The 57,671-nt window shown below is 64.0% G+C and carries 42 protein-coding genes (2 of these 42 running past the window's edge); 16 read left to right on the top strand and 26 right to left on the bottom strand.

The window, feature by feature from the left end; genetic code table 11:
- The 4 genes from A7W11_RS05735 to A7W11_RS05720 form a co-directional block, all read left to right on the top strand.
- Positions 1-1,296, top strand: the 3' portion of a protein-coding gene (locus tag A7W11_RS05735) for an N-acyl-D-amino-acid deacylase family protein (protein WP_066409913.1). The gene continues 153 nt to the left of window position 1, outside the view; the window shows 1,296 of its 1,449 coding nt (coding positions 154-1,449); its start codon lies beyond the left edge, outside the window; the stop codon is at positions 1,294-1,296.
- Between the two features lie 31 nt (positions 1,297-1,327).
- Entirely contained in the window at positions 1,328-2,068 is a 741-nt protein-coding gene (cuyB, locus tag A7W11_RS05730) for a cysteate racemase (RefSeq protein WP_066409910.1), read from the top strand.
- Between the two features lie 107 nt (positions 2,069-2,175).
- On the top strand, positions 2,176-2,712 hold the full coding sequence (gene abiEi, locus A7W11_RS05725) for a type IV toxin-antitoxin system AbiEi family antitoxin (RefSeq protein ID WP_066409907.1): 537 nt from the start codon (positions 2,176-2,178) through the stop codon (positions 2,710-2,712).
- Between the two features lie 26 nt (positions 2,713-2,738).
- Positions 2,739-3,635: a nucleotidyl transferase AbiEii/AbiGii toxin family protein gene (locus A7W11_RS05720; protein ID WP_066409903.1), complete on the top strand. Its 897-nt coding sequence runs from the start codon at positions 2,739-2,741 to the stop codon at positions 3,633-3,635.
- A gap of 104 nt (positions 3,636-3,739) precedes the next feature.
- Here the strand turns inward: A7W11_RS05720 and A7W11_RS05715 are convergent, their stop codons facing one another.
- The 11 genes from A7W11_RS05715 to proC all read right to left on the bottom strand — a co-directional run bounded on the left by A7W11_RS05715 (position 3,740) and on the right by proC (position 14,915).
- The gene (locus A7W11_RS05715; RefSeq protein ID WP_066409895.1) at positions 3,740-6,016 is read right to left on the bottom strand and encodes an FdhF/YdeP family oxidoreductase; all 2,277 of its coding nucleotides are present in this window, start codon (positions 6,014-6,016) and stop codon (positions 3,740-3,742) included.
- 134 nt (positions 6,017-6,150) lie between these two features.
- Positions 6,151-7,062, bottom strand: coding sequence for a LysR family transcriptional regulator (locus A7W11_RS05710; protein WP_066409883.1), 912 nt, complete (start codon positions 7,060-7,062; stop codon positions 6,151-6,153).
- A 196-nt stretch (positions 7,063-7,258) separates the two neighbouring features.
- Positions 7,259-7,960 carry an ABC transporter ATP-binding protein gene (locus A7W11_RS05705; protein ID WP_066410139.1) on the bottom strand — a complete coding sequence of 234 codons (702 nt, stop codon included), beginning with the start codon at positions 7,958-7,960 and terminating at the stop codon, positions 7,259-7,261.
- The gene (livG, locus tag A7W11_RS05700) at positions 7,960-8,727 is read right to left on the bottom strand and encodes a high-affinity branched-chain amino acid ABC transporter ATP-binding protein LivG (protein WP_066409875.1); all 768 of its coding nucleotides are present in this window, start codon (positions 8,725-8,727) and stop codon (positions 7,960-7,962) included. The genes A7W11_RS05705 and livG overlap by 1 nt, the downstream gene beginning before the upstream one ends.
- Positions 8,724-9,980, bottom strand: coding sequence for a high-affinity branched-chain amino acid ABC transporter permease LivM (locus A7W11_RS05695; protein WP_066409873.1), 1,257 nt, complete (start codon positions 9,978-9,980; stop codon positions 8,724-8,726). The genes livG and A7W11_RS05695 overlap by 4 nt, the downstream gene beginning before the upstream one ends.
- On the bottom strand, positions 9,980-10,906 hold the full coding sequence (gene livH, locus A7W11_RS05690) for a high-affinity branched-chain amino acid ABC transporter permease LivH (RefSeq protein ID WP_066409870.1): 927 nt from the start codon (positions 10,904-10,906) through the stop codon (positions 9,980-9,982). Before livH ends, A7W11_RS05695 begins: the two co-directional genes overlap by 1 nt.
- Before the next feature lie 210 nt (positions 10,907-11,116).
- The gene (locus tag A7W11_RS05685; RefSeq protein ID WP_066409867.1) at positions 11,117-12,232 is read right to left on the bottom strand and encodes a branched-chain amino acid ABC transporter substrate-binding protein; all 1,116 of its coding nucleotides are present in this window, start codon (positions 12,230-12,232) and stop codon (positions 11,117-11,119) included.
- A 229-nt stretch (positions 12,233-12,461) separates the two neighbouring features.
- Positions 12,462-12,992: a helix-turn-helix transcriptional regulator gene (locus tag A7W11_RS05680; protein ID WP_066409865.1), complete on the bottom strand. Its 531-nt coding sequence runs from the start codon at positions 12,990-12,992 to the stop codon at positions 12,462-12,464.
- A 3-nt stretch (positions 12,993-12,995) separates the two neighbouring features.
- Positions 12,996-13,274, bottom strand: a complete 279-nt coding sequence (locus tag A7W11_RS28685; protein ID WP_082887110.1) for a hypothetical protein — start codon at positions 13,272-13,274, stop codon at positions 12,996-12,998.
- 208 nt (positions 13,275-13,482) lie between these two features.
- Positions 13,483-14,052, bottom strand: a complete 570-nt coding sequence (locus A7W11_RS05675) for a VUT family protein (RefSeq protein ID WP_066409862.1) — start codon at positions 14,050-14,052, stop codon at positions 13,483-13,485.
- Positions 14,053-14,081: 29 nt separating this feature from the next.
- Complete coding sequence (proC, locus tag A7W11_RS05670) at positions 14,082-14,915, bottom strand: pyrroline-5-carboxylate reductase (RefSeq protein ID WP_066409860.1); 834 nt, start codon at positions 14,913-14,915, stop codon at positions 14,082-14,084.
- 186 nt (positions 14,916-15,101) lie between these two features.
- Here proC and ugpB point away from each other — a divergent pair, with 186 nt between their 5' ends.
- The 4 genes from ugpB to A7W11_RS05650 all read left to right on the top strand — a co-directional run bounded on the left by ugpB (position 15,102) and on the right by A7W11_RS05650 (position 19,409).
- The gene (gene ugpB / locus A7W11_RS05665) at positions 15,102-16,418 is read left to right on the top strand and encodes a sn-glycerol-3-phosphate ABC transporter substrate-binding protein UgpB (RefSeq protein ID WP_066409858.1); all 1,317 of its coding nucleotides are present in this window, start codon (positions 15,102-15,104) and stop codon (positions 16,416-16,418) included.
- Between the two features lie 135 nt (positions 16,419-16,553).
- Positions 16,554-17,435, top strand: a complete 882-nt coding sequence (gene ugpA, locus A7W11_RS05660) for a sn-glycerol-3-phosphate ABC transporter permease UgpA (protein WP_066409857.1) — start codon at positions 16,554-16,556, stop codon at positions 17,433-17,435.
- Positions 17,436-17,457: 22 nt separating this feature from the next.
- A complete protein-coding gene (ugpE, locus tag A7W11_RS05655; protein ID WP_066409854.1) occupies positions 17,458-18,309 on the top strand; it encodes a sn-glycerol-3-phosphate ABC transporter permease UgpE in 852 nt (283 codons plus the stop codon).
- An 8-nt stretch (positions 18,310-18,317) separates the two neighbouring features.
- A complete protein-coding gene (locus A7W11_RS05650) occupies positions 18,318-19,409 on the top strand; it encodes a sn-glycerol-3-phosphate import ATP-binding protein UgpC (protein WP_066409852.1) in 1,092 nt (363 codons plus the stop codon).
- A gap of 51 nt (positions 19,410-19,460) precedes the next feature.
- Here A7W11_RS05650 and A7W11_RS05645 read toward each other — a convergent pair whose 3' ends face one another.
- The 5 genes from A7W11_RS05645 to A7W11_RS05625 all read right to left on the bottom strand — a co-directional run bounded on the left by A7W11_RS05645 (position 19,461) and on the right by A7W11_RS05625 (position 25,678).
- Positions 19,461-20,387: a Bug family tripartite tricarboxylate transporter substrate binding protein gene (locus tag A7W11_RS05645; protein WP_235816816.1), complete on the bottom strand. Its 927-nt coding sequence runs from the start codon at positions 20,385-20,387 to the stop codon at positions 19,461-19,463.
- A 146-nt stretch (positions 20,388-20,533) separates the two neighbouring features.
- Entirely contained in the window at positions 20,534-21,556 is a 1,023-nt protein-coding gene (locus A7W11_RS05640) for a cyclase family protein (RefSeq protein WP_066409843.1), read from the bottom strand.
- A gap of 75 nt (positions 21,557-21,631) precedes the next feature.
- Positions 21,632-22,888, bottom strand: coding sequence for an MFS transporter (locus A7W11_RS05635; protein ID WP_066409840.1), 1,257 nt, complete (start codon positions 22,886-22,888; stop codon positions 21,632-21,634).
- A gap of 79 nt (positions 22,889-22,967) precedes the next feature.
- Positions 22,968-24,476, bottom strand: coding sequence for a class I adenylate-forming enzyme family protein (locus A7W11_RS05630; RefSeq protein WP_066409836.1), 1,509 nt, complete (start codon positions 24,474-24,476; stop codon positions 22,968-22,970).
- The gene (locus tag A7W11_RS05625; protein WP_066409832.1) at positions 24,473-25,678 is read right to left on the bottom strand and encodes an acyl-CoA dehydrogenase family protein; all 1,206 of its coding nucleotides are present in this window, start codon (positions 25,676-25,678) and stop codon (positions 24,473-24,475) included. The genes A7W11_RS05630 and A7W11_RS05625 overlap by 4 nt, the downstream gene beginning before the upstream one ends.
- Before the next feature lie 160 nt (positions 25,679-25,838).
- On the opposite strand from A7W11_RS05625, the gene A7W11_RS05620 reads away from it, so the two are divergent.
- Together A7W11_RS05620 and hpaI are read left to right on the top strand one after the other, a co-directional pair.
- Positions 25,839-26,645, top strand: coding sequence for an IclR family transcriptional regulator (locus A7W11_RS05620; RefSeq protein WP_066409829.1), 807 nt, complete (start codon positions 25,839-25,841; stop codon positions 26,643-26,645).
- Between the two features lie 101 nt (positions 26,646-26,746).
- Positions 26,747-27,550: a 4-hydroxy-2-oxoheptanedioate aldolase gene (hpaI, locus tag A7W11_RS05615; RefSeq protein WP_066409823.1), complete on the top strand. Its 804-nt coding sequence runs from the start codon at positions 26,747-26,749 to the stop codon at positions 27,548-27,550.
- A gap of 118 nt (positions 27,551-27,668) precedes the next feature.
- Here hpaI and A7W11_RS05610 read toward each other — a convergent pair whose 3' ends face one another.
- A complete protein-coding gene (locus A7W11_RS05610; RefSeq protein WP_066409820.1) occupies positions 27,669-28,808 on the bottom strand; it encodes a branched-chain amino acid ABC transporter substrate-binding protein in 1,140 nt (379 codons plus the stop codon).
- Between the two features lie 193 nt (positions 28,809-29,001).
- On the opposite strand from A7W11_RS05610, the gene A7W11_RS05605 reads away from it, so the two are divergent.
- The 4 genes from A7W11_RS05605 (at position 29,002) to A7W11_RS05590 (ending at position 40,000) form a co-directional block, all read left to right on the top strand.
- On the top strand, positions 29,002-29,586 hold the full coding sequence (locus tag A7W11_RS05605; protein ID WP_066410138.1) for an RBBP9/YdeN family alpha/beta hydrolase: 585 nt from the start codon (positions 29,002-29,004) through the stop codon (positions 29,584-29,586).
- A gap of 524 nt (positions 29,587-30,110) precedes the next feature.
- A complete protein-coding gene (locus A7W11_RS05600) occupies positions 30,111-37,724 on the top strand; it encodes a type I polyketide synthase (RefSeq protein ID WP_066409811.1) in 7,614 nt (2,537 codons plus the stop codon).
- Positions 37,725-37,800: 76 nt separating this feature from the next.
- Positions 37,801-39,087, top strand: coding sequence for an aminotransferase class I/II-fold pyridoxal phosphate-dependent enzyme (locus A7W11_RS05595; RefSeq protein WP_082887120.1), 1,287 nt, complete (start codon positions 37,801-37,803; stop codon positions 39,085-39,087).
- Between the two features lie 130 nt (positions 39,088-39,217).
- Positions 39,218-40,000 carry an acyltransferase gene (locus tag A7W11_RS05590; protein ID WP_066409803.1) on the top strand — a complete coding sequence of 261 codons (783 nt, stop codon included), beginning with the start codon at positions 39,218-39,220 and terminating at the stop codon, positions 39,998-40,000.
- A 209-nt stretch (positions 40,001-40,209) separates the two neighbouring features.
- Here A7W11_RS05590 and A7W11_RS05585 read toward each other — a convergent pair whose 3' ends face one another.
- The 3 genes from A7W11_RS05585 to rfbB all read right to left on the bottom strand — a co-directional run bounded on the left by A7W11_RS05585 (position 40,210) and on the right by rfbB (position 43,632).
- Complete coding sequence (locus A7W11_RS05585; RefSeq protein ID WP_235816806.1) at positions 40,210-41,544, bottom strand: capsule biosynthesis protein; 1,335 nt, start codon at positions 41,542-41,544, stop codon at positions 40,210-40,212.
- A gap of 112 nt (positions 41,545-41,656) precedes the next feature.
- The gene (rfbD, locus tag A7W11_RS05580) at positions 41,657-42,559 is read right to left on the bottom strand and encodes a dTDP-4-dehydrorhamnose reductase (RefSeq protein ID WP_066409796.1); all 903 of its coding nucleotides are present in this window, start codon (positions 42,557-42,559) and stop codon (positions 41,657-41,659) included.
- On the bottom strand, positions 42,556-43,632 hold the full coding sequence (gene rfbB, locus A7W11_RS05575; RefSeq protein WP_066409793.1) for a dTDP-glucose 4,6-dehydratase: 1,077 nt from the start codon (positions 43,630-43,632) through the stop codon (positions 42,556-42,558). Before rfbB ends, rfbD begins: the two co-directional genes overlap by 4 nt.
- A gap of 687 nt (positions 43,633-44,319) precedes the next feature.
- Between rfbB and A7W11_RS05570 the strand changes: the two genes are divergently transcribed.
- Complete coding sequence (locus A7W11_RS05570; protein ID WP_066409790.1) at positions 44,320-47,553, top strand: rhamnosyltransferase WsaF family glycosyltransferase; 3,234 nt, start codon at positions 44,320-44,322, stop codon at positions 47,551-47,553.
- An 84-nt stretch (positions 47,554-47,637) separates the two neighbouring features.
- Positions 47,638-48,831: a polysaccharide pyruvyl transferase family protein gene (locus A7W11_RS05565; protein ID WP_066409787.1), complete on the top strand. Its 1,194-nt coding sequence runs from the start codon at positions 47,638-47,640 to the stop codon at positions 48,829-48,831.
- Positions 48,832-48,868: 37 nt separating this feature from the next.
- Here A7W11_RS05565 and A7W11_RS05560 read toward each other — a convergent pair whose 3' ends face one another.
- The 6 genes from A7W11_RS05560 to A7W11_RS05535 all read right to left on the bottom strand — a co-directional run.
- Complete coding sequence (locus tag A7W11_RS05560; RefSeq protein ID WP_066409784.1) at positions 48,869-50,224, bottom strand: right-handed parallel beta-helix repeat-containing protein; 1,356 nt, start codon at positions 50,222-50,224, stop codon at positions 48,869-48,871.
- 122 nt (positions 50,225-50,346) lie between these two features.
- On the bottom strand, positions 50,347-53,304 hold the full coding sequence (locus tag A7W11_RS05555; protein WP_162270244.1) for a glycosyltransferase family 2 protein: 2,958 nt from the start codon (positions 53,302-53,304) through the stop codon (positions 50,347-50,349).
- Positions 53,305-53,333: 29 nt separating this feature from the next.
- Positions 53,334-55,682, bottom strand: a complete 2,349-nt coding sequence (locus A7W11_RS05550; protein ID WP_066409781.1) for a glycosyltransferase family 2 protein — start codon at positions 55,680-55,682, stop codon at positions 53,334-53,336.
- A gap of 88 nt (positions 55,683-55,770) precedes the next feature.
- Positions 55,771-56,427, bottom strand: a complete 657-nt coding sequence (locus A7W11_RS05545; RefSeq protein ID WP_066409778.1) for an ABC transporter ATP-binding protein — start codon at positions 56,425-56,427, stop codon at positions 55,771-55,773.
- Positions 56,427-57,242 (bottom strand): ABC transporter permease, encoded by an 816-nt coding sequence (locus tag A7W11_RS05540; RefSeq protein WP_066409774.1) that lies wholly within the window; start codon positions 57,240-57,242, stop codon positions 56,427-56,429. The genes A7W11_RS05545 and A7W11_RS05540 overlap by 1 nt, the downstream gene beginning before the upstream one ends.
- 10 nt (positions 57,243-57,252) lie before the next feature.
- A protein-coding gene (locus tag A7W11_RS05535) for a polysaccharide biosynthesis/export family protein (protein WP_235816805.1) crosses the window boundary here: on the bottom strand, positions 57,253-57,671 show its 3' end. 715 nt of this gene lie beyond the right edge of the window; the window shows 419 of its 1,134 coding nt (coding positions 716-1,134); the start codon falls outside the window, past its right edge; it ends in the stop codon at positions 57,253-57,255.

Here is a 57,671-nt window from a genome sequence, read left to right as displayed (position 1 = left end):
AGCGGGCAAGTGCTCGCGCCCGGTTTCATCGATTCGCACACCCACGATGACGGCTACCTGCTGGCGCATCCCGACATGCTGCCCAAGGTGTCGCAGGGCATCACCACCGTGGTGACCGGCAACTGCGGCATCAGCCTGGCGCCCGCCGTGACGGCGCCGGTGCCCCAGCCCCTGGACTTGCTCGGCCCCGCCGAGCTGTTCCGCTTCAAGACCTTCGGCGACTGGATGGACGCGCTGCGCGCCACCCCGGCCGCCGTCAACGTCATTCCCCTGGTCGGCCACACCACGCTGCGCGTGGCCGCCATGAGCGATACCGGCCGCGCCGCCGACGAGGCCGAGCGCATCGCCATGCGCCAACTGCTGGATGACGCCCTGCAGGCCGGCGCCTTCGGCATGTCCACCGGCACCTTCTATCCGCCGGCGGCCGCCGCCCCGACGGATGAAATCATCGACGTCGGACAACCGCTGCGCGGCGTCAAGGGCATCTACGCCACCCATCTGCGCGACGAAAGCGACCAGATCGTCCCCGCCGTCGAAGAGGCGCTGGAGATCGGCCGCGCCCTGGACTGCCGCGTGGTGTTCTCGCACCACAAGCTGGCTGGCGAACGCAACCATGGCCGGTCGCGCGAAACGCTGGACATCATCACCCGCGCCGCCGCGAACCAGTCCGTGTGCCTGGATTGCCATCCCTATCCCGCCACCTCGACCATGCTGCGCCTGGACCGTGTCCGCCTGGCCAGCCGCACGATGGTGACGTGGTCCAAGGGCTATCCCGAGGCCACCGGCCGCGACTTCGCCGACGTGATGGCCGAACTGGGCCTGGACGACGAAGCCACGCTTGCGCGCCTGACGCCCGCCGGCGCCATCTATTTCCTGATGAGCCAGGACGACGTCAACCGCATCTTCCAGCATCCGCTGACGATGGTCGGCTCCGACGGCCTGCCCTTCGATCCGCATCCGCACCCCCGCCAGTGGGGCACCTTCACCCGCGTGCTGGGCAGCATGGTGCGCGAACAGAAGCTGCTGACGCTCGAACAGGCCATCCACAAGATGACCGGCCTGGCCGCCGAACAATACGGCCTGGCGCAGCGCGGCCTGCTGCGCGAAGGCTACCAGGCCGACCTGGTGCTGCTGGATCCCGAGCGCGTCACCGACGCCGCCACGTTCGAGGCGCCGGTGCAGGCCAGCCGCGGCATCGGCGCGGTATGGGTCAACGGCCAGCAGGTCTGGGACGGCCAGTCGACGGGCGCCGCGAGGCCTGGCCAGGTGCTGACGCGCGCCACGGCGCAGGCGTAGACGCAGGCACAGGCGTAAAATCACCGCCCTTATGAACGCACCGATCTTCGACAACGCCTCCGAGGGCTATCTCGGCGTCCTGGGCGGCATGGGCCCGCTGGCCGGCGCGCAGTTCGCACTGCGCGTGGCGGCGCTGACCCCCGCGTCCAACGACCAGGCCCACATCCCCGTCATCCTGCGCAACGACCCGCGCATCCCGGACCGCAGCACCGCCCACATGGCGGGCGGTCCGAGCCCGCTGCCGGCCATGCAGGCAGGTATCCGCTTCCTGGAAGCCGCGGGCTCGCAGGTCATTGCCATTCCGTGCAACACCGCGCACCTCTGGTACGACGAACTGGCCGCCGCCGCGTCGGTGCCCGTGCTGCACATTGTGCAATCGGTGGTCGACGACCTGGTGCGCCAGGGTGTGCCCCGCGGCCGCATCGGCCTGATGGGCACCACCGCCACGCTGGCGCTGGGCCTGTACCAGCGCCACCTGGAAGCCGCCGGCTACGAATGCATCGTGCCGACGGATGAAGAAGTCGAAGTGGAATGCATGGGCGCGATCCGCGCGGTCAAGGCGGGCCGGATGGAAGCGTCCATCGAACCGGCCGTGCGTTGCGTGAACATTCTGCGTGATCGTGGCGCCGACGCCGTGGTGCTGGGCTGCACGGAACTGCCGCTGGCCATCCCGCATGCGCTGCGCGCCGGCCTGGGTCCGCTGTCGGACTCGATCGATGCCCTGGCCCTGGCCGCCATCGCGCATTGCCGACCCGGCGTGGTCCTGGCCTGAGTCCCCTGACTACACAGAAACTGTACTTCCAGGTTCCTTTTCTGTACAGCAAAAGCAGGGATGCCTAAAATGCCGTCATAGATGCCCATGCATCATGATGGCTACCCATGCGCGTCCAAGACCTGCTCACTACTTTCAATCGCTGGGACGAACGTGGCTTCTGGGCCTATACGGCCACCACGCTGAAGCTGCTGTTCCCCGGTAACGACCGCGCCCGCGCCAAGGCCCTGGCCGCCCACCAGGCCCACGGCCTGGTCGCGCGCATCGCGCGCGGCCTGTACATCAACCCGCACGCGCAGAGCCTTCCCGCCGATCTGCTCAGCGCACTGGTACCTTGGCTGCGGCCCTGGGATCTGAACTACCTGAGCCTGGAATCGGTACTGAGCGAGTCCGGCTTGCTATCTCAGATCCCGTCGCGGCTGACCCTCATCACTACCGGACGCAGCCAGGTTTTCGACACGCCCTACGGCACTATCGAATTCACCCACACCACCCAGGCGCCGGACAAGCTGCAACCGAACCTTTCCTGGCAAGCTGCCCGTACACTCTGGGTCGCCACGCCCGAACAGGCATGGCGCGACCTGCGCCGCAGCCGCCGCAATCTCGACCTGGTCGACCCAACCTTTGTTGCTCGCGTCGGGTAGTGCATCGTCTGACCTCAGGAGAACCCATGCGCACGCGCAACGATCTACTGGCCTTGGCTGGCCGCTACGCCACGCAGCGCCGCGTACCGGTCGCCACGATCATCAAGGAGATCCTGCATTACGAAATCCTGTTTGCCCTGAATCAGAGCGGCGCGGCCGCTCTCCTGACGTTTCAGGGAGGCACGTCGCTGCGATTGTGCTATCAAGGCAATCGTTATTCCGAGGATCTGGACTTCGTCGGGGGAGCGGATTTCGACCCGGCTGAAATGGCCCCCTTCAGCGACATGCTGCAACGGGAAATTGGCGAGGCTTACGGGCTGGAGGTCGACGTCAGCCCCCCGAAATCGCGCGAACGCCTGGACGCCAACGGCCAACCTGCCGCGCCTGAAGAGGTGGCCGTCGCACGCTGGCGTGCCCGTGTGCAGATTCCACAACCCGATCCCAGCGCAGGTCAACGCCAGATCATCCATATCGAAGTCGCCAGCGTGCCCGCGCATACGCGCGACCTCATGCCCGTGGCCGTGAACTACGACCACCTGCCCGGTCCGCTACGCCAGATGCTGGTCGTCGTGGAGACATTGCCCGAAATCCTGGCTGACAAATTGGTCGCGCTGGGCGCACGCCCTTATTTGAAGGCACGCGACGTGTGGGACCTGAAATTTCTGCGCGACCGCGCCGTCGCCCTCGATCCCGCGCTGGTCGCCGCCAAGCTGGCCGACTATCGGCTGTCGCCGGCCGCCTTCCGGCAGACATTACAGGCCCGCGTAGACCATTTGGCCTCCCCCGATGCCGAGACGACTTTCATCCGGGAAATGAGCCGCTTCGTCGACAACACCGTGGCCAGCCAACTCGCCATTCCTGGCATCGCGCGCCGCTATCTGGACGCTGCGGCGACGTGTGCACGCCCGCTTCTGTCAGCCTGACACAAGAAATCCGAGTATCCAAGCGCAGTGCCTGAGCGCATCCCTGCCAAGCGGCGCCGCCCAGGGGCCGCCTTGACCATTGCCCTGCGCGATCGGCAAACGTGTTACGTACCGGACTTGCGGATCCGCACCGGAATCGACTTGTACGACGGCGTGCCGCTGTCCTGGTCGATGTAGTCCAGCGGCACCAGCACGTTGGCCTCGGGATAGTAGGCGGCCACCGATCCCCGCGCGATGCTGTACTGGATCGCCGTGATGTTCTCCATCCGCAACCGGCGCTTGCCCGAGGCCGTCTCGATATCCACCTTGTCGCCATGCTCCAGCCCATGGGCCGCCAGGTCATCCTCGTGCATGAACAGCACGTCGCGGCGGCCGAACACGCCGCGGTAGCGGTCGTCCATGCCATAGATGGTGGTGTTGTACTGGTCGTGGCTGCGGATCGTCACCAGGCGCAGCACGTCGTCGGGCCAGGGTTCGTAGCGCTCGCGCACGCCTTCGAACACCGAGAACATGGCCTTGCCCGACGGCGTGTTCCACTTGCGCTCGGTCGGCGGCAGCGGCATGCGGAAACCGCCGGGCACGCGCACGCGCCGGTTGTAGTCGTCGAAGCCGGGGATGGTGCGTTCGATCAGGTCGCGGATCCGGTCGTAATCGGTCGCCAATCCCAGCCAATCCACCTGGCTTTCGGGCAACGCCGCACGGGCCATGCCGGCGACGATGGCCGTCTCCGAGCGCAGGAACGCCGACGCCGGCTCGAGCTTGCCCGCCGATGCGTGGACCATGGACATCGAGTCCTCCACTGTCACGAACTGCGGCCCGCTGGCCTGCCTGTCCACTTCGGTGCGTCCCAGCACGGGCAGCAGGAAGGTCTCCTGGCCCACCAGCAGATGGGAACGATTGAGCTTGGTGCCCAGGTGCACGCTGAGTGCCAACTGCTTCATCGCCGTGAAGCACAGCTCGGGATCCGGCAGCGCCACGGCAATGTTGCCGCCCAGGCAGATCAGCGCCCGCGCCTTGCCCTCGACCATGGCATCCATGGCCTTGACCGCATCGTGCCCATGGCCGCGCGGCGGCGTGAAACCGAACACCTCTTCGATGCGCTTGAGGAAACTCTCGGTCGGCTTTTCGGTGATGCCGACGGTGCGGTTGCCCTGCACGTTTGAATGGCCCCGCAGCGGGCAGATGCCCGCACCGGGCTTGCCGAAATTGCCCCGCAACAGCAGCAGGTTGGCGATCAGCTTGACGTTGGCCGTGCCGGTGTTGTGCTGGGTGATGCCCATGCCATAGGCGACGATGGTCGCCTTGGATGTCGCATAAATGGCCGCGACCTGCTCCAGCTCGTCGCGGCGCAGGCCGCTTTCCCGCTCGATGTCCGACCATTCGGTGGCTTGCAGGTCGGCCGCCAGCGCATCGAAGCCCAACGTATGCTCGGCGATGAAGTCATGGTCCAGCACGCCGCCGCGCTCGTCTTCCAGCACCAGCAGCGCCTTCATGATGCCCTTGAGCGCGGCCGCGTCGCCACCGGCCTTGACCTGGTAATAGGTGGAGGCGATATCGGTCGACCGGAACGTCGCCATCTCGACCATGTTCTGCGGATCGGCGAACCGTTCCAGCGCCCGCTCGCGCATCGGGTTGAACACGATGATCGGCACCTTGCGGCGCGCTGCCTCGTGCAGCGTGCCCATCATGCGCGGATGGTTGGTGCCGGGATTGTGGCCGATCGACAGGATCAGTTCGGCATGGTCGAAGTCGTCCAGCGACACCGTGCCCTTGCCGATGCCGATAGATTGCGGCAAGCCCACGCTGGTGGCCTCGTGGCACATGTTCGAGCAATCGGGAAAGTTGTTCGTGCCGTATTCGCGCGCGAACAGCTGGAACAGGTAGGCGGCCTCGTTCGAGGCGCGGCCCGAGGCGTAGAACTCCGCCTGGTCCGGCGATTCCAGGGCGCGCAACGCCTGGCCGATGCGTGCGTAGGCCGCGTCCCAGCCGATGGGATGGAACTTGTCGGTGGCCGCGTCATAGACCATGGGGTGCGTCAGCCGGCCGAAGTCCTCCAACTGATGATCCGACAGCTTCAGCAGCTCGGTCACCGTGTGCCGCGCGAAGAACTCGGGCGTCACGCGCTTGCTGGTGGCCTCCCAGGTGACCGCCTTGGCGCCGTTCTCGCAAAATTGGAAGGTCGAGTGGTGTTCCTTGTCCGGCCAGGCGCAGCCCGGGCAGTCGAATCCGGTGGGCTGGTTGGTACGCATCAGCACCCCGGGCGCCGCGACCACCTGCATCTGCTGGTAGACGGCCTGGGCGGTGGCCTTGAGTGCGCCCCACCCGCCGGCGGGACCATCGTAGGGGCGAATGCCGGGGACTTCACGTAGCTTGGTTGCCATGACTGTACGAGCGCTTGCGCAGTGGTGGTTTCTTCAAGTGCAAGGGACTCCTGCGCCTGTCAGTGCGCGAGTGTGCCCCGGTTTGGCCGAAGTTACCCAATCGTTTGTTTGCACCACGTGATAAACCACGCTTATCACGATGCCCCGGGCAGGGACTCGTTGAGCGCCGCCTCCAGGTCGAGGTCGCCGGCGATCTGCCAGGTGACCTGCGACAACGCCGGCTGCGGTTCGCGCCGCAAGCGCACCAGACAGACGTTCTCGGCGTGTTCCGGCACGATGGGATGCGTGCGCAACCCCGCGCCATCGTGCCGGGTCGGCAAGGCGCTGAGCGGCACGACCGCGAACGCCCGTCCGCTCTGGCACTCGGCCAGCAGCAGGCGCATGTCGTTGGTTTCCAGCACGACGCGAGGCGAGGCATCGACCGCCTCGAACAGCGCCTGCAGCGTCTGCCGATTCTGCATGTCGCGGCTGAGCAGGCACAGCGGCAGTTCGGCCACTTCCGCCCAGCCCAGTTGATGGGGAAGCGAGGCCTGACCACTGGACACCAGCACATAGCGCTCAGAAAACAGCGGCAGCCGGTCGTATTCGTCGCCGGCCACCGAGCGCTCGTACAGCATGCCCAGCAGGATGTCCTGGGATTTCAGCCGCTTGAGGATCTCGGGCGTGCTCAACGCGGCCACCTCCAGCGTGAGTTGCGGCAGCATCTCCCGGTATTGCGCGGCCAGCAGCGCCGCGGCGTGCCCCGCCGTGGGAATCGCGCCGATGGCCAGGTGCCCCTGCGGCAAACTGCGGATCAGGTCGGCTTCCTGCCGCAGCCCTTCCAGCGAAGCCAAGGTCTGGCGCACCCAGCGGATCACGCGTTCGCCTTCGGGCGTGATGCCCTCGAAGCTGCGATTGCGCTTGATGATGGTGATGCCCAGTTCCCGCTCCAACTCGCGGATGCCGCTGGACAGCGCGGGCTGCGAGACGTGGCAGCTTTCCGCGGCCCGGCCGAAATGGCGGTGCGTGTCCAGGGCAATGAGGTATTTGAGCTGGCGTATGAACATTGAGGAGGATCCGAAGTCGCCAAGGCGCGCCGTAACCCGCAATGCTGCCATACCTGGCACCTTGCGGCGGTTCGCCCGGCTCCCTATCGAAGCCCTGATGAAAAAAAAGAATCCGGGTGAACGGCTCCCGACGATCCAATCGCCTGGGAGCCCGTTCAACGGATTCCTTTGCGGCCCGGAGGCCGCGCCAAGGCGATCAGGCGCCCAGGTAGGCGCGGCGCACCTCGGCATTGACCAGCAGGTTCGCGCCCGTATCCTGCAGCACGACCCGGCCGTTCTCCAGCACGTAACCCCGATCGGCCACCTGCAGCGCCTTGTTGGCGTTCTGCTCGACCAGGAACACGGTGACGCCCTGGTCGCGGATGGTACGGATGATGTCGAAGATCTGCGCAATGATCAGCGGAGCCAGGCCCAGCGTGGGTTCATCGAGCAGCAGCAGGCGAGGACGGCTCATCAGCGCGCGGCCGATGGCCAGCATCTGCTGCTCGCCGCCCGACATCGTGCCCGCCCGCTGCGCCGCGCGCTCTTTCAGGCGCGGGAACAGCGTGTAGACGTGCTCGATGCCCGACTCGATCTCCTGGCGGTTCGAGAAGAAGCCGCCCATCATCAGGTTCTCGGCCACCGTCAGGTCCTTGAAGACCCGGCGTCCTTCGGGCGAGATGGCGATGCCGCTGCGCATGATCTCGTGCGTCTCGGCATTCGTAATATCCTTGCCCTCGAACGAGATGCGGCCTTCCTTGGCGCGGGGATTGCCGCACACCGTCATCAGCAGCGTGGTCTTGCCGGCGCCGTTGGCGCCGATCAGGGTGACGATCTCGCCCTGGTTGACCTCGACGGACACGCCGTTCAGCGCCTGGATGGCGCCGTAGTAGGTATGGATGTTCTCCAGTTTCAGCATCATTCTTCCCCCAGGTACGCCTTGATGACCCGCTCGTCGTTGCGTACCTGCTCGGGGGTGCCGGTCGTGATGGGCTTGCCGTGCTCCATCACCAGGATACGATCGGAAATGCCCATGATCAGGCTCATGTCGTGCTCGATCAGCAGCACGGCCACGCCGAACTCGCGGCGCAACTGGTCGATCAGCGACTGCAGGTCGCGCTTTTCCTGCGGGTTCAGGCCGGCGGCCGGCTCGTCCAGCATCAGCAGGCGCGGCTTGGTGATCATGCAGCGCGCGATCTCCAGGCGGCGTTGATGGCCATAGGCCAGGTTGCCCGCCTCGCGGTTGGCGTACTGGCGCAGGCCCATGAAATCCAGCCATTGCGCGGCACGCGCCTTGGCGTCTTCCTCGGACTGGCGGTAGGACTTCAGCTTCAGCAGGCCGGGCAGCAGGCGCGCCTCGACCTGGGTGTGCTGCGCCACCAGCAGGTTCTCCAGCACGGTCAGTTGCTTGAACAGCCGCACGTTCTGGAAGGTGCGCACCAGGCCGTGGCGCGCCACCTTGTGGCTGGGCTGGCCGGCAATGGACTTGCCGTCCATCACGATGTCGCCCGCGGTCGGCTTGTAGAAGCCGCCCACGCAGTTGAACACCGTGGTCTTGCCCGCGCCGTTGGGGCCGATGATGGCGAACACTTCGTCGCGTTGGACCTCGAAGCCCACGCTGTCGACGGCCAAGAGGCCGCCGAAACGCATGGTCAGGCCGGATACTTTCAGCAGCGCTTCGCTCATTTACCGACCTCCGCATTACCCAGTTCCACGTGCGGTCGCTTCATGGGCAAGAGGCCTTGCGGACGCCACATCATCATCAACACCATCACCAGGCCGAACACCAGCATGCGGTATTCGGCGAACTCGCGCGCCAGCTCGGGCAGCACCGTCAGCAGGATGGCCGCCAGGATCACGCCCACCTGCGACCCCATGCCGCCCAGCACCACGATGGCCAGGATCAGCGCGGATTCGATGAAGGTGAACGACTCGGGGTTGACCATGCCCTGGCGCGCCGCGAAGAACGCGCCGCCGAAACCCGCGAACATCGCGCCCAGCGTGAACGCCGACAGCTTGATGCGCGTGGGATTCAGGCCCAGCGAGCGGCAGGCGATCTCGTCCTCGCGCAGCGCCTCCCAGGCGCGCCCGACCGGCATGCGGATCAGGCGCGTGGACACGGCCAGCGTCACCAGCGCCAGCAACAGCGCCATCAGGTACAGGTACACCACCATATGCTGGTTCTGGAAGCCCCAGCCCATGATCTCGTGGAACGTACGCGAGCCCTCTTCGCTGGAACGGCGCGCCATCTCCATGCCCAGCACCGAGGGCTTGGGAATGCCGGAAATGCCGTCCGGACCGCCCGTCAGGGTGTTCAGGTTGATGAGCAGCAGGCGGATGATCTCACCGAAGCCCAGCGTGACGATGGCCAGGTAGTCGCCGCGCAGCCGCAGCACCGGGAATCCCAGGATGAAGCCGAACAAGGCGGCCATCGCGCCCGCGAACGGCAGCGCCTCCCAGAAGCTCCAGCCGCCCCAGTGGTACAGCAGGCCGTACGTGTACGCGCCCACGGCGTAGAAGCCGACGAACCCCAGGTCGAGCAGGCCCGCGAAGCCCACCACGATGTTCAGGCCCAGGCCCAGCATCACGTAGATGAGCACCAGCGTAGCGATGTCCACCGAGCTGCGCCCGGCGAAGAACGGCCAGGCGATGGCGGCGGCGATCAGCAGCACGCCGACCCAGCGGTGGCCCTTGGTGGGCGTGGCCGGCAGCGTGGGCAGGTTGAACTTCAGCGACTTGAATGGCCTGGAAATCCACGGACGCAGCAACTGGAACAGGAACACCACGCCGCAGGCGATGGCGACCAGGTCCCAACGGGGCTCCATCGTCGTGCGCACCCCCTGGCGAATCAGTTGCAGGCCGAACACGGGCATGACGATGACGGCGGTCAGCACCGCCGCGATCGTCGCGTTTTTCAGAGCGCTTTCCTGAGCGGCCATCAGACTTTCTCCACTTCGGGTTTGCCCAGCAGCCCCGTCGGACGGAACAGCAGGATCAGCACCAGCAGACCGAAGGCCACGATGTCCTTGTACTGCGACGAGATGTAGGCAGCGGCAAAGGTCTCGGCCAGGCCCAGCAGCACGCCGCCCAGCATGGCGCCGGGAATGCTGCCGATACCGCCCAGCACCGCGGCGGTGAACGCCTTGATGCCGGCGATGAAGCCGATGAACGGGTTCAGCTTGCCGATGGTGACGGCGATCAGCACGCCGCCCACCGCCGCCAGCATGGCGCCCAGGATGAAGGTAAAGGAAATGACCTTGTTGGTGTCGATGCCCAGGAGGCCCGCCATGTGCATGTCCTGCGAGCAGGCGCGCGAGGCGCGGCCCATGCGCGAATGCTTGATGTACATGGTCAGCGCCACCATCAGCACCACGGTGACCACGATGATGACGATGCGCGAGTACGGCAGCGTCACGTCGAAGCCGTCACCCATGGGCACGGACACCCCGCCGGACAGCAGCGCCGGCACGGCCATGTCGCGCGCGCCCTGGCCCAGGGCCATCCAGTTCTGCAGGAAGATCGACATGCCGATGGCGGAGATCAGCGCCACCAGGCGGGGGCTGCCGCGCACCGGACGGTACGCCACGCGTTCGACGCTGTAGCCATACACGCCCGTGACCACCATGGCCACCAGCAGCATGGCCGCGATGATGAAGTACACCGGCAAGCCGCTATCGGTGCCGAAGGCGGTCAGGGTGACCAGGCCGACGTAGGCGCCGATCATATAGATCTCGCCGTGCGCGAAGTTGATCATACCGATGATGCCGTAGACCATTGTGTAGCCAATGGCGATCAGCGCGTAGATCGCACCCAGGGACAGTCCGTTGAAGAACTGCTGGGTAAGTTGTGGGATCAGATCTGACATGGGGAGGAATCGCTCCAGATGCTGCCACGCCGCCCCATCTGGCGCACTGACCCCGTACGGGGGGGCTTTGCGCCTGGGTGCGGCGTGGCGGCAAAAAATGGTTCCGGCCCCGGTAGTGCGACCCGGAGCCGGATGACCTCGACTACATCAAGCCCCAGGCGGATAGCCCGGGGCCTGCGCAGAAAAACGACGCATAGTACAGCGGACGCCTTACAGCTGGGTCTTCTTGCCGGCCTTGTCCCACTTGTAGACGGCGAACTCGAAATCCTTCAGGTCGCCCTTGGCGTCGTACTCGACCTTGCCGATGGCCGTATTGAACGAGTTCTTGTGCAGATAGTCGGCCACCTTGGCGGGATCCTCACCTACGGCGTTGATGCCGTCGGCGATCAGTTGCACGGCCGCGTAGGCGGGCATCTGGAAGGCGCCATCGGGATTGCGCTTCTTGGCTTCGAAGGCCTTGACCACGCTTTCGTTGCCCGGCAGCTTGGTGAAGTCGGCCGGCAGCGTGACCAGCAGGCCCTCGATGGCCGGACCGGCGATGGCCACCAGATCCTGGTTGGCGGTGCCTTCCGGACCCATGAACTGCACGTTCAGGCCCTGTTCGCGCGACTGGCGCAGCAGCAGGCCCAGCTCGGGGTGGTAGCCGCCGAAATACACGAAATCGACGCCCGCCGACTTCAGCTTGGTGATGACGGCCGAGTAGTCGCTGTCGCCGACGTTGATGCCTTCGAAGATCGCAACGTTGACCTTGTCCTTCTCCAGCGTGTTCTTCACCTGGGTGGCCACGCCCGAACCGTAGGTCTGCTTGTCGTGCAGCACGGCGACCTTCTTGGGCTTGATGGTCTTGGCGATGTAGTTGGCGGCGAACGGGCCTTGCTGGTCGTCGCGGCCGATGGTGCGGAAGAAGAAGTGCGGCTTGGTCGTGTCGGTGACCAGCGGCGAGGTCGCGCCCGGGGTGATGGCGACGATGCCTTCCTGTTCGTACACGTTGACGGCGGGCACGGTGACGCCCGAGCAGGCGTGCGCCACGGCGAACTTGGCGCCGGAGTTGACCACACGGTTGGCGGCCGGCACGGCCTGCTTCGGTTCGCAGCCATCGTCGATCAGGATGGGTTCGAGCTGCTTGCCCTTGACGCCGCCCTTGGCGTTGATGGTCTCGATCGCGGTCAGCGCGCCGGCCTGGATCTGATCGCCATACTGGGTGTTCGGGCCGGTCATGGGTTGCGGAATGCCGATCTTGATGGTGTCGGCGGCGTGGACGCTTCCGGCGAGCATCAGGGCGCCCAGTGCAACGGCCAGGGGGGTAAAGCGTTGCGCGATTTTCATGCAGACTTCTCCAGCAGGGAGGGGTTGGACGGCTCTGCCCGATCCGGAACGGAAGGATTTTCCGGCTCCGGGATACGGCATTTCCCGCTTATTTTGTATAGCGGTAACGTGGCCGGTATTCTGTTCGCTGCCCCAGTGCGTGTCACTGCGTGGAATCCCCAATATTTCATCGGGATGAACAAACGGGGACAGGCATGAATGGCCCGAGAGCGACCTGTTTTGACTTCAATCAGGCCAAAATCGTTTGCAGCGCTTTGCGGACCCTATCTTTCAGTGGCCGAATCTGGATTTCCTTGACGACGTTCACCTGCATCGTGGTCAGCGCAACCTCGAGTAATAAGGCGTCGATTTCGTACTTTCCTCGGGCCTGCAGCCAGGTGATGACCTCGGCCAAATGCCATACTGACGCACTGCCTTCATGAACTGGCGTCGGGAAACTCGTTGCGTGATTGATCATCAACTTGCGCATGTTCTGCCGCGTAACGCCCACGGCATCGGCCACATCGCTAAGCCCGACAAGATCAGGAGCCGCCTCGATCAGCTTCGCCGTCGGGATCGCTCGCTTGATATCGGTCAGAGCACTCAGCAGCGCGGCTTCGGCGCTTGGCGCCTCACGAACAAACTCCAAAGCGATGCGGCCCGGCAGGCCGACGCCCACGAGCGCATCGTCACATCCCATGGCACCCAGCCGTTCGACAAGGTCATTGTGATCGGAATCCCGCTCCGATAACTGATATTTGAGCGTGAATGTGTATTCCATCGGCTACTCCCGGGCATCATGTCCCGAAGCGACTAGATCATTCCTGCGTGTGGTGCAGTTATCGACAACCCGCCTGAGTTGACGAGCATGATTCCGGGGATTACGCGGTGTACTCCACACACTTGCGATACGGAACTCTCCGCATCGGCATTGTTCATCGTCGTAAGGGCAATACATTCTGCCCCATGCATGGGAGCCGCCTGCCTCCACACGCCAGCCGCGTGCTTCCGCATGGCGAAGGGCCGCTTCAAATTCTTTGTTTGGATGAACACCACGGCCCATGCGATTGCCTCCAGCCTACGCGCACAAAAAAAGGTTGTCAATCGACAACCCTCTCAAGTGATCACAAGAGTGGAAGTTAGCGCCGCTTACCGGGTGAAGCCGAAGCAAGGATCAATATCGGACGAAGCGAATCCAGAACGCTTGCCACTAAGCAGGCTGTGCCACCTCGCCTGTCCGATTGGCCCGACGAACGGCGTCTTTGACGGCCTTATCTCTCTACAGGCCGTGCCTCTGCAGGCCGCGCCTCTACAGGCCGTGCCTCTGCAGGCCGCGCCAAATTCCACATCAGCGCCCGGAACGGCGCCAGCATCGCCAGATTGACGGCCAGCTTGATGGCCAGGTCGCCCAGCAGCCAGGTCAGCCACGGCAGGCCGGAGCCGGCGAAGGCCACGCTGAAGAACACGGCCGTGTCGAACACGGCGCCAGCCGTGCCCGCCAGCAACGGCGCGCGCCACCAGCGCTGGTCGCGCAGGCGGTCGAACACTTTGATGTCGATCAGTTGGGCGCACAGGTACGCCAGGCCCGAGGCCAGCGCGATGCGCGGCGAGGCCACCCACATCGACACGGCCAGCGCCAGCGCGAAACCGCACCACGCCACGCGGCGCGCCGCCCGCGGGCCGAAGCGGCGGTTCAGCAGGTCGGTAACCAGGAAGGCCATCGGATACGACAGCCCGCCCCAGGTCAGCCAGTCGTTCAGAGGCACCTGCACCAGGACGTTCGATCCCACCACCACCACGCCCATGGCCAGCACCGCCAGGGCGAACTGCCCGGGCGACATCGGGGCGTAGCGGCGCGGAACTGCACGATTCACTTGCCGAACTCCTCGGCCAATTCGCGCGAACGGCGCGCGGCCGCCTGCATGGCCCGCTCGACCAGCGGCGCGAAACCGCCCTGCTCGAACTCGCCCAGCGCGGCGGCCGTGGTGCCGCCCTTGGAGGTGACGCGCTCGCGCAGCACCGACGGCGGCTCGTCGGACTGGGTGGCCAATCTGGTGGCGCCGGCGAAGGTGGCCAGCGCCAGTTGGCGCGACTGTTCTTCGTTCAGGCCGACCGCCTTGCCGCCGGCCATCAGCGCCTCCAGGAACAGAAAGACATACGCCGGGCCGCTGCCCGACAGGGCCGTCACGGCATCCAGGCCGGCATCGTCATCGACCCACACCACCTCGCCCACCGATCGCAGCAGCGTCGCGGCCAGATCGCGGTCGGCCTGGCTGGCGCCCGGCAGCGCGGCCAGGCCGGTGATGCCCGCGCCGACCAGCGCCGGCGTGTTGGGCATGCAGCGCACCAGGCGCTGCCAGGGCTGGCCCGGCTCGCCCAGCCAGCCGGCCAGCGTATCGGCGCGCAGGCCGGCCGCCACGCTGATCACCAGCGTGTCGCCATTCAGCCATTGGCGCGTGTCCGCCACCGCCTGTCGCATGTTCTGCGGCTTGACCGCGTAAATCCAGACCTTGCAGCGGGCCAGCGTATCGTCGGGCGCGGCCGCGACGGTCGCGCCCCGCGCGCGCCAGGCGTCATGCCCGGATGCATTGATGTCCACGACGTGCAGGTTGCCCGCCGGGCAGGCGCGGTCGGCCAGGCCCGAGGCCAGCGCGGCGGCCATGTTGCCGCCGCCGATGAAGGCGATAGAGAGGGAGTTGTCCATGGCGCAGGATTGTAAACCCGCCCTTCTCCCCGGACGTTTCCCCGGGCGGGCAACGCGCTGCAACACTTTGTCCAATTGACATGCCAGTCCCACGATGTGAAAGTCACGCGGTTGACACAAACAATTCATAAGGTGTTGCGCTTCGCATCGGCCGATGCGGCAGCACACGAACGGAGGAACTCTCTCATGCGCACCCCTCGTATGGCGCTGGCCGCCGCCGCGGTCTTGTCCGCGCTGGCCGCCATCCCGGCCCACGCCGCCACCGAAATCCAGTTCTGGCATTCCATGGAAGGCGCGCTTGGCGACCGCGTCAATGCCCTGGTCGATGAATTCAACAAGAACAACACCGAGTATCAGGTCAAGGCCGTCTACAAGGGCAACTACGGCGAGTCGATGAATGCCGGCATCGCCGCGTTCCGCGCCGGCAACGCGCCCGACATCCTGCAGGTCTTCGAAGTCGGCACCGCCACCATGATGTACGCCAAGGGCGCCATCAAGCCGGTGCAGCAGATGTCCGAGGAAGCGGGCGACCCGATCGATCCCAAGGCTTTCATCGGCGCCGTGGCCGGCTACTACTCGTCGCCGGACGGCAAGCTGGTGTCGATGCCCTTCAACAGCTCGACCGTGGTGTTCTACTACAACAAGGACGCCTTCAAGAAGGCCGGCCTGGACGCCGACAAGCCGCCCAAGACCTGGGAAGAGCTGGCCGCCGCCGGCCAGAAGCTCAAGGCCGCTGGCCAGGAGTGCGGCTACACCACCTCGTGGCCGTCCTGGACGCAACTCGAGACGTTCTCGGCCTGGCACAACGTGCCCTACGCCACCAAGGACAACGGCTTCGGCGGCCTGGACGCGCGCCTGGCGGTCAACACCGACCTGCACGTGCGCCACATGGAAAACCTGGCCAAAATGGGCAAGGAAGGCATCTTCCAATACGGCGGCCGCGGCGACGAGCCCAACTCGCTGTTCATCAGCGGCAAGTGCGCCATGATCACCGGCTCCAGCGGCCTGCGCGCCAACATCGCCAAGAACGCCAAGTTCGAGTTCGGCACCTCCACCCTGCCCTACTACGGCGACGTCAAGGGCGCGCCGCAGAACACCATCATCGGCGGCGCATCGTTGTGGGTGTTCGCCAACAAGAAGCCCGAGGTCTACAAGGGCGTGACCAAGTTCTTCAAGTTCCTGGCCAGCCCCGAGATCGCCGCCCGCTGGCACCAGCAGACCGGCTACGTGCCCGTCACCAAGGCCGCCTACGAGCGCACCCTGAAGGAAGGCTTCTACGGCAAGAACCCGGGCACCGACGTGGGCGTCAAGCAGCTCAACGTCGAGACCACCGCGCAGTCGCGCGGCGTGCGCCTGGGCTACCTGCCGCAGATCCGCGAGATCGAGGATGCCGAGATCGAGCGCATCGTGTCGGGCAAGGTGTCGGCCAAGGAAGGCCTGGCCAACATCACCAAGCGCGGCGACGAACTGCTCGAGAAATTCCAGAAGAGCACCGGCAACTGATGCCGCGCGGCGCCGGCCCGCAGGGGCGCCGCCGCGTTCCGATTCAAGCCGCGCCGGCCGCGGCCGTTAACTCCGATGGCGGCGGTTCGCACGAACCGTCGCCTCGCTCGTTTCTGGCATACCCATAGGCCCTCCATGGAAAAGCGCGTCGTCTTCGGCCACAAGTTCCTGCCCTACCTGCTGCTGGCGCCGCAGTTGGTCATCACGGTCGTCTTCTTCTTCCTGCCGGCCGGCCAGGCCATGTGGCAGTCGATGCGTCTGGAAGACGCCTTCGGCCTGTCTTCCGAATTCGTCGGGCTGGACAACTTCACCGCCCTTTTCGCCCAGGACACCTACCTCGATTCGTTCCGCGTCACGGCCGTGTTCTCGGTGTTGGTGGCCTTCGTGGGCCTGGCGCTGGCGCTGCTGCTGGCCGTGATGGCCGACCGCGTGGTGCGGGGCGCGGGCCTGTACAAGACGCTGCTGATCTGGCCCTACGCCGTGGCGCCGGCGGTGGTGGGCGTACTGTGGCTGTTCCTGTTCTCGCCGTCGGTCGGCATCCTGGCCGTGGCGCTGCAAGGCATGGGCGTGCCCTGGAACCCGCGCCTGGACGGCGACCAGGCCCTCATCCTGGTGCTGATCGCCGCGGTCTGGAAACAGATCTCGTACAACTTCCTGTTCTTCCTGGCGGGCCTGCAGTCCATCCCGCGCTCGCTGATCGAAGCCGCCGCCATCGATGGCGCCTCGCCGTCGCGCCGTTTCTGGACCATCGTCTTCCCGCTGCTGTCGCCCACCACCTTCTTCCTGCTGGTGGTGAACGTGATCTACGCCTTCTTCGACACTTTCGCCGTCATCGACACCACCACCCAGGGCGGGCCGGGCACGTCCACGTCCATCCTGGTCTACAAGGTGTACAGCGACGGCTTCCGCGGACTGGACCTGGGCTCGTCCGCCGCGCAGTCCGTGGTGCTGATGGGCATCGTCATCGTCCTGACGGTGGTGCAGTTCCGCTACATCGACCGCAAGGTCCAGTACTGATTCCGCAAGAGGCCGCATCATCATGGTAGAACGCCGCCCCTGGCTCGACGCGCTGGCGCACGTGATCCTGCTTTGCGGGATCGCGCTGGTCGCCTTTCCCATCTACGTCACCTTCGTGGCATCCACCCAGACCGCCCAGGAAGTCGCCTCGGCGCCCATGTCGCTGATCCCCGGCCCGCACCTGGTCGACAACTATCTGCGCGCCCTGTTCGCCGGCTCGGGCGGCGGATCGGCCGGGGTGCCGGTCGGCCGCATGATGACGGTCAGCCTGGTCATGGCGCTGGCCATCTCCCTCGGCAAGATCGCCATCTCGCTGCTGTCCGCCTTCGCGGTGGTGTACTTCCGCTTTCCCGGCCGCATGTTCTTCTTCTGGATGATCTTCGTCACGCTGATGCTGCCGGTCGAAGTCCGCATCGCGCCCACGTACAAGGTCGTGGCCGACCTCGGCCTGCTCAACAGCTACGCAGGCCTGACGCTGCCGCTGATCGCCTCGGCCACCGCTACCTTCCTGTTCCGCCAGTTCTTCCTGACGGTCCCCGACGAACTGATCGAGGCGGCCCGCATCGATGGCGCCGGACCGCTGCGGTTCTTCCTGGACGTGCTGCTGCCGCTGTCGCGCACCACCATCGCCGCGCTGTTCGTCATCCAGTTCATCTATGGATGGAATCAATACCTCTGGCCGCTGCTGGTGACCACACAGGAAGACATGTACCCCGTGGTGATCGGCATCAAGCGCATGATCAGCGGCGGCGACAGCGTCACCGAATGGAACATCACGATGGCCACCGCGATCCTGGCGATGCTGCCGCCGGCGCTGGTGGTGATCCTCATGCAGAAGTGGTTCGTCAAGGGTCTGGTCGACACAGAGAAATGAGTTAAGACATGGCTACTCTAAGCTTCGAACGCGTCAAGAAAACCTACGCCGGCAACGTCGCGGTGATCCACGGCATCGACATGGAAATCGCCGACGGCGAGTTCATCGTCATCGTCGGCCCCTCGGGCTGCGGCAAGTCCACGCTGATGCGCATGGTCGCCGGCCTGGAGACCGTCACCGACGGCCACATCCGCATCGACGGCAACGTGGTCAACGACCTGGAACCGGCCGAACGCGACATCGCCATGGTGTTCCAGAACTACGCCCTGTATCCGCACATGAGCGTGTACGACAACATGGCCTACGGCCTGAAGCTGCGCAAGTTCTCGCGCGACGAGATCCGCAAGCGTGTCGAGGCCGCCGCGCAGATCCTGGAACTGGGCAAGCTGCTGGACCGCCGCCCCCGCCAGTTGTCGGGCGGCCAGCGCCAACGCGTGGCCATGGGCCGCGCCATCGTGCGCGAACCGAAGGTGTTCCTGTTCGACGAACCCCTGTCCAACCTGGACGCCAAGTTGCGCGTGGCGATGCGCCTGGAAATCCTGAAGCTGCACCGCCGCCTGGGCACCACCAGCCTGTACGTCACCCACGACCAGGTCGAGGCCATGACGCTGGCCCACCGCATGGTGGTGATGAACCAGGGCATCCCCGAACAGATCGGCACGCCCATGGAAGTGTTCGACAAGCCGGCCTCGACATTCGTGGCCAGCTTCATCGGCTCGCCCCCGATGAACCTGCTGGCCGTGCAGGTGGCCGGCGACGGCACCGTGCAGACCGCCGACGGCCCGCCGCTGGACATCTCGCCGCTGGAAGTGCCGCAGGCCGTGCGGGGCCGCCGCGTCATCATGGGCATCCGCCCCGAGCACATGCTGCTGAACACGCAAGGCATCGACACCGTGGTCGAGATGGTCGAGACGCTGGGATCCGAACAACTGGTGCATTGCCGCTGCGGTAGCACCCTGATGGTGGTGCGCTGCACGACGCGGCAACTGAACGAGTCGCCGGCCCGGGTGGGCGAACGCGTGCAGATCGGGTCGGACGGGCGCCATCCGCTGCACTGGTTCGAATCGGACGAACGCGGCCGCCGCGTCGAGGGACTCTGATCGAAATGGCCTGCCCACCCGGGCGGGCCATTGCCAATCAGCGCCGGCCTTCTACTGCTGCGTCACCCCTGCCTGCTTCACGACCTGACCCCAACGGTCGTACTCTTCTTCGATGTAGCGGGTGTATTGCTGCGGACTGCCGCCCAGCGCCAGCGTCCCCTGCTGCTGCAGCTTCTGCTTCACCTCTTCCGACGCCAGAGCCTTCGCGAAGGCCTCGTTCAGCTTGCGCACCACGGGTTCGGGGGTGCCCTTCGGCGCCACCACGCCTTGCCAGGCCAGGCTTTCAAAACCCGGAATCAGGCTTTCGGCCAGCGTCGGCACGTCCGGCAGCACCGGCGAGCGTTCGCGGCTGGTCACCGCCAACGCCTTCAGGCTACCTTTCTGCACCGGCCCGATGACAGTGTTCAGCGTCGTGGTGGTGAACTGTGTCGCCCCCGCGATCAGGTCCACCTGCGCCGGGGCGGTGCCCTTGTACGGCACGTGCGTGGCCTCCACGCCAGCGATACGCAGCATCTGCGCGGCGGTCAGGTGCTCGATGGCCCCCGTGCCCGATGACGCATAGTTGTACTTGCCAGGATTGGCCTTCAACTTCTCCACCAGCGCACGCGGCGAGTCGGCGGGAAACGAGGCCGTGGTCGCCAGAACGAGCGGCACCGCGGCCGTCAGCCCGACAGGCGCGAAGTCCTTCAGCGGATCAAACCCCGGCGCCTTGTACACCCAGGGCGCGATCACGATGGACGAGGTGTTGTACAGCAATGTGTAGCCATCGGGCTCGGCCTGGGTCAGCAGCGCCGCGGCAATGTTGCCCGCCGCGCCCGCCTTGTTCTCGACCACGATGGTCTGTCCCAGCTCATGCCCCGCGCGCTCGGCCAGGATGCGCGCCACGTTGTCGGTGGGCCCGCCTGGCGCGAAACCCACCAGCAGGCGGATGGGTTTGTCTGGCCACGCATCGCGCGCATGGGCGGGTGCGACGGCCATCGCCGCGCAGGCAACTACCGCGGCCGACAAGGCCGCCAGATTTCGGTTCTTCATGTCTCGCTCCGTTTTTATAGGTCGTCGCGGTGGACTCCCGGGTCCCCGCGCGTCGTACAGCAACTGCCTTGGCAGGAATGACGCGGCCGGTTTCACACCGTCGCGATCGGGTTCAGCGGCGAACCCACCGCGCCCGGCAGACGCAGCGGCGGCGCGGTCAGCATGAACGCATGCCGGCCATTGGCATGCAGCCAGTTCGCCAGGTCGGTCAGGTGCCACAACTCGCCCAGATGGATGCCCAGCTTGAACAGGCACAACTCGTGCAAGGGCAGCAAGGCGCTGCAACCATCGCCGTGAAAATCGTAGGGACGGTCTTCCACCGCGTAGTTGTCGGCGATCAAGGCCGCGATGCCGCTGCGGTCCACCCAGGCCCGCAGCTCGGCGTCGCGGCCATCCAGCACCGCGCACGATTGCGCCAGACGCGCCGCATCGGGCTGCCCCCCCATCTGCAACACCAGGTCGGCAAAGCCCGTGTGCAGGCACAGCATGTCGCCCGGCCGCACCTCGACCCGATCGCGCTCGATGATCTGCATCAGGTCCGCATAGCCCACCCGCCGCCGCGCATCGCCATAGTGGCGGCGCAGGTCCACCAGCACCGCGCGCCCCTGCACGCCCTTGGCCGCCATGTGTTCGATGCCCAGCCTGAGCGCCTTCGAGGCCCCGCCCGGCGTGGCATCGGGATGGCTGAAGTCGGGATCGGGCCGGTGGCCGTTGTAGAACACGATTTCCGCCTCGCCGTCCTGGTCCGCATCGAAGCGCGACCCGATGTGCGACAACGCGTCCCATTGCGTCGAGTACTGCAGGCACAACGTCACCATGTCGTCGCAGGCCACGTCGGTCGTGTTGTGGTCATGCGCGAAGGTATGCAGATAGACCTGCTTGCCATCCGGCCGGCGCGTCGCCGTCAGATGCGGCGGGTGACGCGCCGGGTTCAGCACGTTGCCTCCGGGCAGGTCCAGCGGCAGGCTCAGGCTGAACACCCGGCCTTCGCGTATCTCGGCCGCGCCCTCGCGGACCTTCTGCGGCGTCAGCAGGTTCAGGCGTCCCAGTTGATCGTCGTCTCCGAATTCCCCCCAGTTCGATCCCTCTGGGCGTTGCTTCCAGCGTCTGGCCATGCGGCCCTCCTTGTGGTCGGTTTTCCAGGCGGGCGGGCAGGCGCCGCCCGATGCTGCTCAAGCGGCCGCCCCCCGTCAATCCAGGGTGCGCCCGCGCGTCTCCGGCATGATCAGCGCCATCACGAAGAACAATCCGTAGGCCGCCACGGCAAACACGGCAATGGCCCGGCCCAAAGTCATCGACCCTGCCAGCATGCCCACCAGCGCGGGAAACAGGGCGCCGATGCCGCGCCCGAAGTTGTAGGCGAAGCCCTGTCCCGAACCGCGCACCCGTGTGGGAAACATCTCGGTGAAGAATGGCCCCAGCCCGGAGTAGTAGGCGCTGGCGCAGAATCCCAGCGGGAAACCCAGCACCAGCATCAGATGATTCGATATGGGCAACACCAGATAGGCCACCACCAGCAGCGGCGACGCCAGCGAGAACAGCAGGAACAGGTTGCGCCGCCCGATGCGGTCCGACAGCCATGCCCCCGCCAGGTAGCCACAGAACGACCCCGCGATCAGCACCGCCAGATAGCCACCAGTGTTCAGCACGGACAGGTGGCGCTCGTTCTTCAGGTACAGCGGCACCCAGGTGGTGATGGCGTAATACCCGCCCTGCGCGCCGGTGCCCAGCAAAGCCGTCAGGATCGTGATGCGCAGCACCGGTCCCTTGAAGATGTCCCAGAACGGCGCGCGCGCGGTGTCTTCGGCCTGCGTGCGCGCGGCGATCACCGGCTCAGGCACATAGCGCCGCAGCATCGCCACCAGCAAGGCTGGAATCGCGCCAAAGGCGAACATCCAGCGCCAGGCCTGCTCGGGCGGCATCAGGGTGTAGAACACCATCTGCAGCAGCACGGCGATGCCCCAGCCCACGGCCCAGCCGGATTGCACCGACCCCACGGCCCGGCCGCGATAGCGCGCCCGGATCGTCTCGCCGATCAATACCGCGCCCGCCGTCCACTCGCCGCCGAAGCCCACGCCCAGCAGCGTCCGGAAAATGACCAGTTGCGTGAAGTTCTGCGCCACCGCGCACAGCAGGCAGAACACCGAGAACCAGAGGATGGTGATCTGCAACGTGCGCACGCGCCCGATGCGATCAGACAGGATGCCCGCCGCCCAGCCGCCCACCGCCGAGGCCAGCAACGTGGCGGTGACGGCAAAGCCCGCGCTGGAAGGCGCCACCTGCCACTGGGCGATGATGGTGCCGATCACCAGCGGGTAGATCATGAAATCCACACCGTCCAGCACCCAGCCGCCGAAACAGGCCCAGAACGTACGCCGCTCGACAGGCGTCAGATCCGTATAGAAATCGGTCAGCCCGTGGCCGGCCTCCCTGTGTGTGTCACGCATGATGTCTCCTTCCGGCCGCTGGCGCGGCTCGCCTGGAATGGCCCTGGTTGCGCCCTCGGTCCGCCCGAACCGGCGGGGATCAGCGTCCGGGCCTGAGATCGACGGCCGGCAATATCAGCCCGGCGAGCTCGTGGCGCTTGATCTTTTCGGTTTCGGTCTTGGGAAGCCGGTCCACATACAAGACATAGCGCGGCACCATATGGTCCGGCAGGCGCGCCTGGGCGAACGCATGCAGCTCGTCCGCGGGCACGGCACGGTCGGCCACGATGACCGCCTGGATCTCTTCACCCAGGATGTCGTCGGGCACGCCGATCACCGCGCACTCGCGGATATCCGGATGGCGCAGCAACTGCATCTCGATCTCGGCCGGCGCGATCATCTCCCCACCCCGGCGGATCAGCTCCTTGATGCGGCCGTGGAACGTCAGGTAGCCATCGGCATCCAGCGCGCCGCGGTCGCCGGTATGCAGCCACCCGTCACGCCAGGTGCTCGCCGTGGCCTCGGCATTGCGCCAGTACTCCGAGAAGAACATGCCGGGCTCGGCCGCGCGCGCCACGATCTCGCCGTGCACGCCCGCCGCCACCGCATTGCCGGCTTCGTCGCGGATCTGCAGATGCACCCCGGGCCGGGCCTGGCCGACCGACCCCAGCCGAGTCGCCGCGGGCAGATTCATGCTGACCCACCCGCCCGTCTCGGTCATCCCGTACAGCTCGCGGATCGCGATGCCGAAACGCGGCTCCAGCTCGCGCCACACCCGTTCCGGCGCACCGCCGCCCACGCCCCAGCGCAAACCGTGGTCGGCGCGCGCCCCCGGATGCTGCTTCTCCAGGATGGCCAGCACCGTCCCCACGTAGGTGAAGCCCGTGGCCCGATAGCGCACGGCGTCATCGAAGAAGGCGCGCGCCGAGAACTTCGGCCGCAGCACCAACGTGGCGCCCGCATGCAGCACCGACGCCACGGCGTACATCTGCGGATTGGCATGGAACAACGGCAGGAACACCATGATGCGATCCTGATCGGTCAGGCCCAGCGAACGGGTCATATCCCGGCCCGCCGCCTCATAAGCGGCGTGCGGCAGCACGGCTCCCTTGGGCAAGCCGGTGGTGCCGGAGGTGTACAGGATGCTGTTGGCCTGCTGGGCATCGGGCCGCGTCGCCAGGCGCCAGCGTGGCGTGACGTCGGTGGGCGGCGCCTCCATCGCGGCGTCGATCTCATGGATGCGCAGCGCGCTTTCCAGCCTGGCGATATCGCCGCGTTTTTCGGCCAGCAGATCTGGCTCGATCAACAGCGCGGCCGCGCCGCTCTGGGTCAGCGTGTAGCGCAGGCCATCGCCCTTCAAGCCCACGTTCAGCGGCACCGCCACCGCGCCCAGCTCGGTAACGGCGAACCATGCCGCCAGGAAAGCCGGCCGATTGCCGCACACCAAGGCCACGCGATCCCCCGCGCGGATGCCCAGCCCGTCCAGGCGGCGCGCCACGGCCGACACCAGGTCGGCCATGCCTGCATAGGTATATTCGGCCTCCTCATACACCAGGAACACGTCCTGCGGCCGCGTCTGCGCGAACTGGTACAGCCTGTCGGTCATCATGCCTGCTTCTCCCCGGCGCCGCACGCCAGGAACTGTGCTCCGGCGAACTTCAGCAACTGCTTGCCTATCGTGTTCTTCAGAATTTCCGACGACCCGCCCGCGATCTCGTATGCCTTGGCATCGCGCAGGTAACGGCCGAACGGCGCGTTCTCGGTGACGCCATACGCCCCGCAGATCTGCACCGCGGTCTCGGCCGTGCGCGTGGCCACCCGGCTGGCCAGCAGCTTGGCCTCGCTGGCATGGCGGGCGATGTCGCGATGTTCATCCAGCGCCCCGCAGGCGTCGTAGACCAGCAACCGCGCCGCGTCGATCTCGGCCAGCATGTCCGCGAAGTACCACTGAATGCCCTGGAACTGCAGCACGGTGCTGTCGAACGCCACCCGGCGCGCCGCGAAATCCAGCGCGCGGTCGAACGCCGCCCGTGCGATGCCGATGCTGATGGCCGCGGCCATCGTGCGCGAGAAGTCCAGCACCGTCACCGCCTGCCGCACCCCTTTGCCTTCGATGCCCACCAGATGGTCCGAGGGCAGGCGCACGTCATCCAGAATCAGGTCCAGGTGCGGCCCGTTGCGCAGGCCGAAGGTGCTGGCGTTGGCGCCGTGATGGGTGGATACGCCCGCCATGTCGCGGCGCACGAAGAAGGTGGACACGCCCTGCCCGGTTTCGGCCAGGATGATGTAGGCCTCCGAGGCCGCCGCCGAGGTGATGAAGGACTTGCGGCCGCGCAGCACCCAGCCGTCGCCTGCGCGGGTGGCCTTGGTGTCCAGCTTGCGGATGTCGCTGCCATGATTGGCCTCGGTCAAGGCATAAGAGGTGATCAGCCCCTGCGCGAACTCCGGCAACACGGCCGCTTTCAACGAATCGCTGCCGAACGCGTTCAACAGGTTCTGCGCCTGCAAGATGGTGATCAGGCTGATGCCCACCGCCGCGCTGGCGTAGGACGCCTCCTCGAATACCGCCGCGCAGCGGGCATAGCCCGCGCCCCGCCCCCCCCATTGCACGGGCAGTGTCAGGCTCGTGTAGCCGTCGCGGGCCAGCGCCTTGATGGCCTCGACCGGGTAACGGTCCTCGCGGTCGATCGCATCGGCGTCCGGCAGGACATGGCGCGCCACCGTGTCTCGCAGTCCATCCAGAAAACCCGCATCGACCCTGTCACGCCACAGCATGCGGCTCCAGCCATGCGGCGCCTGCGCCTGTTCCATCTCGTCTCCTTTTTCGCCCTGCGCCCGGCATTGGGGGTGCGGTGGTTTTGGAGGACTCTAGACCCGGCCCCCTGATAAAAGGCATAAACTGCCGAAAAGTTCCGGCAGGCGGAACGATGGTCCCGCCCTGCAAAACCACCGGACGGAGACACGGCGACCCATGACACCTCCCGCCCCCCGGCAAGCGCCCGCGGACGCCCCGCCGCACGCCGACACGGTCCACAGCGTCAAGCGCGCGCTGGACATCCTGCGCATGCTGTCTTTCAATGCCTCCTCCTCGGGCATGCGCTTCTCGGACCTGCAGGCGCAGAGCGGCCTGAGCAAGGGCACCCTGCACCGGCTGCTGAAGTCGCTGGTCAGCGAAGGCTTCGTCGAGCAGGCGGCGGGCAGCCGCGTCTACTACCTGGGGCTGGAATTCCTGTCGCTGGGCGAACGCGCCGCCAACCGGCTGGACATCCGCGCGGTGACCCAGCCCTCGCTGGAGCGGCTGGCGCAGCTCACCAGCGACACCGTCATGCTGACGATCCGCAGCGGCCTGGACGCGGTCTGCATCGACCGCAAGGAAGGCACGTTTCCGGTGAAGGTGCTGACCCAGAACGTGGGCACACGGCGCCCGCTGGGCGTGGGCTCCGGCAGCCTGGCCTTGCTGGCGGCCCTGTCCGACGAGGAGGTCGAGAATGTCCTGCGGCGCAACGCCACGCGGCTGGCCCCCTATCCCAGCGTCACCGCCGGCGCGCTGCGCGAAGCCGTCAGCGATGCCCGCCAGCGCGGCTACGCCTTCAATCCCGGGCATCTGCTCAAAGGGATGTATGGCATCGGCGTCACCATCTTCCTTGCGCGCCAACCGGTGGCCGCCCTGAGCGTGGCGGCGCACTACGGCCGCATGGACGCGGACCGGCGGCGCCAGATCGCCGAGCATCTGCGCCACGAAGCGGCCCGCGTCACGCAGGAACTCGGGTCGAAATAAAGCCCCTTTTGGACGCCATCACACCATGGCCATGCATCGACGGCATGGCTCGCGCCGTCTTATTCTTCGTTTCATTCCCCCCCATGCATCGAGGCTCTTCCATGGAAATCCCCCGCAATACCTTCAAGCAGGCACTGCGCGAACGCCGCGCCCAGATCGGTCTATGGGTCGGCCTGGCCGACGCCTATGTCTCAGAACTGCTGGCAGGCACCGGGTTCGATTGGCTGGTGATCGATGGCGAGCACGCGCCCAACGATCTGCGCAGCACCCTGGCGCAACTGCAGGCCGTGGCGCCGTATCCCTCGCACCCCGTCGTGCGCCCGCCGGTGGGCGATGTCGCGCTCATCAAGCAGGTGCTGGACGTGGGCGCTCAGACGGTGCTCATCCCCATGGTGGAAACCGCCGAACAGGCGGCCTTGATGGTGGCGGCCACGCGCTATCCGCCCAACGGCGTGCGCGGCGTGGGCTCGGCCCTGGCGCGCTCCTCGCGCTGGAACCAGATCGACGACTACGTGCACCGCGCCGACGAGGAAATGTGCCTGCTGGTGCAGGTGGAGTCCGCCCGCGGCCTGGGCAATCTCGAGGCCATCGCGGCCGTGGAAGGCGTCGATGGGGTGTTCTTCGGCCCGGCCGACCTGTCGGCCTCGCTGGGCCACCTGGGCAATCCCAATCATCCCGACGTGCAGCGGGCCATCCTGGACGGCATCAAAACCATACTGGCTGCCGGCAAGGCACCCGGCATTCTGACCTCCGACAACGAGCAAGCCCGCCAGTACCTGGAGGGTGGCGCGTTGTTCGTCGCGGTTGGCGTGGATACGTCGCTTCTGTTCGGCGCCGCGCGCCAGTTGGCCGCCCGCTTCAAGGGCACGACGGCCACCGTGCCCAAACCGGGCGGCGTCTACTAGACAGAAACGCAGAAACGCGGCCGCCAATGCAAAGACGGGCCCGGGAGCCCGTCCTTGTATGGAAGCGGCACCGGGCCACCCCGTACCATACCGGGGCGGCGTCCAGGCGGCTTACGTATTATTTATAGGCCGACTTGCTGCCGTCCTTGTGCCAGGTGAACACTTCGAACTCGAAGTTGTTCAGGTCGCCCTGCTTGTTCCAGGAGACCTTGCCGATCGGCGTGTCGAAGCTGTTCTTGTGCAGGTAATCGGCCACCTTGGTGGGATCCGTGCTGCCCGAGCCCTTGATCGCGTCCGCGATGACCTGGGTGGCCGAGTAGGCCGTCAGCTGGAATGCGCCGCCGGGATTGCGCTTCTTGTCCTTGAACGCCTTGACGATGTCGGCGTTGGCCGCGTTCTGGGTGAAGTCGGCCGGCAGCGTCACCAGCATGCCTTCGACGGCGGCGCCGGCGATGGCGTTGATGTCGGGATTGCCCACGCCTTCCGGGCCCATGAACTTGGCCTTCAAGCCCTGTTCCGACGCCTGGCGCAGCAGCAGGCCCATCTCGGGGTGGTAGCCGCCGTAATAGACGAAATCGACGCCCGCCGACTTCAGCTTGGTGATGACGGCCGAATAATCGCTGTCGCCGGCATTGATGCCCTCGAACACCGCGACGGATACGCCGCCCTTGCTCAGCGTGTCGCGCACGGCCGTGGCAATGCCCTGGCCGTACGACTGCTTGTCGTGCAGTACGGCGACCTTGGCGGGTTTGATCTTCTGCAGGATGAAGTTGGCGGCAGCCGGACCTTGCTGGTCGTCGCGGCCGATCGTGCGGAAGATGAAGTCGTACTTCTTGCCGTCGGTGACGGCGGGCGCCGTGGCCGAGGGGGTCACCATGACCACGCCCTCGTTGTTGTAGATCTCGGTGGCCGCGATGGTCGCGCCCGAACACACGTGACCGACCACGAAGCCGATCTTGTCGTTGACCACCCGGTTGGCGGCCACCGGGCCCTGCTTGGGTTCGCAACCGTCATCGATCAGCACGGCCTCCAGCTTCTTGCCGTTGATGCCGCCCTGGGCGTTGACGCGCTCGATGGCGGTGTCCACGCCTTCACGCACCATGTCGCCGTACTGGGTCAGCGCGCCGGTGGTCGGGCCCACGACGCCGATCTTGATGTTCTGCGCCTGCGCGCCAGCCGACAGCGACAGGCCCGCGGCGGCCAGCGCCAGGGCGGCGCATGCGGGCGCCAGCTTGAAAATCGATTGTTGTTTGCTCATGCGAACCTCCTTTTATGGTCTGTGATCGGCGCGCAGCGAGTAGCCGGCGGCCTTCTCCCGTGCCAGGTAGGGCACCGGCGCAAGCATACACCCAGGCCGCGGGCCTCGCTGTGGCGCCTTATATGCATCGCAGCATATGCAATTGAACATTTATTCGTTTGCGTTGTTTGCGGCAGACGGCATGATCCCCCGCATGAGACTGCAACCCATCATCATTCCCGGGTGGAAAGACTCCGGCCCCGCACATTGGCAGACGCTGTGGGAGCAGAGCCTGCCCCATGCCGTGCGGGTCCGCCAGCAAAGCTGGAGCGATCCGCACCCCGCGACCTGGCATGCCGCGGTCGCCGCCGCCGTCGATGCGGCCGCCTGTCCAGCCCTGCTGATCGCGCACAGCCTGGGCTGCCTGGCCGTGGCCAGCCTGCCTGTGCCCCTGCATTCGCGCGTGGCCGGCGCGCTGCTGGTGGCGCCCGCCGACGTCGAACGCACAGAACTCCCGCAATGCCTGCGCGCCTTCGCGCCCATGCCTCGGCAGTCCCTTTCCTTCCAGAGCGTGGTGGTGGTCGGCGACGATGATCCTTATTGCGCACTGCAGCGCGCCGAGGGATTTGCCCGCGACTGGGGCAGCCGGCTGGTGGTGGTGCCGTCTGGCGGCCATCTGAATGCGGACAGCGGCCTGAATGACTGGCCGGCGGGCCTGAAGTTGCTGACTTCGTTACGCCGGCGAGCGACGTGGCGGATGGCGGCTCCCCTGCCCAAAGTGCCCGCCGTACCGGTGTGAGGACGGCTTTGCTGCGTTGCGGAAATACGCTTTTTTGTAAGCAAAAATTTCTACGATGTGGCAGCGCAAAATAGCCTGTCACGCGCCAAAGCCCGTGATCGGCCCCCTTTTTCGCACTTTTGAGCCCTGTTGCTCCCAAGGTTTGCCCCAACGCGGGGGAGACGATTTGCGCACTGTTGCGAAAGATTTCCGATCCGTGACAGTCACGTACATCAAGTAGCAAATGACGCGGCTTCGTCGCAAAGGCGCGCGGGTTGCCGTGAGAGTTATTCACATAAAATGGGGGCGAGTATCCCTAAAATCCATCGTAAGACGGCACTTACATCGTGCCGATTACTCCGCGCTTCAGGCCCTCATATCGTCGTATCCATTACTATGCCATAACGTTTTTCTCAGACTGTCGGGCATTTTTTTCGCCTGAATCCAAAAACCTGAAAAGAACGATGCAGTTTGTCTGCCAATACCAATAAGATTTTTCGGGGCAAGCTGTTTACAGACGGCCTCATGAGGGAAGAAACCTGTTTATGCCAAAGCGCGTCGCCGTCATCGGTCTGTCGTTCCGATTCCCCAGTACCGACATCCAGAATTATTGGAACGACCTGCTCGAAGGCAAAGATCTGGTCACCGAGGTCGAGAGCCGGCGATGGGCTCACGACGCGTATCTGCATCCTTCGAAAGAACACCCCGGCACCTCCTATACGTTCGCGGCGGGCTCGATCGGGGACGTATCCGGCTTCGATGCCGACTTCTTTGGCATCTCGCCCCGCGAAGCCGCCCTCATGGATCCACAACAGCGCCTGCTGCTGGAGATGTGCTGGGAAACGATCGAAAGCGCCGGCATCAAGCCATCCGCCATGCGCGGTAGCGACTGCGGCGTCTACATCGGCATCGCCAGCGCCGACTATTCCTATCGCCTGGCCGAGGATTTCAACGCGCTGGACTCGTCCTTCGCCACCGGCAACACCGCCAGCATCGCCGCCAACCGCCTGTCCTACGTATTCGACCTGCACGGTCCCAGCATGGCCGTGGACACCGCGTGTTCGTCCTCGCTGGTTGCCTTTCACCAGGCATGCGCGGCCATTTCCAGCGGTGAAGTGTCCCAGGCCATCGCGGGCGGCGTCAGCCTGCACCTGCATCCTTACGGATTCATCACGTTCTCCAAGGCGTCGATGCTGTCACCCAATGGCCGGTGCCGGGTGTTCGACGCCTCGGGTGACGGCTATGTGCGCTCCGAAGGCGGCGGCCTCTTCCTGTTGAAGGACTATGACCAGGCGGTGGCCGACGGGAACCCCATCCTGGCCGTGGTTGCCGGCACCTCGGTCAACACCGATGGCCGCAAATCCGGGCTGACCGTGCCCAATGCCGACGCCCAGATCGCGCTGATGCGCCAGGTCTACCAGCGCGCCGGCATCGACCCGGCACAGATCGACTACATCGAAGCGCACGGCACCGGCACGGCCGTCGGCGACCCCATCGAGGCGCGCGCCATCGGGATGGCGCTGGGCCGGGCGCGCGGTGCCGAGGCTGCCCCGCTGCCCATCGGCTCCATCAAGAGCAATCTCGGCCACCTCGAAGCAGCATCCGGCGTCGCCGGCCTGGTCAAAGCCATCTACAGTCTGAAATACCGCACCGTCCCCGCGACCATCGGCATCCGCACCCCCAATCCGAACATCCGTTTCGACGACTGGAACATCGAAGTCGTCACGCGTGCGCGCAAATTGCGTGGCACAGGCACGCTGACCATCGGCGTCAACTCTTTCGGTTTCGGCGGGGCGAACGCGCACGCCATCCTGCAGACGCCACCGCAGGCTCCGGCGGCCCGTGCCGCGCAGTTGACGTCGACCACCGCGATCCCGGTGGTCGTCACGGGCCGCACCGCCGCCGCCCTGCACGATGCGGCACGCGACATGGCCCAAGTGCTGCGCAGCCAGCCGGCACGCGCCCTGTACGACATTGCTTATCACGCCGCGCGCCGCCGCGACTGGCACGACGAACGGGCGGTGGTCTACGGTACGGACAGCGAAGCGATCGCACAGTTGCTCGATCAGTTCGCCGCGGACGAAGCCCCCAAGCACCTCGTCAGCACGGGCCAGCGCCTGGCCCAGAGCCAGGGCCCGGTGTTCGTTTATTCGGGCAATGGCTCGCAATGGTCCGGCATGGGCCGCAAGCTGATGGGTGATCCGCTGTTCGCGGAAACCGTCGAGGAAGTGGACGCCCTGTTCCGCGAATACGCTGACTGGTCCATTGCCGCCGAACTGCGCCGCGACGATGGCCCCTCGGCCTATGACCGCACCGAAATCGCCCAGCCAGCCCTGTTCGCCGTCCAACTGGGCGTTACCCGCATGCTGGCCAAGCGCGGCATCCGCCCCGTCGCCGTGGTCGGCCACAGCGTCGGCGAAGTCGCCGCGGCCTGGGCGTGCGGTGCGCTGTCGCTGCCCGATGCCGTGGCGGTGATCTTCCACCGCAGCCGCCTGCAGGGCGCCACCCGCGGCAACGGCCGGATGGCCGCCGTCGGCATCGACGCCACCGCGGCCGCCGCGCTCATTGCCGAACTGCGCCTGGATGAGGCCGTCTGTGTGGCGGGCAGCAACAGTCCCCGCGGCGCCACCCTCGCGGGCGACCCGGGTGCGCTCGAACAGATCGGCAAGACCCTGGCCGACCAGCGCCTGTTCTACCGCCGGCTGGACCTCGACTACGCGTTCCACAGCAGCGCCATGGATACGCTCGAAGGCCCGCTGCTGCAGTCGCTGGACGCCATCGCTCCGCTGGCGGGCCACATCCCGTTCTTCTCCACGGTCACTGGCGCGCAGGCCGACGGCACCACGCTCGATGGCGCCTACTGGTGGCACAACATCCGCCGGCCGGTGCGTTTCGCGCAGGCGCTTGCGGCATTGACGGCCCAAGGCTACACCGTATACGCCGAAATCGGCCCGCATCCCGTGCTCCGCGGCTACGTCAACGACAGCCTGAAGGCCGCCGGCCTGGCTGGCCGCGTTGTCAACACCTGCACGCGAGGAGACGACGATCCCGCACGGGTGCGCGATGCCACCGGCCAACTGCTGCTGAGCGGCGCACAGGTCGATTGGCCCTTCCTGTTCCCCTGGGAAGGCCGGCACGTCACCATGCCTGCCTATCCCTGGCAACGCGAGCGCCACTGGCATCCCGTCACGCCGCAGGCTCTGGGCCAGCTCGAACGCGTCCGCGCACACGAACTGCTGGGTTATCCGCTGCGCCAGCACGATCTCACCTGGGAGAACCAGCTCGACACGCGTTGCGTGCCGTGGCTCGGCCATCACGTCGTGGGCGACGCTACCGTGTTTCCGGGGTCGGGCTTCGCCGAGATTGCCCTGGCGGCCGCGCGGCAATGGCAGCCCGGCGAGTTCGCCGATATCGAAGAACTCGAAATCCATGCTCCGCTGCTGCTGGATGCCGCGCCGTCCAAGCTGGTCCGCATGGCCCTGGACGCCTCCGATGGCCGGTTCTCCTTGCGCGGCAAGGAGGTCGGCAGCACGGATCCCTGGACGGTGCACGCCAGTGGACGGGTGCTGACCGAAGCGCGCGGCATGCCTGCTGAACACACGGCGCCGTCGCTGCCCCTGCGACCGCACGATTTCACCGGAGCCGATCACCTCGCCCTGACCCACCTGGCCGGACTCGACTACGGCTCGGCCTTCCAGGCTGTTGCCCAAGGCTGGATCGAACCGAACGGCACGGTCTGCGCCCTGCTGCAACCCGACGCCACGCTGTCCGAAAGCCTGCCCGGCAGCCTGCTGCATCCCGCCCTGCTGGACTGCACCTTCCAGTTGATCATCCACATGATGAAAGACGATCCGGTGCTGGGCCAGGGCATCGCCTTCGTACCCGCCAAGATCGGCAGATTGCGCTGGCGCCAGGGTGGCGTGCCCCATCAGGTGCGCGCGCGCCTGCTGTCGCGGGCGCCCCATTCTCTGACGGCGGAATTCGAACTGTTCGATGCGCAAGGCAGCCTCATCGCCGTCATTGAGCAGGCGCGCTTTCGTAGCGTGCGGCTGTCCAAGGCCGCCGTCGACCACCTCAGCTTCCTCGACTATGTCGCGGTGCCCGTCCCGCACCCGCTCAAGGCGGTTCAAGCCAACGCCGCGCTGCAGCCGTCCCGCCTGGAAGACGCGCTGCGCGAGACGCTGCGGCAGGCTGCGAAGGACGGCGTGCACGAACGCTATCAACACGAAGTCGATCCGCTGCTGGATGGCTTGTGCGACCGCTATGCGACGCAAGCCCTTTATGGCCTGTCCAGGAATGGGCGCTTGACCTCGGCCGCGCTACAGGCTTGCCGGGACGCTGCACCGCAATCCGCCTCGCTGCTCGACTGGCTGGTGGCCCGAGCGGAGCGCACCGGCGATCTGACGCCCGATGGACGCAACCAGTGGCGGGTTACCGCGCCCCGAGAGGATGATCCGCGGATCACTGACATCTGGAACAGCCTGGTCCGCGAATATTCGGATTACTTTCCCGTCGTGCACGCCGTCGGGCGTGTCGGCCTGCATCTGCCCGCACTGCTGGCGGGCACGCAGCCGTTCGCCGACGTCTGCCCGCGCGGCGTCACCCCCTCGGCTCTGGCTCGGCAGATCATCGGCGAAGCCGCCAGCCAGCGCATCAGTGAATCGCTGTGTGCCCAACTGACGCTGGCGATGCAGACGCGCCCGGCCGGCCAGCGCGTCTCCATCCTGGAGATCGGCAACTCCCAGCCGTTGTTCGCCGATGGCCTCTGCCACGCGCTGGATACCGCCTCCTGCGACTATATCTACGCCACCCCGTCCCGCGCGGCGCTGGACGAGGCGGCTCGCCTGCAAGACCGCCATCCCGGCCTGCGCACCGTGCTGATCGAGCCCGCCCAGCCGGCCAGCGGACCGGCCGCGGACCTGATCCTGCTGCACAGCGACTTCGACACGCCGGAGGCCATCACCCATGCCCTGCAATACGCCCACGGCAACCTGAAGCCAGGCGCCACGCTGATGCTGCTGGGCGCGCATCCGGCTGCCTGGCTCGATTTCATATTCGGGGCCCAACAAAACTGGTGGACCAGCGATCTGAACGGCGGCAAGGTCAGTACCCAGTATCCCCTGGCCTACTGGCAAGCCTTGCTGCTGCAACGCGGCTTCGTCTGCCGAGCCCCTCTCGAATTCGTTCCTGGCGGCGCTTGCGGCCCCTATCTGCTGATGGCGGGCCTGGACGCCGCGCCGTCCGAGCAGGCCGCATTGCCGGCAGTGGATGGCGGCTGGCTGCTGTTGTCCGGCACCTCCCGCTCCTACCGCCGTGAACAGACTCAGTCCTTGGCGAAGCGCCTGGGCGAAACCGGCGCGCCAGTCATGATCCAGGAGAACTGCACCCCCGAATCGCTGCAGGCTGTACTCAGCCAGGCACTGCCTCGCCTGGGCCGTCTGCACGGCGTCGTGCTGCTCGACGGCCTGGGGCAGCAGCGCGCGGACGATACGCCGCGCCAGTTGCTGGCCGAGCAGGTCCGCCGCTGCGCGCTGGCAGCAGGCTTGGCGCAGGCCTGCGAGCAGGCCGGGCTGACCCCCACGCTGTGGCTGCTGACGACAGGCGCGGCCCCGTTCATGCCCGATGGCGGCAGTTCGCCCGCCGCGCTTAACGACGCCGCGCTCTGGAACTACGGCCGCACGCTTCTCAACGAAGCCGCCGGTTTCAGTGTGCGCCTGGTCGATCTGCCGCTGAGCGGCCCACTGCCGCTGGACGCCCTGCTTCTGGAGCTGACCGCGCCGGACGCCGAACAGGAAGTCGCGCTGGACGCCGACGGCGCCCGCCACGTGCCGCGCCTGCAGCAGACTGCGCGCCCCGGTACCCTGCCGGCCAGCCTCAAGGCCGGCGACGACAGCACGCTGAGCCTGGGCTTCGACATGCCCGGCCAGTTGCGCAACCTGCGCTGGTCCGCCCAGCCGCGCACCGCACCCGGCGCCGAACAGGTCGAGGTCCGCATCCAGGCAACCGGCCTGAATTTCCGCGACGTCATGTATGCCCTGGGCCTGCTGTCCGACGAAGCCATCGAGAACGGCTTCGCCGGCCCGACGCTGGGACTGGAGTTCGCGGGCATCGTCGAACGCGTGGGCAGCTCGGTCACGGATTATCAGCCCGGCGACGCGGTGGTCGGATTCGGCCCCGCCAGCTTCGGCAACATTGCCCTGACGCATACCAACGGTATCGCACGCATTCCCGATGGCATGTCCTTCGAGGCGGCGGCGACGATCCCCAGCACCTTCTTCACTGTCTACTACGCCCTGCATCACCTGGCCCGCCTGGAAGAAGGCGAGAAAGTGCTGATTCACGGTGCGGCCGGCGGCGTGGGCATCGCCGCCATCCAGTACGCGCAATGGGTAGGCGCCGAGATCCACGCCACCGCGGGCTCGGACGAAAAACGCGACTTCCTGCGCCTGATGGGCGTGGAGCACATCTACGACTCGCGTTCGCTGTCCTTCGCCGACGACATCCTGGCCGAGACCGGCGGGCGTGGCGTGGACGTCGTGCTGAACTCCCTTGCAGGCGAAGCGATCAACCGCAACCTGCGTGTGCTCAAGCCCTTCGGCCGGTTCCTGGAACTGGGCAAGCGCGATTTCTACGAGAACACGCGCATCGGACTGCGTCCGTTCCGCAACAACATCAGCTATTTCGGCATCGATGCCGACCAACTGATGCAGGAACGGCCCTCGCTGACGCGCCGGTTGTTCGCCGAAGTCATGCAACGGTTCCAGGACGGCGTGCTGCACCCGCTGCCCTACCAGGCGTTCGACGCCAACAACGTCGTCGACGCATTCCGCCACATGCAGCAGGCCCGCCAGATCGGCAAGATCGTCGTCACGTATCGCAACGGCATCCGCGATGCGCGCCGCCCTGCCGCCCTGCGTGGCACGCTCGAACTGTCGCCGCACGCCACCTACCTGGTCACGGGCGGCCTGTCCGGCTTCGGCCTGCGCACCGCCAACTGGCTGGCCGACAAGGGCGCGCGCAATCTCGTCCTGCTGACGCGCAGCGGCCTCTCCTCGCAAGCCGCGCAACAGGCCGTCGACGCCTTGCGGGCGCGCGGCGTCACCGTCCACGCGCCTGCTTGCGACGTCACGGACCGCGAAGCGTTGAGCGGCGTGCTGGCCGAGGTCGCCGCTGGCATGCCTGCACTGCGTGGCGTGGTGCACGCGGCGATGGTCATCGATGACGGCTTGGTGCGCAGCACCAACGCCGCGCAGATCGAACGCGTGCTCGCACCCAAGGTGCTGGGCGCCCTGCATCTGGATGAACTCACGCGCGGCATGCCGTTGGACTTCTTCGTCTTCTATTCGTCGGGCACCACACTGTTCGGCAACCCCGGCCAGGCCAACTATGTGGCCGCCAATGGGTGGCTGGAAGCCATGGCGCGCCACCGCGTCTCGCAAGGCCTGCCCGCGACCTGCGTGCGCTGGGGGGCGATCGACGACGTCGGCTATCTCGCCCGCAACAAGAAGGTCAAGGACGCCCTGCAGGGACGCATGGGCGGCACGGCGCTGTCCTCCGACCTCGCCTTGCGCGTGCTGGAGGACATGCTGCTGTCCAATACGCCCGACCTGGGGGTTCTGGAGCTGGACTGGCGCGCCCTGGCGCGTTTCCTGCCCAGCGCCGGCTCGCCCAAGTTCTCATGGATCGCCCGGCGTGCCTCGACCGGCGAGGCGGACGATGCCGGCAGCCCTGATATCGCGAACATGCTGGCCACCCTGGACGACGATGCGCTGCACCACGCCTTCATCGACATGCTCAAGAGCGAAGTCGGCGAGATCCTGCGCGTACCGGTCGACAAGATCGACCCGCAACGCTCCATCTACGACATGGGCCTGGATTCGCTGATGGGCGTCGAACTGATCGTCGCGGTCGAAAATCGCTTCGGCATCCGCCTGCCGGTCATGGCCTTGAACGAAAGCCCGACCACCGCCCGGCTGGCCAGCAAGCTCATCGAGCTGCTGCGCGGCGACAATACCGAACAGCCCGACGCCGTCACGAGCCAGATTGCTCAAGTCGTCGCGCAACATATCGACGATGACGTTCCCAGTGAAGTCGTCGCGCAGCTCGCCGACGACCTGAAGGCCGGCCCTGAGCTGTCCACGCAACGCATGATTCACTGAGTACGCTGTGTCCAACTCCAAGAAGGGCCTGCCGGGCCTGACCGCAGGACTGAAGAACAAGCTGATCCAGCAGGCCATGGAGCGCAAGCTGCGACAGGCAGGCCAGGACCAGGGCCGTCCCACCATCCCGCTGCCCAAGACGGACAAGCCCGTGATACCCGAGGCCTATACGCGCTTCGATCAACATCCGGGCTACCTGCATCTGCGCATCATGAACGATGGCGCCGCGCGCATGGGTGTGCGCAGCCCGTTCTTCAAGCTGCACGAGGGCATCGCCGGCGCCGAAACGCGCATCGGCGGCAAGAAGTACATCAATTACGCCAGCTACAACTACCTCGGCATGTCGGGCGATCCCGAGGTGTCGCAGGCCGCCAAGGATGCGATCGACCAGTACGGCACCTCCGTGTCGGCCAGCCGCCTCGTCTCGGGCGAGCGGCCCATCCACCGCGAACTCGAGCGCGAACTGGCGCAGTTGTACGACGTCGATGATGCCGTCACCTTCGTCAGCGGACACGCCGCCAACGTCACCACCATCGGCTACCTGTTCGGCCCCCGCGACCTGGTCGTCCACGACGAACTGATCCACAACAGCATCCTCCAGGGCATCCAACTGTCGGGCGCCAAGCGCCTGTCCTTCCCGCACAACGACGCCGACGCGCTCGACCAGTTGCTGGCCAGCCAGCGGCACGAGTTCGAACGCGTGCTGATCGTGCTGGAAGGCATCTACAGCATGGACGGCGACTACCCCGACCTGCCCCGCTTCATCGACATCAAGCAGCGCCATCATGCCTTCCTGATGGTCGACGAGGCGCACTCGCTAGGCGTGATGGGCGCCACCGGCCGCGGCATCCGCGAACACTTCGGGCTGCCCGGCAACGCGGTCGACATCTGGATGGGTACCCTGAGCAAGGCGCTCGCGGGCTGTGGGGGCTACATTGCGGGTGAAACCGCGCTGGTCGAACACCTGAAGTTCCTGGCGCCGGGCTTTCTGTACAGCGTGGGCATGCCGCCGTCGGTGGCCGGCGCCTCATTGGCTGCGTTGCGGGGCATGCTTGCCATGCCGGAACGCGTGAAAACACTGCAGCAGCGCGGTGCGCTGTTCCTGGACCAGGCCAAGGCAAACGGCATCGACACCGGCTACAGCACCGGCCTGGCGGTGATTCCCGCCATCGTCGGCAGTTCGTTGCGGGCGGCCAGGCTATCAGCTGCGCTGTTCGAGCGCGGCATCAATGTGCAGCCGATTCTCTATCCTGCCGTCGCGGAGCAATCGGCGCGGCTGCGGTTCTTCGTCTCCGCGATGCACAGCGAAGGGCAGATTCTCCAAACGATCGAGACACTGACACAGCACATCCAGACTATCTGAGCCGTCATCACCATAATGGCCCCCCATCGGACCTGCCCTGTCCCAGAGGAATTCGCCTTGTAGTTCTCAAAGTCGTTTATTAAGATTCTGCTCGCAGGCAAACTGAATCTGGGTACACAAGAGAGGATCAATGGAGTTGTTCGATATTGCAGTCGCGCATGCCAAGCAGGAACAATTGCTGCTTGAACAAAGAGACTGCCTGCACGCCAGTGACGGGGAGCTGACCGGGGAAGGCGCGCGCAAAGCTAAAGTACAGTGCGCGAATCCGAGCGGCAATCTGATCATCTGGGGCAGCGGCAGCGTCAGCAACACCTCCAATATTCGAATATCCGGCACCGGCAATGTGGTCGTGATCGGCGCGGGTACGCGGTTTACCGATTCCACAGTCATCGTTCTGGGTAGCAACAGCGTCTTCTGGTTCGGCGCCTTGTCGACAGTCGGCAGCCTGACCGCACAGATTGCTGCAGGTACCAAATTCATGATCGGCGACGAGTGCATGCTGTCGACAAGGATCATCGGTGACACGACCGACCATCACGGCATCTACGATCTAGCCAGCGGCGAAAGAATCAACCCAGTGGCATCAATTCACGTCGGAAACCACGTCTGGCTGGGCCGGGATGTGAGTCTTGGAAAAGGATCTCGCATCGGCTCTGGCTCTGTCATCGGACAACGCTCACTGGTCAACGGGCATGCCTGCGCCGCATCGGACAATCTCTACGCCGGGGTTCCGGCCAAGTTGGTCCGCCCCGGAATCGCATGGTCGCGCATGTCCTCCAGCACGTATTCTGAAATGGAAAAATCGCACAGACACGCCGAGTATGTACAGCGGCGAGAGGCACTGCGCGAGCGCTGCTTTGCATTCAACACGCCCTGCCCCGAGCACCAGGTGGCTAGTATTCCGTCCTATTAATTTTGGTTCTAAATTGGCAAGATCAGGTGAGATGTCTGCTGAACACTTTGGGATGCAGAGAGTATGGCAAGACCGATCGCTGATTTTTTCCTTGCCTCTGCTGACACGGCGACATTGCAAGGTTGGTTGCACAAAGACTCGACGCCCAACTGCTTGGCGCAGCGAGCTAGCACATCGAACTTAAGAATCTAGATTAATCAGACGAGGCACTAGCTGCGGGCTGGCGTCAGGCCGCTGCCTCGCAACGAATGATGCACGGGGATATTCTCTCGTAGCGATTTTTCCAGTCGTGGCGGAGGATCGACAAAGGCGCCAGCCTGATTGACCTGATCGTTCAAAAGCCGGCTCACGATCTCGTTGCAAGCCGCTTCGCGGCCTGCGGGGTGATAAAACGAACCGTGCACCTGGATCGTCGAGGCCAGCGCACTGACAAGCGCATCGCACAACTGCCGGTCGACCTTCTGCGGCCGCCCCCAGAACGAATCGAGGGACTCCTGGTGTGTCAGGCCTGGAATGTCATATATCGCGGCGCCCAACACCTTAACTGGCACATTTGCCCGCAATGCGTGCAAGCCGACAGTGGAGTTGATGGTAATCACACCCAGGCTGCGCCGCATCGTACGCTTCAGATCGCAGTCGCTGACCGCCAATACCCGCCCCGCGACCCGATGACGCTGCGCAAGGCGAGCCACGACACGCTCCCAGCGTTCCAGGCCGTTATCCAACGGGTGCAGCTTGACGACCAGATTGTCTTCCTTTCCTGCGCAGGCCGCGAACGATTTCATGACCTCTTCGATCATGTCGCCTTGGTGCCGATAACGGGAATTTGCCCGCAACTGGTAGTCCGACTGCATCTGAAGGGCAAGCATCCAGTAGCGCTTGCGCTGGCTGCGCAAGCGCGTCACAGCCCAGACCCGAGCCGGCTCCCGGATGCGCTTGCTCAGTGAGCGCGGCAACCACGCCAGGTAGTCCAGCAGAGGCATGTAGTATTTGTCCGATCGATACAGCGGAAACAGGTACGGTGCCAACGTTGCAAGCAGATTGTAGAAAACCTCGTTGAAGGCCTCCTGCCCGAACGAGTGAGAGAAGCGCTGCGGGTCTTGTTGAAATGTGCCTACGCTGGCTGCAATGCGCCGAATAGCGTCCGGATCCGAAGGAAAATGGGAGAGCGCACCCATGCCACCACGTTCGAAAGTCAGCCAGTCAGGGCGGAGATAACCGAATTCGATCGCATAGGTACGAACGCCCAAAGACTGCGCAATCTCCCGTGCCACCGCATGATAAGGCAGGCGATCAGCATAATAGAGGATGTCCGTGACAGCGTGCTGGACAATGTATTCGCGCAGGAAATCAGCCCAACGGCTGAAACGGCCTCGATAGTTGACGGCCCCACGCTTGCGCCAATAGACCCAATCGCCCATGGACAAATTGATGCGGTGCGTGGTTACCCCCGCCGCCTCAAAGTGCTCGCACAACTGGCACCAGAATGTTGAGGGGGGGCCTTGCAGGAATAGAACAGTTCGCTGCATCTCGAAAATGTGCACCTAAGCCATCGTTCCGCACGATGGCGGATTGTACCCACCGCATGCATGAATAGTCCTGCCCAGCCATCCATGACCGACGACGGGGCCTCCTGCCATGCCGCTGGGATTATTTTTATTTGCCCTGCAATGATGCAAGCAACTGCACGACCTGGCGTACACCCGCCTGCCACTCGGGCAGAACCACGCCGAAAGACTCACAAAGGCTGGTCGTGTCCAGACGCGAATAAGCGGGACGGCGCGCGGGGACGGGATAATCTTGCGTCGAGATCGGCTTGATCATGCCTGGACTGACGCGCAACGCCATTCCCGCCTGCTCGGCCACGCCGCCGATGAACCGGGCGTAGTCGTACCAAGAGGTATCGCCCGAGGCCACCAGGTGATGCGTCCCATAGGCGAATCCGGCCCCTTTGCCAGCAATGTACCGGGCCAATATGTGCGAGGTCACATCGGCGATCAACGCAGCGCCTGTCGGCGCTCCCACCTGGTCGCTGACGACACTCAAGGCATCGCGCTCGCGCATCAGTCGCAGCATGGTCTTCAGGAAGTTGGTCCCATATGCGCCATAGACCCAACTGGTGCGCAGGATCAGGTGACGCTTGCCGACGGCTTGGATGGCCTGCTCACCGTGCCACTTGCTCAAGCCGTACACGCTGCGGGGATTGGGCGCGGTATCCACACCGTACGGCGTAGGCTGCTCACCGTCGAATACATAATCAGTCGAGTAATGCACCAGCAGCGCTCCCAATGCCGCCGCCTCCTCGGCCAATATCCCAGGCCCGCGACCGTTGACCTGCTCGGCAAGCGTCTGGTCCTGCTCGGCCTTGTCCACGGCGGTGTAGGCCGCGGCATTGACAACGACATCGGGCCGCTGCGCGCGCATCACGCCTCGGATGATCTCCTCGCTGGCAAGATCGCAGCCGGCGCGGTCAACGGCGACGATCTTGCCCAACAACGCCAAGCTGCGCTGCAACTCGAACCCCAGCTGGCCCCTGCAACCCGTGATGAGGATCTTCATGTGCGCGCCTCATCGGCACCATACTGCTTGGAGACCCAATTCCGGTAGGCGCCGCTGGTGACACCCTCGATCCATTGCTCATTGTCGAGATACCACTGGACGGTCTTGCGTATGCCCGTCTCGAAGGTTTCAGCGGGACGCCAGCCGAGCTCGCGCTCAATACGCTGAGCATCGATCGCGTAGCGCCGGTCATGGCCAGGACGATCCCTTACGTACATGATCTGATCCGCATAGGAGCGCCCTTCCGCCAGCGGCCGCAATTCGTCCAGCAGGCCGCAAATGGTGCGCACTACGTCGATATTTGCCTGTTCGTTCCACCCGCCGACGTTGTACGTTTCGCCCAGCGCGCCCTCGTCCAGGACTCGCCGTATCGCGCTGCAATGGTCCTTGACATATAGCCAGTCACGCACCTGCATGCCATCCCCGTAGACGGGCAGAGGCTTGCCCGACAAGGCGTTGAGGATCATCAGGGGAATCAACTTCTCGGGAAACTGAAATGGTCCGTAGTTGTTCGAGCAATTAGTCGTCAGAACCGGCAGACCATAAGTGTGGTGCCAGGCGCGCACCAGATGGTCGGAGGCGGCCTTGGATGCGGAATACGGACTGTTGGGCGCGTATTGGTTCTGCTCATTGAAGGGAGGATCGTGAGGCGACAGCGTGCCATAGACCTCGTCCGTGGAGACATGCAGGAAGCGGAATGCCGTCCTTGCCTCGTCCGACAGCGTGCCCAGATACTCCCGCACGGCCTCCAGCAGATTGAACGTCCCCATTACGTTAGTCTGGATGAATTCCGCCGGACCATGAATCGATCGGTCCACGTGCGATTCCGCAGCGAAATTCACGATGGCGCGCGGTTGATGCTTCGCCAGCAGGGCACGCACCAATGCGGGATCGCCGATATCGCCCTGGATCAGTTGATGGCGCGGATTACCATCCAACGCGGTCAAGGTATCCGGATTTCCGGCATACGTAAGCTTATCCAGGTTGATCAGTGCTTCATCCGAACTGTCGGTCCAGTCCAGCACGAAGTTCGCACCGATAAAGCCGGCGCCTCCAGTGACGAGTATGGTCATGTAGCGAGTTGATGTAGGTTGAGGAAGCAGTGCACAATCCGCAATAGTAGTACAGCCCTCCGACATGCGTCCCCTCCGTTCGGCGCCGGCCGAGGTCGGGCGAGGATTGTCTCGTGTCACGGCATCGCAGGCGCTCGGCGGCTTCGGTCGCCCGCCCAGGATACCGCCACTCACAACACTCTCTCTTTGTTGCAAATTAATGGGAAGCGCCGGCCACCTCGCGCACGCGAGTGCGGCAAGATGCCGCCATGCATTGAGTCGCGCCCGTCCTCGCGGCTTTCCTGCTGCCCATCATGGCCGTGTACCAGGGCCGGAAAGCCTGGGCATGGCGGCTCACAGCCCGAGCGGTAGCTTTTACAATAGTCACCGGGGCAGGCCGACAGGACCGTGAAGTGGGTCCTGCCATGCACGCATCGGGCCAGCACCCACGCTATCCTCGACCCGCTTCTTCATTGGGCGGCAACTGGCGCCTGATATAGTCCTTGCCGCGTTGATCGAAGGTCATGTCTGGAGAGTTGCCCTACTCCTTGAAGAATGCGTTGCATGCGATTCGCCTGACCGACCGCGCCTGCATCTCGGCCCACGGTCTGGCCGCTGAGCCGGCAGGCATACCCGCCATCACCCAGATGTTGAAGAACAGGCTCCAGCCTTTCCAGAATAATTACTTCCGATAGGAGTTAGTCCCCCGTGCCTACGCTTGACCACGATTTCTATAGAGGTTGGTATCCGGACGTCGCCGGACTCGATGATGCCGCGATCGAAGCGCATTGGGCGGCTCAACCGGAAGTGCACAAGCGCTTCGGTTCCTTCGCGGAAATGCTGGACACGATCGGCCTGAAAGAAACGGGCATTCCCGCGGACTTCGACTGGGAGTACTACATCAAGTCGAACGAGGACCTGCCGGCTCAATGGAATCAATGGCAAGCCCGGTTGCACTATCTGCAGTATGGCCACAAGGAGGTCCGGGAGTACAGGCGGCCCGAGCAGGCTGACAGCCCCGCCTCTGTCCCACCTTTCGACGCCGCCACGCAATCCGAGGGCGCCGACAGCCAACCCGTGGCAGCACCGATGGCAGACTTCGAGTCAGCGACGACCGAGGATACATTCGACGCCGCAGCGCAGGAAGCCGCCGCCGCGAGTTCGTCCAAGCCGGCTCTCGGCAAAGCCAGCCTGGCGCGTGCTCCAAAGCAGCCACAATACTCGGAAGCCCAAGTCACCGAGATCCGCATTACAACTGCGCTGGACTCGCAGTGGTATGCCAGCGTCCACGGTTTGGCCGGGCCAGAGGCAGCCACCGACCACTATCGATCGATCGGACGGAAAAATCTCCTGGCGCCCAACCGCGAGTTCTCGCCGTTGAGCTATTGGCAATTGAATGCCGACGTCGCACAGCTTCTGGTCGATCCCGTTACGCACTATATCGAGCACGGATATGGCGAGAAACGCCGCTTCCAGGCGCCTGCTGCAGCGGCAGAGCGGCGTCGCAGGGTGTACTCACCACTGGCACTGGCTGCGGCCCGCGAGTTGTTCAAATTCGACCGGAACAGCTACCTGACCCATCGTCCCGACCTGGACCCCAGCGCTATCGACGTCTGGAAACACTACCAGTTGTTCGGCGAGTTGGAAGGTGCCCGTCCCAACCCTTATTTCGACGGCCTGTATTATCGCCGTAGCTATGCGGCACACCTGGCCGGCTGGAAGTTGTCCGCTCTTGAGCACTTCCTCTCGATCGGCATGCTGAGCGGCCTGTTCCCCAGCGCTGAAGTCGCGATGGGCGCGAAACGGCACACGCTGCATTCGGCCATCGAGTGGGCCGGCCACTGGCTCGAGCGTGACGACATGGGGCCCCTGGTGGCCCCTTCCGGCGCTCATCAGCCCAGCTCTTACACCGTCCAGCCGGACAGCGGCATGAACCAAGCCGCGCAGGTTGGCCGCAAAGTACTGAACTGGGTCATCCCCTCTTTTTCCAAGGGTGGAGGCGGACACACGACCATCTTCCGCTGCGCCCGCACGCTCTCGCGGCTGGGCTGGGAATCGACCTTCTGGGTGGACGGCACCACGGATGCGGGACAGATCGACGCACTCTATGCCGAGTATGTCGGCTACTTCCCTTCCACCGCCGTATCGTTCCGCATGCTCGATGCCGGCTTCGAGGCCATCGAGGACGAGTTCCTGGTAGCCACGGCCTGGACCACCGCCTATACCGTCGCCAGGAACAAGCAGGCGAACGTCCGCTTGTATTTCGTCCAGGACCGGGAAAGCCTGTTCAGCGCCGCGGGTACCGATGCCCTGCGCGCGGAATACACCTACAAGATGGGGTTCGACTTCATCTGCGCCGGAGGCTGGCTGGAAAACCTGGTGGCAGACAAAGGCGGGGACCACACCCACTTCGAACTATGCGCAGAGCCCTTCTACCAGCGCAAGGATCCCACCCTGGAGCAACGCGACATCCTGGCCGCAGTTTATGTCCGCGGCCATACCAGCAGACGCTGCTCGGATCTCATGATTGAAGCCGCCAACAGGCTGGCCAAGGCCGGCCAGGGCGAGATCGTCATCTTCGGTGACGACAATCCTGGTCCTGACGTGGATCCGGCGGTCACCAATGCCGGTATCCTCACGCCGCACCAGATGGCCGACCTGTTCCATCGCGCCAAGTTCGGCCTGGTGGCCTCGGCCACCAACTACTCCATCCTGCCCGTCGAGATGGCGGCTTCCGGACTCGTTGTCATCCAGCCGGCTTCCGATTCCACGCAGGACACCACCGATGCGCATGGCGCCATTTCGGTGATGCCCACCGCCAAGAGCATCGCAAACCACGTCCTTCAGTTGGCGGCCACGCTGGACCAGGCCTCGTTCGACCAGTTACGCAACGCCTACACCAACTTCGCTCGCTCAGTGTCCTGGGAAGCCGAGTTCGAACGGGTCGGCGCCTGGCTCGAGAAAAAGGTGAAACCGTCCGCGCCCGCGATCTCCTTGCGAAAGCCGGCCACTGTCGTCATTCCCACCTACTATCCGGACGAAGACTTCCTGGCAGTGCTGGATGCCATACATGGGCAACTCTGCTCGTACGATGTCACCATCCAGATCGTCGATTCCCGCAAGAATGGCCAGGTGTCGCCGGTTATCGAGAAGATCGAGCAACAGAAGCTGGCATCAGTCCACGCCATTGATGCCGCAACCTTTCAGCATGGCGAAACCCGCAACCTCGGCGCCAGCCTGACCCATGCGGATTTCTATGCCTACCTGACCCAGGATGCGCTGCCGGCCAGCGAGTACTGGCTGGAATCACTGCTGACGCCGCTGCGCATGCTGCCCGATTGCAGCTACAGTTTTGGCCCGCACCGCGCCTATCCGCAGCACCATCCGATCTACGATCACGAGTTGATCATGCATTTCAACGGATTCGTGCAGCACGGCTTCATCACCAACCGGCGCCAGCACGCGGGCCGATATAACACCGACCCCTTCTTCAAGGCAGGCCTGTGCTTCAACAGCGACAACAACGCGGGTTATCGCGGCGACCTGCTCCGCCGCTTCAAATTCCCCACGGTCGACTTCGCTGAGGACCAGGGGATCGCGAAACGTCTGCTGGAAGCGGGGTTTTCGCGCGCCTATTGTCCCTCCGCAATTATTTTCCATTCCCACGACTACACCAGCAATTTCGAGGAAGCCTATCGTCGCGGTGTCGAAGAGGGCAAGGCGTTGTTCCAAAACTTCGGACTTATCCGATTCCGCTCCGCAATCGATGTGATCAATTCAAATCGTCACATCGAGAAAATGGTATTGGCGGACTCCGTCACGCTGGGCCTGAATAAATCCGATTTGAAAAACATACTGCAAGCGAAGATCAGCTATATTGAAGGCGTATGGGCGGCATCCAAGCAGCTGCTAGCCGAAGAGGACGGGACTGACAGCCATTAATTCGATCAGAGCAAGCCATCTGCCTACCCTCTATGCGTGCGTCGCACTACCGACGCGCTCATCTTCATAATCGCTGAGGAACATATGACTGTTGCAATCCTGCTGATCAGTACGGAAGCGCAAAGCGACTACGCCGGCATCGGCGACACTGCCGGGCTGAATGCGTCCGACGTACTAAAGCTGTCTGGCGTCAATGTCGGCAATTTTGCGTTCAAGTACGGCATGCGCAAGCTGATCGGCGAAGATGTCATCTACACGACTTACCGCACCGATCCCGATTATGTCCGGCGCAACGCCAGAGCCCTGATCGTCGCGGAAGCCAATCTGGTCAACCCCGGCATCGATTATGGCGCCCCCGCCAAGTTCATCGAAACCGTGGATCTTCCGACTTTTTGCCTGGGCATCGGCGCTCAGGCAGGCACGATGGGTGACAAAATCACGATTCCGGCCGGAACCCTGGACTACCTGCACGCCGTCAGCAAACGCTCCGCCGGTTTCGGCGTACGCGGAGCCTATACAAAATCGATCATCGACGAACTGGGCGTATCCGGCGCCCAAGTCCTGGGTTGCCCGTCATTTTTCATCAATCCATCCCGGACGCTCTGGCAGGATGTTGCCCGCAAGATTGGCGCAGAGGACTTTTCCTCCATCGCTCTGATGGAAGGCATCTACCCCACGGGTCATCCTCATGCGGAGAAGGTCAGCGAACTGGAACGTCGCCTGTTCGATCTGGTGCGCTTTCGCAATAGCGACTACATCACCCAGGCGCATCCCACGATCATGGCATTCGCCATGGGCGACGGCCATATGGTCGAGGACTCCACCCTTTTCCATCTTCGAAAGCGCCTGGCGCCAGGCATGAGAATCCCCGAGTTCCGGGAACTGCTGGCCGCGCGATCGCGCGTCCACGTCCGCATCGACCACTGGATTCGCGATGTACGGCGCTATCAGGCCGTCATCGGCACGCGCATCCATGGAACGATCATGGCACTGCAGGCCGAGCGCCCCGCCGCCATGATTTCCCACGATTCGCGCACCTCCGAACTGTGCGAGACGCTGCAGATTCCCGTGACCTCGCTGGACCAAGCAATGGAAGTCCCGTCCGTGGGCAAGTTCGACCGGCTATTCGAGAAAATAGCCAAGAACACGGCAGCACAGCGAGACGATCACCGGATTGAACTCGGACGCAAGATCCGCAATCTGATGAACGAAATGGAAATCCCCGCGTCGCCCGCGTTCAACGCCTTGTGCGACGGAGCCCCGAGCACCGCGGTATGATTCCCCGGCTTGATGGCGGCAGCCGCCATCAAGCCGCTCAACAGCGCTTCGCCAACGCTCCCATCCGGCTCTGCATCCCCGTGCCATAAGCCCTGGCAACCGTTGGCGCGTCCACGATATTGCCGAATACATCATCGCCGTCCGACAGTTCGTCGAAATCGACGCCCGTGGCCGACTTTCCGCCCAGGTCATGGATAATGTTGTTACTGACCGAAATATTTTTCACCGGCCGGTCGCCACCAAAGCGATTGACGAAGATGCCGCGTATCTGCCCGTCCCCGTTCTGCTTGTAGCCATAGATGACGTTGCGGGTGACGCTGATGCCGCTTACCTGCAATCCGGCTGCGAGTTCGCCCTTGCCTGCGTAGATCGAAATACCGCTGTTCGGCCGGCGATTATTGAGATCAACGGAATGGCAGCGATTCCGGTCAATCCACGAGTCCCTGGCCCCGCGCAGCGCAATTGCGTTCGGATAGCCGGATATATCATTATCCAGAACAAGCAGCCCCGAACTTATTCCTTGCGACAATGGCCTTTCCAGCCGCACGTTCTTCAACGTATTGACATCATAGAAGTGATTGAAACCCGTCACTCCTTTTCCAGCGCCTATCAGCGTATTTTTTTCATACGTACAATTTTCGTATTGGGAATTATCGAACGGGGTTGCCACGCCCATGAAGCGATTACGGCGGAATACGTGACCGCGTCCGCCTGTTCCCGTAATGCCAAGCACGCCGGTCGCCGAGTTCCCCGCGTCGAAAACCATGTTCTCGACAACAACCTCTTCTGCGGAGGTTATATTCAATCCGGCAACGGCGCCCGATACGTCGCGGGTGGCATTGAATATCAACGTGAAGCCCGAGATCGTAATATTCCTCGTGTAATTCCCTTTCTTTGCCTGACCGGCGGAGACCAGGGTAACCACGAAACTGCTGTTCTGCGCAGCCATTTTCGGTCCCATCTTGAATACTGCGCCGGGCATGCCGATCAGAGCGAAGTTGCTGATGCCATCCAGGACGATCGCCGGCGCGCGCGCCACGCCCGCGACAGGGCCGTCCGTACTGTCCAGCAAATACGTCCCAGGGGGGAAGATGATGGTGCGGTTGCTTTCCACCGCCGCTCGGATACGCGCCGCCGCGTCTCGCGTCCCATCGGAGGGAATGCCCAACTGGTCCGCGTACTGCACGCCCATCGCCTTCGCAACCCCGGCCTGGCTGGACTGCTTCGCCGCCTTCCTGTCCCGTTGAGCGTAGGCCAGCAGCTCCTGGACCCTGGGATCTTCACCCGGCGACTCGGTGGCATTGGGTGCTGAGGAAGGCTTGGCCGCATGGACGACCTGAGGGGCGGCCGTCAGGGCCAAGGCAGAGGAAATGAAGCGTCGACGATTGATCATGGCCAGTCCTTGTGTCTGATCAGGCAGGAAAGGCCTGCCCTCGCAAGAGCGGCACCAGGAACACCTCGACGGAATGCGGGCGCCTGCTGCCTGGCAGCCAGCGCCCACGCATCACTCATCACTCAGAAGGAGAAATCCTCTCGGGCCAAGGTCAGATTCCTGCTGTAGCACGGATCGTTCTTGAGCTCATCGCCCCAGCGCTGCTGCATGAACGCAATTTCCGACACAAACCTGGCCATTTTTTCAGGCGTGTCTTCGTGGCCTCGGGATTTCGACTCATAGTGATACAGCTCTGCGTAAGGCGTCCACAGATTCCGATACCCTGCCTTGCGTACCTTGAGGCAGAAATCAACATCGTTGAACGCAACCCTGAGGCTTTCCTCGAGGCCGCCGACTTCCATGAACACCGATTTTCTCACCAAAAGGCAGGCAGCCGTGACTGCCGAAAGGTTCTGTATCACTTTCAATCGATAAAAATATCCGGATGCATTTCGTGCGGAATATCGATGGGAATGCCCTGCCACCCCACCGAGCCCGATAATGACGCCAGCATGCTGGATGGTGTCATCGCCATAATATAATTTAGCGCCGACACAGCCGATATGGGGGCGAATCGCATGACTGACCATTTCAGTCAGCCAGCCGGGGGTGATCACCTCGACGTCGTTATTGACCAAGCCAAGTATTTCACCTCGAGCATGCCTGGCCCCGAAGTTGTTTATGGCGGAATAATTGAAAGGATGTGTATAAGGCACGACCCTGACAGAGCTCTCGGCTTTCTGGATTTTCTCGAGATAATCTATCGTCTCGGGAAGTTCGCTTCCATTGTCGATGATTATTATCTCGAAATTACGGTATTCCGTTTTCTCGAGGATGCTGGACACGCAGGCCTGCAACAGGTCCACCTTGTCGCGGGTGGGGATCAGCAGCGATACCAGCGGCCCCGGCTCCGCGACGGGATAGCGCACACGGTAGGTGTTCGGCGCCAGGCCTTCCTCGACGATCGCTTGGCCATCACCCTGAGAATCCATGAAATCCTGCAGCGCGCGGATGCCAGCCTCCGCCGTATAGCCCTTGTGCTCACCGGCCTGCGCCGTGGACCCCCTAACAGCCCGCCAGTGGTAAAGAACCATCGGCACGTGGATGATCTCCGAGGGCTTGACCAAAGGCAGGCAGCGCAATAACAGGTCGTGGTCCTGGCTCCCCACCACTTCCGTACGGAAGCCGCCGATCTGCTGGAGAATGTCGCGCCGGTAAATACCCAGGTGCGAGACGTAATTCTGGGAGAAGCAGAGGTCGGGGTTCCAATCCGGTTTGAAGTGAGGATCGAAGCGCTCGCCCTTGATGTCTATCTTATCCTCGTCCGTATAAACGATCTTGGCCTGCGGATGCTGGTTGAGATAATGAACGACATAATGCAAGGCATGTTCGGCCAATTGGTCGTCATGATCTAGCAAGGCCACGTATTGGCCATCGGCCAACGCGAGTGCCGTGTTCGATGCCTCCGATATATGGCCGTTCGACGGGCGGAACACCACACGAATTCTCGGGTCCTGCCGCGCATAGGCGTCGAGCGTTTCCCTCACCGCAGCATCCGTGGAGTCATCGTCCGCGATGCACAGTTGCCAATCCGGGTAGCTCTGCGCCAGGACCGAATCGATCGCGATGCGCAACAAGGCCAGCGGCGTGTTGTACGTCGGCATGACGATGGAAATCAACGGCCTGAGCACGAACTGCTCTCGTTGCCGCCTGACGAGATCCTCGTCGAACCACTGTCCCTCATTGGCTTCTATCCACTCGGGGTAGTCCGACGTGTTGCGACCTTGGACATGCAACGCCTGATAGGCCTCGTAGGCCATGGCCAATGGATCTTTCCCAGAGCTGCCAGCCGTGCGCGTGAGCGCTGCCCAGATATCGTCCGAAGGTTGGCCGAAGAAATCTTCGTGCTCGGCGGAGAGCTTTGTCAGGATGACCTGCCTGGCCTGCTCGGCGGATATGGGCGTGCCTGCCAGGCCCTCGATGGAAAATGCCGTTTCGCATTCGACTGGATCAAAGCGCAGTGCCTTGGCCTGGCCGTGGAAGCGGACCACGCGGGAAGTCGTCTGGCCGGACTCATATGGCAGCGACGCCGAGTCGGCCTCGTTATAGCCATCGCCGAAATTCATGTACAGCTTGGAGATGCCGCGGCGCACCCGGGCATTGAGCGCAAGATCGACCTTGTACCAGCCAGCCTTGAATACATCGTCAGGCGTCCGCACCTGAAACCAGGGATCGATACCTTCGGAGCGCCACTGATAATCGTCGCCGATCGCGGGCGCGACATGGCCCTTTGCGGAGAGGACCGCCCAATTGCCCACGCCACCTCCCAACAGGGCCCAGCGGCGCATCATCGTTTCATTGCCCCCGGCGACCGCAGGTTGCTGATCCAGGCGCACCAATCCGTCGATCCTCAACCCGAAGCGCGTCGCGCGATGGCAAGGATCGAAACGAATCGCCCGACAATTCGCAGGCACGTAGAATGGGATTCGGATGTTTTTCCTGGCCTGCAGCCTAACGTTTACCGAATGGCGCTTGATGAAGCCGGCGGAGCCCTCGATGTCGAAGAAGAATGCCGCATCCAACACGTCGTCTGCTTCGGTGACTCGAAGATCCAGCCAGTACCAGCCCTGCAGGCGCTGCCAGCGCAGATCGGCAATGAGCAAGCACTGCGGCGTGTCTCCCGTGACGAGCCACTGCCCATTTTTGTGCGCTTCCAGTTGATGAACTGGCGCCATCTGCAGCCGGTAGCGTCCCGACAAGCGGCGCTGAAGGCTTCTAGCCAGCGACAAGGGCGCGGCCAGCACGCCCTTGAAACCGGAGCGTGCATCGCGGAACTTGTGATTCAGGACTAATGCCTTGATCTGCGCCTGGTGCAGCGCGACAGCAAGTTCATTGTTCCTGTGCTCGAGCGCCTGCGCATGCAATTGTAACTCCCGGTAACGGGCAAGAGAGACGTGGGCCACCTCATCCGCATGCCCGCCAATCGAGAGGGCTTCCCCTGCCTGTGGCACGTGGGCGCCAGGACGTTTTTCTTCGGCCATATCGACATCCGGCATAAAAGGAAGCACGGTCAGAACGCGTTACTGCAATAGCGCAACAAAAGGGCCAGCCCGACTTTCAGGTTGACCTGCTCAGGCACGACGAACTTGGCCATCCTGCCGTACCGCTCAACCGGCTTTAGCACCCGTTCGACCACATGGTATTGCGGCCGATCAGAATAATCATCGAACAACAAGACGGCGCCAGGCTTGGCCATCATCACGGACACCAGGAAGCAGGCCACGCGGAACCGGGCGTCGATCAACACCAGATCCGGAGAGATACCTTTTGCCTCGCACAGTTCCCACGCCAGCGAGGCATAGGTCGGATAGGCCTTCCAGCCCGTATCGTCCACGGGATAGCCCAATTCCTTGGTCTTGCCCAGATTCACGTGGACCGGGAAGAAATTCCGGCTGGTATTGCGGATCGCCACGGCCATATGCTCATTGAGCCTGGCTGACACGGCGGCATCGCTGTCCACGGCAACGATGTTCTGTGCTCCCGCCTGCAACGCCAACGACGCCGTATCCGGCGCCCCATACGTCAGATAAGTCTTCTTGCCCGGAAGATGTTCCAGCAGGCTGGCATGCTCTTCCCTGGGCAAGGACGCGCTAAATGCCGCGGTTGGCAACTTCGCCCGGTAGAATGAGGCGACGTCGCTGGCGGGATAGGCGTAACTCTCGCCAATGGACAAGGGGCATGCACGTCCATTGATCGCCGCATAGATTCTAGGCACCTTAGCCTGGAGATCACCCGGCAGCCGTGCCAGTTCCAGCGATGCGGCGAACGTCATCGCGCCGGGAGCGGCCTGCTCGTAGCTGCCGATCGCCAGGGGAAAGAGCAGGCTGTCCATCGCAGCATAGACTTGAACAGCGACTCCCTTACCGCTGTTCACCTGGCCCGAAAACTGCACCATGCCCCCCTGCACCTCCGCGCAAGATACCTCGCCATAGGGCTCTCGCATCTTCGGATTGGGCACATCGCTGGCCGGCCTGAGCGCGGATTTCTCGATGGAGAAGACGTGCCGCGCCTTGCCGTCGAAGGTCTTGGCAATGATCTCGAACACATTTCCCGCAATGCCGCTCTCGATCGCTGCAGCCTGTTCGGGAGATATCTCCAGGCGGAAGCCGCAATCCAGCCCCAACGGCTTCGTTTTCTCGTAAAGGTCCGGGCGCGCCACTCTTTGCGAAAACAGCGCGGCGAGTTGACCGGCATCGTCCTGGAACTGGAATTTCAGCGGGCGGTTGCGTCCGACATCGGCCGCCCAACCGCGGATCTCGACGCAGTCGGTCTGGCTGGCCCTCAACGTCGCCTCGATCTTGCCGACGATCGAGTCGCCTTCCGCCTTGGCCTGGACATCCGGCAGCCCTCGCAGTTGCTGCTCATACTTGACGAGCATCGAGGGGTCGTCCTTGATGGCCGCGAACGCGGACTCGCAGCGCTCGACGATGAAGTCCTGGGCAGCGCGCAGGACTTCTGGCAGTCCGGTCCGCTTGATGAAATCCTGATAACCGGAATCGTAACGACGCAGGTTCGCCTCGGACACCCGGATGGATTCCGTATGCGTCTCGTCATGCATCGGCAGATAACCCTGCCGATTGGTCTTGAAAAGATGCTCGCGGTCCCCGGTGTGCCTGCGCCCACGCAGCAGCGACGAGAGATATTCCTCTTTCGAACGGTAGATCTGATGGACGATGAAGTAAGGCTCCGGCTGCTTGAGGCGGGCCTTGACCTGCGGCAGCGAGATGTAGGACCAGCCGACACGCAGCACATCCGGAGAGGGCTCGAACGCCGTTCCGTCGCTCAGGTGAAAGACGCCGTCCTTCACTACGTGGTTATGAATCCCGATTTTCTGGATATTCGGCGAAATCCTCGCCAGTGACTTCACATGGCGATTTCTCTGAAATTTGTTTTCGAGGTAGAAAGGCCGGCAGAAGGATTTCCTTTGCCTGTCCGGCAAGTCGACCATCCACAGGAACGAGATGGAATCGGATTGCGGATAACGGCGAAGCACGTCCTTGACCGAATCCTCGAAATTGGCGGGCGTCCACAGTTCATCCAGGTCCAGGAACATGAGATGCGTGAATGCCCCTTGCTTCACTTCGCGCTGGTAGGCCAGGTTGTAGGCCTCTTCCTGGAAATGGCGGCGGGTCTTGATGCATCGCTCCAGGACGTCGTCTGCCTCGACGATCGAGACCACGTCCGCGCCGAGCGCGGCCTGGATCTTGCGCAACAAGGCGAGCGAATTGTCCGAAATATCATTCAGCCACAACTCGACCGCGTCGAATCCAAAGTGAAGATGATGATGGATCCACTGAGGAATGTAGGCAGCCTCGTCCTTTGCAATCGCGATGACCTTTACCCTGAGCTGTTCTTCCATTCCTTGTCCACAAAATCATTGATCGATCATGGCGGCAAGCCATGCTGGAAGGCATGCCGCCAAGGCGCTGCTGGCCGCCCCACTGCGCCTACAGCTTCATGTAGGTGTCGATTCCTTCCTCGACGTCCTCGTATGCCTGCACAGTGCCCTGATTCAAGATCAGGACGATGTCGCACATCTTCCTGACCTGCCCCATGCCATGGGTGACGAGGATGACGTTTGCCCGCCCCACCCGCTTCTTGAATTCGGCAGTCGCCTTCTCCCGAAAATGGGCATCGCCGACCGACATGGCCTCGTCGATCATGTAGTAGTCGAAATCGAAGGCCAGACTCAGGCCGAACCGCAACCGTGAGCTCATGCCCGACGAGTAGGTCTTGACGGGTTGGTTGAAGTAGTCACCCAGCTCGGCGAAGTCTTCCACGTAGGCAAGCACCTTCTCCATGGCTTCGCCTTCCGCGCCCAGAGAGCGGCAGATGAACTTCGCGTTCTGCCGCCCCGTGAGCGACCCCTGGAATCCTCCACCCAGACCGACCGGCCAGGATATTCGCTTGTCGGTGATGATCTTTCCGCTATCGGGGATGTCCGTGCCGCACAGCAGGCGCATCAAGGTACTCTTGCCCGCGCCGTTTCGGCCGATCAACGCGATGTTCTTGTCCGGCGGGATGACGTAGGAAAGGTCACGGAAGACGTACTGCCGTCCACGCTTGGTAACGTACGACTTGGTCAGTTTCTGCAACTCGATCATTATGGCCTCGGCGCCCGGAGGATCTGGCGCTGCCCTCTGTATACCGCCATCACGATGAACAGGAGGATCAGCGAGAAATACACGGGATAGCTGCTGTTCAATCCCTCGGTGACCGGATAGTTCTCAAATGTGGCTGCACGGATATTGTCGATCACCTCGACGTAGGGATTCCACGCGATGAAGATCAGTTTGTCCTGCGGCACGCGCCAGATGGGAAAGAACACGCCCGCCGTCAGGTAGATGGGGATGAACGACAGCCGGCACACCCGCGACATGGAGGGAAATCGATGGCTGATCATCGCAAAGGCCACACCCAGCGCGAACGACAGCAACACGCCATCCCCCAGGGCCAGCAACCACGCCAGCGGATCATTGATCCTGACATCACGGCCAAGCCAGAACCCGATGACGAAGCAGATGATGAGATAGGCGCAGGTATAGGTGCAGAGCTCTACGATGAGACGCGCGATGAAGGTATCGAACGGCATGAGTTGCCGATACGCGAACAGCCCCTGATTGGCGGGCACGGCGTCCGTCAACCGGTACGCCAGGCTGCGCATCAGGTGAAACGGCACGATACCGGAGACCATGAACATCACGAAATCGATGCCCTGTACTGGAATGGCCCGAAAGAACGAGTGAAAGACGACGATGATGGCCAGGATGGCCAGCGGCTCCATCACGACCCATATGAAACCCATGCGCCTGGCGCCGAAACGCGTCTGCATCTCGCGCATGAACAGTGCGAACAGCACCGCGCGAAAGATCTGCAGTGATGTCCGGCTGGCCCTGAACGACGACCCAAGTTGTTCCATTGGGCGGGACCTATTGAAAGTTTTCCACGGTGCGGCCCAGCACCAGCACCTGCACGATCGGTGAAATGATCTTCTGCAGTTCGTAGACGGCGGCGTTGGTCACGTAGACCGTATCGTCCGGCTGTATCTGGAAGCCCTTGGCCAGGAACATGGATACCGGCTCGCGCATGTCAAGGCGAAACACCTGGGCTCTCGGCTTCTCGCCCTCGGCCGTGTCAGCTAGGCGGAATACGAAGACGCCGCTGGGATTGGCGGCCTGCTCATTCAGTCCACCGACCGAGCCCAGCACCTCGAGCAGGGTCGGTGAAGAAGAAGGGAAATCCCGCAGGCCAGGCTCCTTGACGGCGCCCATGGCCACGAACCGCTTGCGGTCGCGCTCGAGGACGATCTCGGAATTGGGCGGCACGACAATATTGCCCCCCGACAGCA

The organism is Bordetella ansorpii (assembly GCF_900078315.1).
In the GTDB taxonomy this organism is placed as follows: domain Bacteria; phylum Pseudomonadota; class Gammaproteobacteria; order Burkholderiales; family Burkholderiaceae_B; genus Bordetella; species Bordetella ansorpii.
The sequence above is the reverse complement of the archived record's forward strand: the minus strand, read 5'-3'. Positions and strand labels throughout refer to the sequence as shown.

Coding starts and splice junctions, on each gene's coding strand:
- A7W11_RS05710 (WP_066409883.1), bottom strand. CDS start 7,062: ATGTTCATACGCCAGCTCAAATACCTCATTGCCCTGGACACGCACCGC.
- A7W11_RS05680 (WP_066409865.1), bottom strand. CDS start 12,992: ATGGAATACACATTCACGCTCAAATATCAGTTATCGGAGCGGGATTCC.
- A7W11_RS05685 (WP_066409867.1), bottom strand. CDS start 12,232: ATGAAAATCGCGCAACGCTTTACCCCCCTGGCCGTTGCACTGGGCGCC.
- A7W11_RS05595 (WP_082887120.1), top strand. CDS start 37,801: ATGGAGCGCAAGCTGCGACAGGCAGGCCAGGACCAGGGCCGTCCCACC.
- A7W11_RS05675 (WP_066409862.1), bottom strand. CDS start 14,052: ATGTCGCCCGGGCAGTTCGCCCTGGCGGTGCTGGCCATGGGCGTGGTG.
- A7W11_RS05590 (WP_066409803.1), top strand. CDS start 39,218: ATGGAGTTGTTCGATATTGCAGTCGCGCATGCCAAGCAGGAACAATTG.
- A7W11_RS05625 (WP_066409832.1), bottom strand. CDS start 25,678: ATGGAACAGGCGCAGGCGCCGCATGGCTGGAGCCGCATGCTGTGGCGT.
- A7W11_RS05560 (WP_066409784.1), bottom strand. CDS start 50,224: ATGATCAATCGTCGACGCTTCATTTCCTCTGCCTTGGCCCTGACGGCC.
- A7W11_RS05645 (WP_235816816.1), bottom strand. CDS start 20,387: ATGGCCGTCGCACCCGCCCATGCGCGCGATGCGTGGCCAGACAAACCC.
- ugpE (WP_066409854.1), top strand. CDS start 17,458: ATGGTAGAACGCCGCCCCTGGCTCGACGCGCTGGCGCACGTGATCCTG.
- A7W11_RS05600 (WP_066409811.1), top strand. CDS start 30,111: ATGCCAAAGCGCGTCGCCGTCATCGGTCTGTCGTTCCGATTCCCCAGT.
- A7W11_RS28685 (WP_082887110.1), bottom strand. CDS start 13,274: ATGGGCCGTGGTGTTCATCCAAACAAAGAATTTGAAGCGGCCCTTCGC.
- A7W11_RS05545 (WP_066409778.1), bottom strand. CDS start 56,427: ATGATCGAGTTGCAGAAACTGACCAAGTCGTACGTTACCAAGCGTGGA.
- A7W11_RS05640 (WP_066409843.1), bottom strand. CDS start 21,556: ATGGCCAGACGCTGGAAGCAACGCCCAGAGGGATCGAACTGGGGGGAA.
- A7W11_RS05705 (WP_066410139.1), bottom strand. CDS start 7,960: ATGCTGAAACTGGAGAACATCCATACCTACTACGGCGCCATCCAGGCG.
- A7W11_RS05550 (WP_066409781.1), bottom strand. CDS start 55,682: ATGGAAGAACAGCTCAGGGTAAAGGTCATCGCGATTGCAAAGGACGAG.
- A7W11_RS05695 (WP_066409873.1), bottom strand. CDS start 9,980: ATGGCCGCTCAGGAAAGCGCTCTGAAAAACGCGACGATCGCGGCGGTG.
- rfbD (WP_066409796.1), bottom strand. CDS start 42,559: ATGAAGATCCTCATCACGGGTTGCAGGGGCCAGCTGGGGTTCGAGTTG.
- A7W11_RS05720 (WP_066409903.1), top strand. CDS start 2,739: ATGCGCACGCGCAACGATCTACTGGCCTTGGCTGGCCGCTACGCCACG.
- A7W11_RS05630 (WP_066409836.1), bottom strand. CDS start 24,476: ATGATGACCGACAGGCTGTACCAGTTCGCGCAGACGCGGCCGCAGGAC.
- livH (WP_066409870.1), bottom strand. CDS start 10,906: ATGTCAGATCTGATCCCACAACTTACCCAGCAGTTCTTCAACGGACTG.
- hpaI (WP_066409823.1), top strand. CDS start 26,747: ATGGAAATCCCCCGCAATACCTTCAAGCAGGCACTGCGCGAACGCCGC.
- proC (WP_066409860.1), bottom strand. CDS start 14,915: ATGGACAACTCCCTCTCTATCGCCTTCATCGGCGGCGGCAACATGGCC.
- A7W11_RS05540 (WP_066409774.1), bottom strand. CDS start 57,242: ATGGAACAACTTGGGTCGTCGTTCAGGGCCAGCCGGACATCACTGCAG.
- ugpA (WP_066409857.1), top strand. CDS start 16,554: ATGGAAAAGCGCGTCGTCTTCGGCCACAAGTTCCTGCCCTACCTGCTG.
- livG (WP_066409875.1), bottom strand. CDS start 8,727: ATGAGCGAAGCGCTGCTGAAAGTATCCGGCCTGACCATGCGTTTCGGC.
- cuyB (WP_066409910.1), top strand. CDS start 1,328: ATGAACGCACCGATCTTCGACAACGCCTCCGAGGGCTATCTCGGCGTC.
- A7W11_RS05565 (WP_066409787.1), top strand. CDS start 47,638: ATGACTGTTGCAATCCTGCTGATCAGTACGGAAGCGCAAAGCGACTAC.
- A7W11_RS05635 (WP_066409840.1), bottom strand. CDS start 22,888: ATGCGTGACACACACAGGGAGGCCGGCCACGGGCTGACCGATTTCTAT.
- A7W11_RS05620 (WP_066409829.1), top strand. CDS start 25,839: ATGACACCTCCCGCCCCCCGGCAAGCGCCCGCGGACGCCCCGCCGCAC.
- rfbB (WP_066409793.1), bottom strand. CDS start 43,632: ATGACCATACTCGTCACTGGAGGCGCCGGCTTTATCGGTGCGAACTTC.
- A7W11_RS05605 (WP_066410138.1), top strand. CDS start 29,002: ATGAGACTGCAACCCATCATCATTCCCGGGTGGAAAGACTCCGGCCCC.
- A7W11_RS05555 (WP_162270244.1), bottom strand. CDS start 53,304: ATGGCCGAAGAAAAACGTCCTGGCGCCCACGTGCCACAGGCAGGGGAA.
- abiEi (WP_066409907.1), top strand. CDS start 2,176: ATGCGCGTCCAAGACCTGCTCACTACTTTCAATCGCTGGGACGAACGT.
- A7W11_RS05715 (WP_066409895.1), bottom strand. CDS start 6,016: ATGGCAACCAAGCTACGTGAAGTCCCCGGCATTCGCCCCTACGATGGT.
- A7W11_RS05610 (WP_066409820.1), bottom strand. CDS start 28,808: ATGAGCAAACAACAATCGATTTTCAAGCTGGCGCCCGCATGCGCCGCC.
- A7W11_RS05650 (WP_066409852.1), top strand. CDS start 18,318: ATGGCTACTCTAAGCTTCGAACGCGTCAAGAAAACCTACGCCGGCAAC.
- ugpB (WP_066409858.1), top strand. CDS start 15,102: ATGCGCACCCCTCGTATGGCGCTGGCCGCCGCCGCGGTCTTGTCCGCG.